A 56,872-nucleotide genomic window follows, 5' to 3' on the forward strand; every position below is an offset into this window, starting at 1 on the left:
AGTAGCTCCGCTACGAGGGCTTCCGCCCGGCACGCCGAGAGCACGCACCGAACGCCGCTCCTTCTCCCACGGAGATCCATCAGAAGAGCCCTAGAGGTTGTGGACGTCCCAGTTCGCCAGGACCGTACTGGCGATCTTCCTGCCCTCCGCGGTGAAGTAGCTGCCCTTGCCCGGGTAGTCGATCCACAGCCGGTACATGTCGCCGTTGCTCGCGCGGTAGTAGAGAACCTGCGCCTCACGCAGCTGCGGGGTGTCCTCGGACGTGTAGACGATGGTGTTCGCGGCGGCCTTGTGGTCCTTGTACGTGGTCTCCTTCGGCTCGCCCTTGGGGGCGGGGTCGTCGGCGAGACCCCAGGAGTACTCCCCGTCCTTGAGCGTCGCCCACTCCGCAAAAGCCCTGGCCGGCGCCGATTCGGGGATCTCGTTGTTCTTGTCGTCGGCCTTGATGTCGCGGTCCACGGTCACCCAGACCGTTCCGCTCGGGTCCGCGTACCTCACGATGGTGCCGTCCGAGTCGCTGTCCGGCTTCGCCTCCACGAAGGTGGTGGGCAGTCCGACACTTGAGCCGATCTTCGTGCCGAGGTCGTACGTCTTCCAGCCGTCCGGCAGCGGTCCCGCGAACGGATCCGCGATCACCAGGAACGCCGCCAACGCCGCCGCGACCACTCCCGCACCGATCCCGAGCCACGCCTTGCGGCCGAGGCGGACACCACGGCCCGCGACGATCTGCACGGCCTGCGTGGGCGCCGGAGCCGACGGGTTCGCGGTCTCCTCGAGCAGCGCACGGACCTGGGCGGCGGTGGGGCGTCCGGCCGGATCCTTCTGCAGCAGGCCCGTGATCACCTGGGCCAGCGGGCCGGACGCCGAAGCGGGCGGCGCCGGCGTGGCGTTGAGCACCGACTGCAGCGTGGCCGGCGTGTTGCTGCGACGGAACGGCGAGACGCCCTCCGTGGCCGCGTACAGCACCACACCCAGGGACCACAGGTCGGACGCCGGGCCCGGGCGCTGGCCCAACACCCTTTCCGGGGCGATGTATTCGGGCGAGCCGACGAAGCCGCCGGTGTCCGTCAGGTTCGTCTCGCCCTCGATCTGCGCGATACCGAAGTCGGTGAGGACGACGCGGTCGTGCCGGCCGAGCAGCACGTTGTCGGGCTTGACGTCGCGGTGCAGGATGCCCGCCGCGTGCGCGGCCTCCAGGGCGCCGAGCACCTCCAGGCCGACCCGCGCCGCCTCGCGCGCGCCCAGCGTGCCCTCCTGCAGGGCGCTGCCCAGCGAACGGCCCTGCACCAACTCCATGACGATCCACGGCTGGCCGTCGACCACGGCCACGTCGTGCACGTTGACCACCGCCGGGTGGTCCAGACGGGCCGCTGCGCGTGCCTCGCGGCGCATCCGCTCGAAGGCGTTGGCACGTTCACGTTCGGGAAGATGCTCCGGGACGCGGGGCTCCTTGACGGCGACCTCACGGTCCACCGTCTCGTCCTTGGCGCGCCACACCGTGCCCATACCGCCGTGCCCGAGCTTGGCGAGCAACCGGTAACGACCCGAGATGAGACGCCCCGCACCAGGGTCCTGCGGCATCTGCGCGGGTTGGGACTGCGGCGGGACTACCTGGGTGGGCGCGGCGTACGGGTTCGACTGATTCGGCGGTTGCAGAACAAAACTCGTCGTCTCGTCGGACTCGTGGCCGGTGCCCCCGTTGTTGCTCATGCGTCCATCCATATCGCGCCACGCGTCTCGGCATCCACACGGAACGCACACCGGTCACAGACCCGTGACCCAGCCTGCCGCTTATTTCCGCTTTATGTACGTGCGAACGTGTCGACCGCCACGTCGAAGTACTCCTTCGCCTCCCGCACCTTCCCGACCGGCGCCGACACCCACACGTCGTACATCTGCCCGCCCTCCTCCCAGCAGAGGTCGTACGTGTGCCGGGGTCCCTCCGCGGTGCTGAATCCGTTCCAGGTGAACTCCCAGAGGGCTGCGTCATGTCCGTGCCGGGTGGTCGCGGTGACCTTGCCGTCGTGGTAACCGGGGTTGCTGTCGGGCCCCTTGGCGGCCGCGCGCCGCATCACCGCGAGCGGGCCGCCCTCTTCGGGCTCGGTGACCTTGATGCCGAGGCGGAACGTCTCTCCCGAGGACATGTAGAAGACGCGCTCCCCCTGCGGTTTGCGGGTGAAGTCCTCCGGTACGGCGAGGGAGAAGCCGGCCGGGTCGTCGGCGACGCGGTAGCCGGAGGGCGCGGACGGGCGGGTCGCCGTGGCGGAGGAGGCCGTGTCCGACGCGCTCGGCGTGCTCGACGCACTTGGCGTGCGGGACGACGCCGAGGCGCTCACCGAGGTCTCCGGTGCCGAACTCGTGGGCGTACGGCCCCCGTCCGCGCCGTCCCGGTTCATGAGCAGGGCCGCCGCCGACACGCCCGCCCCGGCCATCGCGGCGACGAGCAGCGCCGCCACCAGCACGCCCCGGGTGGAGCGCCGGGTCTCGACGGTGGGCGACGGCGGTGTGGGCGCGGGCGGCCTGGGCACGTCCTGCTGCGTGGGCGTGTATCCGGGCGGCAGCTGCGGGGAGCGGCCGGTGTCGCGGAAGGCACGCAGCATCCGCTCGGCCTCGGCCGCGTCCAGCCGCCGGTCCGGATCCCGCTCCAACAGCCCTCGTACGACGGGAAGGATCGGCCCGGCCTGCACCGGCGGGCGGATCTCGTCGAACACCACGGCGTGCAGGATGCCGCCCAACGAGTCGCGCCGGAACGGCGATTCACCGCTCAGGACGGTGCACAGCAGCGCGCCCAGCGACCACAGATCGGACTCGGGCCCGGTCCTCGCCCCCGACATCCGCTCCGGCGCGGTGTACTCGGGCGAGCCGACGAAGGAGCCGGTCTCGGTGAGCGTCGTGGCACCCGCGACCTGGGCGATGCCGAAGTCGGTCAGGACGACCCGGTCCGAGCCGGACTCCAGCAGGACGTTGGCGGGCTTGATGTCGCGGTGCAGGACCCCGGCCTCGTGCGCCGTGCGCAGCGCGCTGAGCAGGGCGATGCCGATCCGGGCGGCCTCGGCGGCGTCGACCGGGCCGCGCGCGGAGATTCGGTCGGCGAGGGAGCCGCCGTCGATCAACTCCATGACGATGTACGGGCGTTCGTCGTGCTCGACGACGTCATGGACGACGATGATGTGCGGGTGGCGCAGTTGGGCCACCGCCCGCGCCTCGCGCAGGGTGCGGTCGCGCTGGCGCCGGGCCTCGTCCGCGGAGAGCGCGTCGTCGAGGTCGAGGGGGATCTCCTTGACCGCCACCTGCCGGCCGAGCAGTTCGTCGGTCGCCCGCCACACCACGCCCATGCCACCGCGCCCGAGTCTCGCCTCGAGCCGGTACCGGCCCGCGATGACGCGGACGTTCTCCCCCTCGGTCCCCATGCGCCCCATCATGCCGCACCGGACGGACCGGCTCCGGGGCGGCGACCGGCCAACCCCGTCGGGCCGTCACTGGGAGGTCTTCTCCTGCCAGCCCTGCAGCACCGACTTGAACTGCCTGCTCGTCTTCGCCCAGTCCGCCGCCGGCGAGGACATGTAGATGGCGTACTCGGACCCGTCGCGGGCCATGTACGTCTCCTCGATGGCGCGGCGCGGCCCGGGGAAGGGCGTGTCCTTCGCCTGCGCGGTCCAGGTGTACTCCCACAGGGAGCCGTCCCGGTCGCGGTAGTTGTTCTGCTCCATGCGTACGCGCTTGTAGTCGACCAGCCGTTGGAGCTGCTGCTCCAGGTCCAGCTGGTGCGAGTAGGCGTCCTTGAAGTCCGGCGAGGTGTCGATGGCGATTCGGACGAAGTGCCGGCCGCCGTCGGGCGTGTAGTCGACCTGTCTGAGGTCGCCGTTGACGCCGACCTCCTTGCGCTGCCAGCCCTTGGGCAGGTAGACGGTGAAGCCCCACTGGTCGTCGTACCGCTTCCAGTTGGCGGGAACGTTTCCGTCGGCGCTCTGGGTGGGCGAGCTCGTCGGCGACGGGCTCTGCGAGGCGGAGGGACCTACCGAGCCACTCGGCCGGCCCTCGTTCTGCAGCAGCACGGCCGTGCCGCCGGCGACGATCGCGGCGAGGGCGACCGTGAGGACGAAGGCGCGCAGTCGGCGGCGCTTCGGCGCGGGTGCGGGAGCGGCGCCGATGGTGGTCGGCTGTCCCGGGCCCAGCCCGTTCGGGCCGAACGCGGTCGGTCCGGTCACCGGCGGGTACGGCGTGGCGGAGCCGGTCTGCGGGCCCGTCTGGGGGCCGGTGTGCGGGCCCGTGCCGGTCGTCGTCTCGTAGCGGGACCCGGTGTGCTGCGTCGGGACGTAGACCTGCGCCCCGTGCGGCCGCCGTCCCTCCGCCGCCTCGGCGAGCAGCTGCTCGGCCTCGGCCGCGCCCGGACGTGCGGCGGGGTCCTTGTGCAGCAGGGCGGTCAGGACCGGGCCGAGCGGGCCCGCGTACTGCGGACCCGCGGCCTCCTCCTCGACGACCGCCTGCATGGTGGACAGCGGCGAGGTGCGCCGGAACGGCGAGCGGCCCTCCACCGCCGTGTACAGCGTGGCGCCGAGCGCCCACAGGTCGGAGGCGGGGCCCGGGTCGTGGCCGCGGACGCGCTCGGGGGCCAGGTAGTCGACCGAGCCGACGACCTCGCCGGTGCGGGTGATGGTCGTGTCGCCCTCGATCTGGGCGATGCCGAAGTCGGTGAGCAGGACACGTCCGTCGTGCCCGATGAGCACGTTTCCGGGCTTCACATCGCGGTGCAGCACACCGGCGGAGTGCGCGGCGCGCAGCGCCCGCAGCACCCACAGGCCGATCCGGGCAGCCTCGGCGGGCTCGACCCGCCCGCGCTCCTTGACCGCGTCCGCCAGCGAGTAGCCCTCGACCAGCTCCATCACGATCCACGGCCGGCCGTCGTGCTCGAGCACGTCGTGCACGGTGACGACCGCGGAGTGGTTGATGCGCGCTGCGGCCCGCGCCTCGGCGCGTGTGCGCGCGAGCAGCCGCTCCTGGTCGCTCTCGGAGACGTAGAGCGCGGCGGTCAACTCCTTGATCGCGACGGCACGGTGCAGCACCTCGTCGTGCGCACGCCACACGCGGCCCATGCCCCCGCTGCCGATCGAGTCGGCGAGCCGGTAGCGGCCCGCGACAAGCTGGCCCTGCATCTGATTCACGTTGCCCCGCAATGCTCTTGACAGGGTCAGACTAAGGACTGGACCACGGCCAGGGAACCACGGGGGTCCCAAGGAAACCGCACTGTGACGGTTGTCGCTTCCCTGTGACGCCAGTCAACCCTGAGCCCGTCACGGGCTGTTCACGGGCCGGATCGGTCGGTCACTTCGTCCATCAGTCGGTCACTCCGAGTCCATCAGCCGGTCACTTGATACGTGTCCGAAGCCTGCTCGTACAGCTTCGTCACCTCGTCCCGCTGCGACTCCGGCCCGCGCACCTGCACCACGTGGTAGCGCCCGTTGATGACTATCGCGAGGTTGCGCACGTAGAGGTCCTGCCCGTCGTCGTCGGTCCAGGTGAACTGCCCCTCGGCCATGGTCCGTGTCCCCACCGTGACGGTGCGCAGCCCGGTCGCGGTGGCCCAGCTGGAGCTGCGGTACGGCTGCAACTCGTGCTCCTTGTCCCGCTGGTACGCCATCGGGTCGCTGCCGTAGGTGACCGCGCCGTCCCGTCCGGGGACGACGATGAGCTCGAAGTCGCCGTGCGAGTACACGATCTGGTTCCAGGTGTTCTTGTCCGCGCGGGACCAGCCCTTGGCCACGGCGACCTGGAAGCCCTCGGGGTCCTTGCGCAGTGTGAAGCCCTTGGCGACCTCGGGCCCCGTGGTCTGCGTCTCGGTCGCCCCGGCCGACTTCGACGGAGTGCTCTCGGACTTGGGCGAGGTCTGGTCGGGCCGCGGCTCGCTGCTCGCCTCCTTGTCCGACTGCTCGGGGGCGGGACCGACCTCCCCGGCGGTGCCGGTACGGTCACTGCCCGCCGCGCCGTCCTCGCCGGCCTTCGGCATGAACATCACGGCGTACGCGACCGCGGCGGCCAGCAGGAGCAGTATCAGCAGAAGCAGGGTCCGGCCGAGTCTGCGCGGTGAGTGGGTCTGCTCCTTGGCCCGCTTGTGCCGCCCGTGCGCAGTGGTCGCGGGCAGCCCCGCGCGCCGCCTGCGCACCAGCTCGCCCCGCCGCCGTACGACCGGCAGCCGGCTGGAGTCGGCGGGCGGCGCGGCGACGACATGCGCACCCGCGTCGGGCTCGGGCGCGGAGCGCACCAACGAGCGCAGCCAGCCGCGCACTTCCTCGAAGTCCAGCCGCTCGGTGGGGTCCTGACGCAGCAGCGACTCGACCACCGGCCTGAGCGGACCGCACTCCTCGGCGAAGGCCGGCGGCTCGGCGCACACCATCTGCACCAGCTCGGCCGTCGACTCCTCCGGATACGGGGCATGCCCCTGCACGGCCCTGAAGAGCAGCGCCCCGAGCGCCCACAGGTCGGTGGCGGGCCCGATCGGCGGCGCCAACTGCCAGTTCTCGTGCACGGGTCCGGCCTGCTCCGGCGCCCAACGCTCCGTCACCGGTCCTACGACAGCCATCCGCGCCTGCCGCGCCCGCTCGGCGGCGAGCGCGGTGGCGGGGCCGCGCGGGACGGGGGTGCCGGCCGCCAGGTCGTCCCAGCGGCTGGGCGGAGTTGCGGCGGACGCGGGACCGGGCAGGGCAGGCGCGTGGGAGGCCTGCGTCGGAACCCCCGCGGGAGGCGCCGTGTCGAGGCCGGGTGCCGACATGCCGGACGCGAAGGAGGCACCGTCGCCCTCGCCGCCCCCGGGCGGCAGCGCCGAACGCCCGCTCTGGCCCGGGAGTTGAGCCCCCCCGTTGCCCCCGGCCACCGGTGTGCCGCCGGTCGAGGTGCGGGGCGCGGCACCGTGCCAGGGGGTGGCGCTCACGCCGTAGGGGTCGGCTATCCGGCCCGGGGGCGCAGTGCCGCCGGGCGCGCTCTCCACCACGTCGCCGGTTGCGTACGGCTGTGCCGGGCCGCCGGGTCCCGCCGCGGGGCCGCCCTCGGGCGCGGGGCGGGCACCGGGCAGTGCCGCACGACCGTTCTGCGCCTCCTGAACCCTGGCCGCGGCCCGCGCTCCCGCCCGGTACGCGGCGATCGCCCCGGCCCGCGCGGCGCGAATGTCCCCACCGCTCTCGAGGGCCTTGGGCGCGAAGCCCCCGGTCGCCCCCGCTCCGTTCGCCGTCTCGGTCCCGGCGCTCGGCAGCCCGCCGGCCGCCCGAGCCTTGATGGCAGCACGCCGCGCAGCCTCGGGATCGGCGTCCCCCGGCCCGCCCTGGGCCCCGAAACCGCCCTGCGCACCCGGGCCGCCGAAGCCACCCGCACCACCGGGACCGCCGAAGCCGCCCGAACTGCCCGGACCGCCCGAGCCGTTGCCCCCACCGGGCCCACCGGCGCCCCCGTCGCCGAAGTCTCCGGCCCCGGCCGCTCCGGCACTTCCCTCATCGTCCGGCGCAGGCACCGGGTCGTAACCGCACAGCGCCTCCTCCGCCGCCCCGACGGCGAGCCCGGTCAGCATCACCCGGCCGTCGTCGCAGACGAGCACCGTACGGGCCGTGATGTTCCGGTGCACCCAGCCGTGCGCGTGCAGCACACGCAGCGCCATGAGGACGTCGGAGGCGACCTCGGCCGCCCGGTACGGCGTCAGCGGCTTCTCGGCGAGCAGGGCGGCCAGCGGCCGGGCCGCCACCAACTCGCTCACGATCCACAGCGAACCGCCCTCGGCGAACACGTCGAAGACCTGGTCCAGCCGCGGATGGTCGGGGATCCGCGCCGCGGCCTGCGCGGCCTCGACCGCACGCCGTACGGCCGGATCGGTGGGCCGCCGGGGACCACCGCGCCCGGAGGGCCGCCGTGCCCCGCGGTCCCGCGGATCACGCGCCGTGAACCCGTCGGGCAGCCCCTCCGCGTCGAGCACCTCGGCCTCGACGACCTCCGGCAACGGCACCTGCCTGACGAGGACTTCCTGCCCGCTGTAGGTGTCGAAGGCCCGGCTCTCGGTGAGTTCGTACTCGTCGGACGGCGGCAACGGCAGGCGGTAGCGGTCGGCGAGTACCCGTCCCGCATAGTCGTCCACGTTGCCTCCCCCAGCCGCCCGGTTGGTCAATTCCGTTCACCTTGCGCCCCGTTCCGAACGCATACCCGGATGCGTACGGTCCGCAAGCCTTCACGATACGTGCCGGAGGCAACCCGCAAAGAGGGATCCCAGATCTCACGCCTCAAACACGGGACCGGTCACTTTACGACTTCGGTTCGAACGTCTTCGCGAGCGTCTTCCAGGTGTTCTCACGGAGGGCGGTGTCCCAATTGGCGGCTTTGGCCGTGTACATCAGCGCATATCCGAGATGGTCGTTGACAACGAACCCCCGGTCGATGGTCCGGTACGTGGTCCCGCTCTCGACATAGGTGAACTCCCAGTCCGCGGTGTTCCAACCGCGGTAGTCCACCTGCTCTATCCGGATCTTCTTGTACTGCGAGCGCGTCATGTAGCGCTCCTGGTTCTCCCAGTCGGTCACCGCGTTGCCCTTGGGCGTGGACGTCCAGGCGACGAGCAGCTTCTGCCCGTCGGGCCCCGTGAACCGGTCCCCCGCCGCACCCGTGGACTGGTAGCTCCACCCCTTGGGCAGCCCGATCGAGTACCCCTGGCTCCCGTGGTACGTCGACTTGACCGCGCTGCCGCCCCCGGACGAGCCGTCCGCCGCCGCACCGCTGCCACCGGACGCGCTCGGACTGTTGCTGGGTGTGCCCCCGGCCGTCGAGTCCGCGTCGGACCGGCTCGAACCGTCCGTACCGCTCCCGCCGCTCTTGTCCTCCTTGGTGTCGGCACTGGCCGACGCGCTCGCGGAGACCTTGGCGTCACTGCCCTTGGCACCGTTGGTGTTCTTGTCGTCGTCCCCGCCGAGCGTGAGCGCCAGCACGGTCCCGAGCACGGCGAGCACCACGACCACCGCGATGATCACCAGCGTCCGCTTCGGCACCACGTCCGTGAGCGGAGCCCTGGGCACGGGCCGCGGCGGCAGATCCGGCGGCGTCATCACGGGCCACCCCGAACTCCGCCCCCCGGCCTGCTGGTTCGCCCCCAGCGCCGCAGGCTCCCGGCTCCCGCCGGCCGCTCCACTCGAGGACGCCGAAGAGGCCGAGGAAGGCGCGGTTCCCGAGGGAGCCGCGGGCGTCCCCGAGGACTGCGAGGGAATCGTCGGCGCCGAGGACGGCGTCGAAGTCGGTGCCGCGGGCGCCGGAGGCACGGGAGGCATCGGCTTCGTGGGCGGACTGGCAGCGGGCGGTGCGGTCGGAGCGGCCGGAGCCGAAGAACCGGCCGCAGGGGCAGTCCCCGGAGCACCACCTTCGGCAGCCGCCCCGGTGGACGCCGTGCCACCGGCCCCGGCACCGCCGGACCCCGAACCCGCCGTACCACTCCCCGACTTGCTCCGAGCCGCAGCCGCCGAACCGGCCGCCGCACCCGCAGCCACGGCGGCCTTCCGCACGGAACGCAGCGCCCCGCGCAGCTTCTCCGCCGCCTCCTCGCCCCGCTTGCTGCCGGAGCCCCCCGAACTCCCCTTGCCCGCGGGCGCGTCGGGCTGCACCGGAATCGGCACGACCCTGGTCGCGTCCGCCGGCGGCTCCGGCTCGGCCTCCTTCGGCTCGGGCGCGTGGATCACACGGTTGAGCATCGCCCGCGCGCCCGCGTCGTCGAGCCGCTTGGCGGGATCCTTGGTCAGCAGCCCGTAGATGACGTCCTTCAGCGGCCCCGCGTTCTTCGGCTCCTCCATCGGCTCGGTCATCACGGCGGTCAGCGTCGCGATCGCGGAGCCCTTGTCGTACGGCGGCACGCCCTCGACCGCCGCGTACAGCAGTCCGCCGAGCGACCACAGGTCCGCCGCGGGCCCGGGCTTGTGCCCGCGGGCCCGCTCCGGGGAGATGTAGGAGGGCGCGCCGACGAGCATGCCGGTCGAGGTGATGGACGGGTCGCCCTCGACCTGGGCGATGCCGAAGTCGGTGAGCACGACCCGGTCGGTCTCGCCCTCCAGCAGCACGTTCGACGGCTTCACGTCACGGTGCAGGATGCCCTCGCGGTGCGCCGACCGCAGCACGTCGAGGATCGCGAGCCCGACCTCGGCCGCGCGCTTCGGCTCCAGCAGGCCGTCCTCCCGGATGACCTCGGCGAGCGACTTGCCCTCGACGAGCTCCATCACGATCCACGGCCGGTCGTCCTCTTCGACCACGTCGAAGACCGTCACCGCACTGTTGTTGCGGATCCGCGCGATCGCCTTGGCCTCGCGCAGCGTCCGCGTGATCAGCCGGCGCTTCTCGTCCTCGTCGATGTTCGACGGGAACCGAAGCTCCTTGACGGCGACCGTCCGGCCCAGCGTCTCGTCCTCGGCCCGCCACACCGTGCCCATGCCGCCGCGGCCGAGCACTCCTCCCAGCCGGTACCGCCCGGCGAGAAGACGCTCGCTCTTGTCCTGACGAGTGTCCTGACGAGATGTCCCCGCCCGCTCCGCCTCCGACATGCGTCCCCTCATGCAACCCGCCCTGACAGAGCCTCCATTGTCCCTCACCCGACAAGTGCCCAACGCCCAGGGTGCCCGTGAGGCCCCACCGGGGCCCTGTGCACCCGGGGGCCCGCTGAAGCGCACGTTCCGCCGCCCTGCATGATGGGCCCCGACAAGGGAGGCCCCCCGCGATGACGCCGCTTCGGACGCTACTTGCCGTACCTGTGTCCCTGGCCCTCCTCGGTCTCGCCCCGACTGCCTCCTCTGCGCCGGCCGCACCGGCCACGGACACAGTCCTCCCGCTGCTGGTCACCACGGGCGACGCCCCCGCCGCGGCCCTCCTGGCCCGCGAGGAGTCCGGCACCCGCTACGCCCGGGCCGGCCGGGGAATCGCCCGCGACGACCACTTCCGCGCCGGCAGCATCACGAAGACCTTCATCGCGACGGTCGTCCTGCAACTCGCGGCGGAACACCGGCTTTCCCTGTCCGACTCGGTGGAGCAGCACCTGCCGGGCCTGGTGCACGGAGCGGGCAACGACGGCCGCGCGCTGACCCTGCGTTCCCTGCTCACCCACACCAGCGGTCTGTACGACTTCACCCGGGACACCGGGGGCATCGTCCCCCTGACCCCCGATGAGGCCGTGCGCATCGCACTCACCCACCCCCCGGCCGACCGCGGCCGCTTCCGCTACTCGAACACCAACTACGTCCTGCTCGGCATGGTCGTCCGGCAGGTGACCGGCCACTCGTACGCCTCCGAGGCCGAGCGCCGCATCATCGCTCCGCTGGGTCTGACGGGCACCTCCTTCCCCGGTTCCCGCACCTCGCTGCCCTCTCCGCACGGCCGCGCCTACACCGCCGCCGGGAACGACGTCACCGAACTCGACCCGCGGGTGGCCGGAGCCGCGGGCGAGCTGGTGACCACGCTCGCCGACCTGGACCGCTTCTACGCGGCCCTGCTCGGCGGCGAACTGCTGCCCCCGCGCTGGCTGCGCGAGATGCGCGACACCCGCACCGCACACGGCTCGTACGGCATGGGCCTGTTTCCCGTGAAGCTGCCGTGCGGCGTCACGGTGTGGGGGCACAACGGGCGCATCACCGGCAGCTACGTGCGCACCGCAGCCACCGTCGACGGCCGGCGTGTCCTCACCTTCCGCGTGAACACGGACGCGATCGCAGACCCCGGCCTCGAACCACGGCTGCTCGCCGCCGAGTTCTGCGCTCGCACCCCGTAGAACGACCCGGTTCCGAACGAAGATCCCGGTTCACGACACCCGTTCGGGTGATCTGCGCTCCAGGCTTCTGAAACGACACGATCACAACGGCACGATCACAACGGCACGATGTCGGGCGCTCCCAACCGCGCCGCGTCCGCCGTCAGGTCGTCCGGCTGCCGCTGCGACTCCCGCTCGGCCTCCACCCGCTTCTCGTAGTGCTCGACCTCGCGCTCGATCTGGTCCTTGTCCCAGCCGAGCACCGGCGCCATCAGCTCGGCGGCCTCCCGGGCGCTCCGCGTCCCCCGGTCGAAGGTCTCGATGGAGATGCGGGTGCGCCGGGTCAGCACGTCGTCCAGGTGGCGGGCGCCCTCGTGCGAGGCGGCGTAGACGATCTCGGCGCGCAGATAGTCGTCGGCGGCCTGCAGGGGTTCACCGAGCGACGGATCGGCGGCGACGAGTTCGAGGAGCTCCTCCGCCATCGCCCCGTACCGGTTCAACAGGTGCTCCACGCGCACCACATGGAGGCCGGTGCGCGCGGCGGTGCGCGCCCGCGCGTTCCACAGCGCGCGATAGCCCTCGGCCCCCAGCAGCGGCACGTCCTCCGTCACGCACTCGGCGACCCGCATGTCGAGTCCGTGCACCGCCTCGTCGACCGCGTCCTTGGCCATCACCCGGTACGTCGTGTACTTGCCGCCCGCCACCACGACCAGCCCGGGCGCGGGATGCGCCACGGTGTGCTCGCGCGACAGCTTGCTGGTGGCGTCCGACTCGCCGGCCAGCAGCGGGCGCAGACCCGCGTACACGCCCTGCACGTCGTCCCGTGTCAGCGGCACCGCGAGCACCGAGTTCACATGCTCCAGCAGGTAGTCGATGTCCGCGCTGGAGGCCGCCGGGTGCGCCTTGTCGAGGTCCCAGTCGGTGTCCGTCGTGCCGATGATCCAGTGCCGCCCCCACGGGATGACGAACAGCACGGACTTCTCGGTGCGCAGGATCAGCCCGGACGAGGAGTTGATGCGGTCCTTCGGTACGACCAGGTGGATGCCCTTGGACGCCCGGACGTGGAACTGCCCGCGCTCTCCGACCATGGCCTGGGTGTCGTCGGTCCACACGCCCGTCGCGTTCACGATCTGCTTGGCGCGGATCTCGTACTCGCCGCCCGCCTCGACGTCCTGCACGCGCGCGCCGACGACCCGTTCGCCCTCCCGCAGAAAGCCCGTCACACGCGCGCGGTTGGCGACCTTGGCGCCGTAGGACGACGCCGTGCGCACCAGGGTGGCCACATAGCGGGCGTCGTCCATCTGGGCGTCGTAGTACTGCAGGGCTCCGACCAGCGCGTCCTTCTTCAGGGCGGGTGCCACGCGCAGGGCGTGACGGCGGGTCAGGTGCCGGTGCATCGGCAGCCCCCGGCCGTGTCCGCGGGCCATCGACATGGCGTCGTAGAGCGCGACGCCCGAACCGGCGTACAGGCGCTCCCAGCCCTGGTGCTGCAGCGGATACAGGAACGGCACCGGCTTCACCAGGTGCGGGGCGAGCCGCTCCAGCAGCAGGCCACGCTCCTTGAGTGCCTCTCGTACGAGCGCGAAGTCGAGCATCTCCAGATAGCGCAGTCCGCCGTGGATCAGCTTGCTGGACCTGCTGGAGGTGCCCGACGCCCAGTCACGCGCCTCGACCAGTCCCGTGGACAGACCGCGCGTCACGGCGTCCAGGGCGGTTCCGGCACCGACCACACCGCCGCCCACGACCAGCACGTCCAGCTCTCGCTCGGCCATTCCCGCCAGTGACTCGGCTCGCTGCGCCGGCCCCAGTGTCGCTGTCCTCACCGCTGCCTCCTGCTGTCGGTAGCGCCGGCCGCACCCGTAGGGCGAAGCCCGGTTCCTCTCCCTCCCCTGCCCAAATTCTGACCGGCTTGCCCGACTTCAGCCACCACTCACCCCCAGCCTGTGGACAACATTCCCGTGACCTCCGGAAAACACGTACGAGCAATCCCGCAAATCGGCATATTTACTCCTAGTCTGACATAGCGCCTCGCCCGTCCTGTCCACAGGGCTTGCGCATGTGTCCCGCTTCGGTTACTGAGAAGGACGGCCCACGCCATGCCCGCAGATCTCGCCGTCATCGGACTCGGCCCGTTCGGCCTGCCCCTGGCGCAGGCAGCCGTCGCCGCCGGCATTCCCACGCTCGGCTACCGGACCGGGCCCGAGACGGGCTCCCTCAGCCCCGCCGAACTGCGCCGGATGCTCTCGGGGGGCTTCCGGCACGCCACCAGCCCGGGCGAGCTCGGCCGCGTGCGCACCGCGGTCGTCTGCGCACCGACCCCACGTGACGCGGACGGCGCGCTCGACCTCGGCCAGGTGGAGGCGGCCGCGCGCGCCCTGGCCGTGCACATGCGCCCGCACACCACGATCATCCTGGAGTCGCCCGTACCCCCGGGCACGACGGAGGAGTTCCTCCGTCCCCTCCTCGAAAAGGGCTCCGGGCTGCGCGCGGGCCGCGACTTCCACCTCGCCTACTCCCCCAGCCGGGTGGACCCCGGAAACCGCGACTTCACCCCGGCCAACACCCCGAGGGTGATCGGCGGTCTCACCCCCGCCTGCACCGAGTCCGCCGCCGCGTTCTACGGCCGCCTCACGGACAAGGTGGTACGCGCGCGTGGCCCGCGCGAGGCGGAGACCGTGGAGCTCCTGGAGACCAATTTCCGGCACGTCAACATCGCGCTCGTCAATGAGATGGCCGTCCTCTGCCACGACCTGGGCGTCGATCTCTGGGACGTCATCCGCTGCGCGGAGACCAAGCCGTTCGGCTTCCAGGCCTTCCGCCCGGGCCCCGGGGTCGGCGGCCACACCGTCCCCCAGGACCTGACCCACACCGCCGGCCGCACCCTGCGGATGGTCGAACTGGCGCAGCAGGTCAACAGCCAGATGCCCCGTTACGTCGTCCAGCGCGCCGCGGCGCTCCTCAACGAGCACGGCAAGTCGGCGCGCGGGGCGCGCGTACTGCTCCTCGGCGTCACCTACAAGCCCGACCTCGCCGACCAACACGGCACCCCCGCCCGGGAGATCGCCGTCCGCCTGATGGAACTCGGCGCCTCCGTCAGCTACCACGACCCGCACGTCCCGTCCTGGAACGTCCTGGACCGCCCGGTCCCGCGCGCGGACTCCCTCTACGAGGCCACGGCCGACGCCGACCTGACGATCCTGCTCCAGCACCACCGCACGTACGACCTCCAGGGCCTGTCGGTGAAGGCACAGCTGCTGCTGGACACGAGGGGGGCGGCGCCTACGGGGGCGGCGCATCGGTTGTGAAGGGGGGCGCGCGGGTGGACGGGCTCCGGGGGCTGGTGGCAGGCGGGGCGCGGCGCGGGTACCTTACGGAGACAGGTGGAGCCCACCGCTGAGGTCGTTGCGGCAGGCTCGTGGATGGATCACGGAGTGTCCGCCCCCAGCTCTTATGGGGACGGCCACTCACCATCCCGCCAAAAGAGTGGAGCCCACCGCAGCGGGAACTGCGGCAGGCTCCTGACCGGTTTACGGGTGTCCGCCCCTACTCCCTATGGGGGCGGCCGCTCACCAGCCAAAAATCCGCAATACCCACCTCCTCCGGCATTGCACCGTCCGAAGACGGATCCGGTCCCAGCGAGTGGGCTTGCGGTGACGGCCCATGGGCACGCCCCCACCAGCCCACTTGGGCATGCAAAAGGCCGGTCACCCACCCGGGATGACCGGCCCTTCGACCGCCGTAAGCCCTACCGCTTGTGCTGCGAGTCCGCCACCGTCACCTCGACCCGCTGGAACTCCTTCAGCTCGCTGTACCCGGTCGTGGCCATCGCCCGCCGCAGTGCGCCGAAGAAGTTCATGGAGCCGTCGGGGGTGTGCGACGGGCCCGTCAGGACCTCCTCGATCGTGCCGACCGTGCCGAGGTCGACCTTCTTGCCGCGCGGCAGCTCCTCGTTGACGGCCTCCATGCCCCAGTGGTGGCCCTTGCCCGGCGCGTCTGTCGCGCGGGCGAGCGGGGAGCCCATCATCACCGAGTCGGCGCCGCAGGCGATCGCCTTCGGGAGGTCGCCGGACCAGCCCACGCCACCGTCCGCGATCACGTGCACGTACCGGCCGCCGGACTCGTCCATGTAGTCACGGCGGGCGGCCGCCACGTCCGCGACCGCGGTGGCCATCGGCACCTGGATGCCCAGCACGTTGCGCGTGGTGTGCGCCGCGCCGCCGCCGAAGCCGACGAGGACGCCCGCCGCGCCGGTGCGCATCAGGTGCAGGGCCGCGGTGTACGTGGCGCAGCCGCCGACGATCACCGGGACGTCGAGCTCGTAGATGAACTGCTTCAGGTTCAGCGGCTCGTGCGAGCCGGAGACGTGCTCCGCGGAGACCGTCGTACCGCGGATGACGAAGATGTCCACGCCCGCGTCGACGACCGCCTTGGAGAACTGCGCCGTGCGCTGCGGGGAGAGCGCGGCCGCCGTGACCACGCCGGAGTCGCGCACCTCCTTCAGGCGGGCGCCGATCAGCTCCTCCTTGATGGGGGCGGCGTAGATCTCCTGCAGCCGTCGGGTCGCGGTCTCCGCGTCGAGGTCGACGATCTCGTCGAGCAGCGGCTGCGGGTCCTCGTACCGCGTCCACAGGCCCTCGAGGTTCAGTACGCCGAGGCCGCCGAGCTCGCCGATGCGGATCGCGGTGGCCGGGGAGACGACCGAGTCCATGGGGGCGGCCAGGAATGGCAGCTCGAAGCGGTAGGCGTCGATCTGCCAGGCGATCGAGACCTCCTTCGGGTCCCGCGTACGGCGGCTGGGGACGACGGCGATGTCGTCGAAGGCGTACGCCCGGCGGCCGCGCTTGCCGCGCCCGATCTCGATCTCAGTCACGTCTGTGGCCTTTCCCTCTGCGTTTCAGCGCCTCCAGTATCGCCGACGGGTACGACAAGGGCGGCCCCGGATGCTCCGGGACCGCCCTCGGGAAGCGTGAGAACTACTTGCTGCTGTAGTTCGGCGCCTCGACCGTCATCTGGATGTCGTGCGGGTGGCTCTCCTTGAGACCCGCCGACGTGATCCGTACGAAGCGGCCCTTGGTCTCCATCTCCTCGATCCTGGCCGCGCCCACGTAGCCCATGGTCTGGCGCAGACCGCCGACGAGCTGGTGCAGGACGTTGGCCAGCGGACCGCGGTAGGGCACCTGACCCTCGATGCCCTCGGGCACGAGCTTGTCGTCGGCCGCGACCTCCGCCTGGAAGTAGCGGTCCTTCGAGTACGACTTGGCCTGGCCACGGGACTGCATGGCGCCGAGCGAGCCCATGCCGCGGTACGACTTGAACTGCTTGCCGTTGATGAACTGCAGCTCGCCGGGCGACTCCTCGCAGCCCGCGAGCAGGCTGCCGAGCATCACCGTGTCGGCACCGGCCGCGAGCGCCTTGCCGATGTCGCCGGAGTACTGCAGGCCGCCGTCGCCGATCAGCGGGATGCCTGCCGGACGGGCCGCGAGGGAGGCCTCGTAGATGGCGGTGACCTGCGGGACGCCGATGCCGGCGACGACGCGGGTGGTACAGATCGAACCCGGGCCCACACCGACCTTGATGCCGTCGACGCCGGCGTCGATCAGCGCCTGGGCGCCGTCGCGGGTGGCGACGTTGCCGCCGATCACGTCGACGCGCACGCTCGACTTGATCTTCGACATCCAGCTCAGGGCGTTGCTGTTGTGGCCGTGCGAGGTGTCGACGACCAGGAAGTCCACACCGGCCTCTGCGAGCGCCTGGGCGCGCTCCAGCGCCTCGGGGCTGGCGCCGACGGCGGCACCGACCAGCAGCCGGCCCTCGGAGTCCTTGGCGGCCTTGGGGTACTGCTCCGCCTTCACGAAGTCCTTGACCGTGATCAGGCCCTTGAGGACACCCGCGTCGTCGACCAGCGGAAGCTTCTCGATCTTGTGCCTGCGCAGCAGCTCCATGGCCTCGACGCCGGAGATGCCCACCGTGCCGGTGACCAGCGGCATCGGGGTCATGACCTCGCGCACCTGACGGGAGCGGTCGCTCTCGAAGGCCATGTCGCGGTTGGTGACGATGCCGAGCAGCTTGCCGCCGCCGTCGGTGACCGGCACACCGCTGATGCGGAACTTGGCGCACAGCGCGTCGGCATCGGCCAGCGTCGCGTCCGGGTTCACCGTGATCGGGTCGGTGACCATGCCGGACTCGGAGCGCTTCACGAGGTCGACCTGGTTGACCTGGTCCTCGATGGAGAGGTTGCGGTGCAGCACACCGACGCCGCCCTGACGGGCCATCGCGATCGCCATGCGGGACTCGGTCACCTTGTCCATCGCCGCCGAGAGCAACGGGATGTTCACCCGGACGTTGCGGGAGATGCGGGACGAGGTGTCGACCGCGTTGGGGAGCACTTCCGATGCACCCGGCAGCAGCAGCACGTCGTCGTAGGTCAGCCCGAGTGTCGCGAATTTACCGGGCACTCCGTCGACGTTTGCAGTCATGACACCTTCCCCAAATGGCCTTGATCGGTGCGGATGTCCATGCTAACGGGAAGCACGGCTCTCGAATTCCACGGTTCCGGGTGACCATGGGCTTCGTATGTTCGTACGGAATTGTTGAGCGGCCTGCTCAAGGAAGGCGCCTACGGCGCAGGTGTCACTGTTCTGCGAGTGCCCTGAGGCGGCTCAGCGCCCGGTGCTGGGCCACCCGGACCGCTCCGGGTGACATTCCCAACATCTGGCCCGTCTCCTCGGCCGTGAGGCCCACCGCGATGCGCAGCAGGAGCAGTTCGCGCTGGTTCTCGGGGAGGTTGGCCAGCAGTTTCTTGGCCCATTCTGCGTCGCTGCTGAGCAGGGCGCGCTCCTCCGGGCCGAGCGAGTCGTCCGGCCGCTCCGGCATCTCGTCGGAGGGAACCGCCGTCGAGCCCGGATGCCGCATCGCCGCCCGCTGCAGGTCCGCGACCTTGTGCGCGGCGATGGCGAACACGAACGCCTCGAAGGGCCGGCCGGTGTCCCGGTAGCGCGGCAGCGCGAGGAGGACGGCGACGCAGACCTCCTGCGCGAGGTCCTCCACGAAGTGCCGAGCGTCGCCCGGCAGCCGGGACAGACGGGTGCGGCAGTAGCGCAGCGCCAGGGGGTGGACATGGGCGAGCAGGTCATGCGTGGCCTGCTCGTCTCCGTCGACGGCGCGATGGACGAGTGCACCGATCGCCCCTGCGGCACTCGCCGCCTCGTCGTCGCGCATCGGTCCATGGTGCCTTGCGGCCGCGCGGCCCGTGGCACCGTGTCCGATGTTGTGCACCGAAGCGTTATGAGCAGGTGCGCCGGAACTCATCCCTTGCGCCCTCCCCTTCCGCTCGACCGACTCGTCCCCGAGAGACTCCACATCTCAAGGATGCGGCATCCGCGCCGAAACGAGCAGCGGGCACCGTCAGCGCCACTTGACCGGGGTACGCATCCGCGCCCCTGAAGGGGCGCGGGACAGCATCGACATGCGACTCCGCCACGGGGCGCGACCAGCCACAAACGGCCCGCACCAAGGCGACGGCCCTGCACGGCCGAGCTCTTAGCGAACCAGACCCCAGCGGAACCCGAGCGCGACCGCGTGCGCCCGGTCGGACGCGCCCAGCTTCTTGAACAACCGCCGAGCATGCGTCTTGACCGTGTCCTCGGACAGGAACAGTTCACGCCCGATCTCCGCGTTGGACCGTCCGTGGCTCATCCCTTCGAGCACCTGGATCTCACGCGCCGTGAGCGTCGGCGCCGCACCCATCTCGGCGGACCGCAGCCGCCGCGGGGCCAGCCGCCAGGTCGGGTCGGCAAGCGCCTGCGTGACGGTCGCGCGCAACTCCGCGCGCGAGGCGTCCTTGTGCAGATAGCCGCGCGCACCGGCGGCGACCGCGAGGGCCACGCCGTCCAGGTCCTCGGCGACGGTGAGCATGATGATGCGCGCGCCCGGGTCGGCGGAGAGCAGCCGGCGCACGGTCTCGACGCCGCCCAGTCCGGGCATGCGCACGTCCATCAGGATCAGGTCCGAGCGATCGGCGCCCCAGCGGCGGAGGACTTCCTCGCCGTTGGCCGCGGTCGTCACGCGCTCGACGCCGGGCACGGTCGCGACCGCGCGGCGGAGCGCCTCTCGGGCAAGCGGGGAGTCGTCGCAGACGAGGACGGATGTCATGGCCGCCCTCCGCAGCTGATGCACGTCACCTTGAGCCTCCAGGCTGGTACGAAATCGTCACCTGTGCGGTCGACCGTCTCGGACGCCTGCCCGAGCACTTGTTGCTTCAACCGCCTCCGCACTCTCAACGACGGTCACTCGAAAGAGTTACGGGGCTGTGTGCCATCTTCGGCACTCTACGTGAGGGGGCGGACACGATGCAGAGATGCAAGGCGGACCCTCAACGTTTCATCACAACCCATGCCCCATTTAGACCCCTTTTCTTCCCATCTACTGGTGTCTGAGGCTAGATTCGCAATGAGTCATATTTTCATCTCCTTAGATCGTAGATGTACGGTCGTGAGCACCGTATCCGCTCAGAACGGCTACAAGGGGTCACGCAATGGCAGATTTCTCCCGCCTTCCCGGACCGAACGCGGACCTGTGGGACTGGCAGCTGCTGGCTGCCTGCCGCGGGGTGGACAGCTCGCTCTTCTTTCATCCGGAGGGTGAGCGCGGTGCGGCCCGGAGCGCTCGCGAGAACTCGGCCAAGGAGGTCTGCATGAGGTGCCCGGTACGCGCGCAGTGCGCGGCGCACGCATTGGCGGTGCGCGAGCCGTACGGCGTGTGGGGCGGCCTGACCGAGGACGAGCGCGAAGAGCTCATGGGGCGGGCGCGGAACCGGCTGGTGTCGGCGGGGGCGACCGGCGGGGTGAGCGCCTCGAACAATTGAAGGAACGTTTCTTCGTTCCGGATTAAGAGCTCCCGGACCCCGAGCTCCCGTCGAGAAGGGCACGCACGCGTGCCCTTCGTTTTTGCCGACAGGAATTCGCTAGGGGGTTGCCGCGCGCCCGAGTTGCTCCAGCGTCGCCGCGACCGCCGGCACCTGCGCCAGATCGGGCAGGGTGATCGCCACGATTTCCCGGCGCACCGCCGGTTCCAGCGTCAGCACGCGCGCGTGGCGCGGCCGTACGGACTCGATGGCGAGTTGGGGCAGTACGGCGACGCCCAGGCCGGCGCCGACCAGGCCGACGACCGCCGGGTAGTCGTCGGTGGCGAAGTCGATGCGCGGGGTGAAGCCGGCCGTCTCGCACACCTCCGCCAACTGCCCGCGGCAGCGCGGGCATCCGGCGATCCACGGCTCGTGCGCGAGGTCGCCGATGGCCACGGTCCCGGCCTGTGCCAGGCGGTGCCGCTCCGGTACGAGACCGACGAGGCGGTCGGTCAGCAGCGGTCGTACGACGAGGTCGTCCCACTCCTCGGCGCCGGCCGCGCCCTCGTACCGGAAGGCGAGTGCCACGTCGCAGTCGCCCTCGCGCAACATCTCGACGGAGGCGGGCGGTTCGGCCTCCTCGAGGGAGACGCGGGTGCCGGGGTGGGCGGCGCGCAGGGCGGCGAGGGCGGTGGGGACGAGGGTGCTGCTGCCGCTCGGGAAGGAGACGAGCCGGACCCGGCCCGCGCGCAGGCCGGCGATCGCGGCGACCTCCTCCTCGGCGGCGGTGAGCCCGGCGAGGATGCCGTTCGCGTGCCGGACGAGCGCCTCGCCGGCCTGCGTCAGTCGCATCGCGCGGCCGCTGCGGATGAGCAGCGGGGTGCCGACCGAGGTCTCCAGGGCCTTCATCTGCTGGCTCACGGCGGGCTGGGTGCAGCCCAGTTCGCGGCCCGCGGCCGAGAAGGAGCCGGTGGAGGCGACGGCGCGCAGTACGCGGAGATGACGGGCTTCGATCACGGTTCGAGGATAAGTGATCCTTTGGCAGGGAGACCGATAATGCGTCGACACTTTGAGCTGGGGTCGCTTACCGTGCGGGCATGAAGCTTCTGTCTGTGAACCTCGGCCGCCCGAAGCCCGTGCCGTACACGGACCAGCCCCAGGGTGTGACCGGCATCGACAAGCAGCCGGTGGACGGGCCCGTGCGGGTCGCGGCGCCCGGGCCCAAGGGGATCGGGGCGAGCGGGCTGGCCGGGGACGCGGTGTGCGAGATGCGCCATCACGGCGGGGACGACCAGGCCGTGTACGCCGTCGCGCGTGAGGATCTCGACGGCTGGGAGCGGGAGTTGGGGCGGGCGCTGCGCAACGGCTCGTTCGGCGAGAACCTCACCACCGAGGGCCTCGACGTCTCGGGCGCGCTGATCGGCGAGCGCTGGCGGATCGGGCCCCAGGTCGTGCTGGAGGTCACCTGCGGTCGGATTCCCTGTCTCACCTTCCAGGGCCATCTGGGTGAGAAGGGCTGGGTGAAGCGGTTCACGCAGAAGGGTGCGCCGGGTGCGTATCTGCGGGTGATCGAGCCCGGCGAGATCCGCTCCGGCGACCCGGTCGAGATCGTGCACCGGCCGGGCCACGACGTGACGGTGGCACTGCAGTTCCGGGCAGTCACGACCGAACGGGCGCTGCTGCCAAGGCTGTTGGCGGCCGGGGACGCGCTGCATCCGGACGGGCGGGAGGCGGCGCGCAGGTACCTGGAGAAGTACGGCTCCTGACCGGGGTTCAGGGGCGTCTCCTCCTCGGATGCTTCACCACCGTCGGGCCGTGTGCAGAGATCGGATCCGCACAGTCCGGGTAACTACGCTTGGCCCATGACAACGGCTCTGATTACGGGATCGACCGCGGGCATCGGTGCCGCCTTCGCGCGGCGGCTGGCGGGCGACGGGCACAACCTGGTGCTCGTCGCCCGCGACACCAAGCGGTTGCAGGAACAGGCGACCGAACTGCACGACCGGCACGGCATCGAGGCGGAGGTCCTCACCGCCGATCTCGCGACGGACGACGGCATCGAGACGGTGGCCGGCCGTCTCGCCGACCGCAGGAACCCCGTCGACCTGCTGATCAACAACGCCGGCTTCGGCAACAAGGGCCGCTTTCTCGACGTACCGATCGCCGACGAGCTGCAGATGCTCAAGGTGCACTGCGAGGCGGTGCTGCGGCTGACGGTGGCGGCGACCGAGGCGATGCGGGAGCGGGGGCGCGGCGGGGTCGTCAACGTCGCGTCGGTGGCTGCGTTCGTGCCGCGCGGGACGTACGGCGCCTCCAAGGCGTGGGTCGTGCAGTTCACGCAGGGCGCGGCGAAGGACCTGGCGGGCAGCGGGGTGCGGCTGATGGCGCTGTGCCCGGGGTTCGTGCGCACCGAGTTCCACGAGCGGGCCGGGATGGGGACGGACAACATCCCCGGCTGGATGTGGCTGGATGCGGACAAGCTGGTGGCGGCGGCGCTGGGGGATCTGGCGCGGGGGAAGTCGTTGTCCATCCCCGACCCGCGCTACAAGGTGCTGATGGGACTCGTGAAGGTGACGCCCCGGGGGCTGCTGGGCGGGATCAGCTCGCGTACGGGGCGGAAGTACGGGCCTCAGTAGGCCGCATGGCGCCGCGGGGCCGGAGGAGGACAATGGTGGCGTACGACCGGACCAGGCGGACCGGAGGCACCACCATGACGTTCGTACAGCTCATCGACTGCAGGACGAGCCGGTTCGATGACATCAACCGGCTGATGGACGCGTGGGTCGAACAGACCAGGGGAAAGCGGACGGCGACGCACGCGATGGTCGGCAAGGACCACTCCGACGCGTCGCACTTCATCGAGATCGTGGAGTTTCCGTCGTACGAGGAGGCGATGCGGAACTCCAACCTGCCCGAGACGGACAAGATCTTCCGGGAGATGGTGGCTCTCTGTGACGAGATGCCGACCTTCACGGATCTGGACGTCGTACGGGACGAGCAGTTGTACGCGGCCACCGCCCGGCGGTTCTTCGAACTGCTGGCCGCCAAGGGGGAGCTGCCGCCGCTCGACGACGTGATCGCGGAGAACTACCACGACCACGATCCCGCCAACGAGCAGGACACCATCGGCATGGACGCGATGCGGCGCGAGGTCGGGATGTGGCGCAGCGGCTTCGACTTCACCTTCGAGATCGGGGACCAGCTCGCCGAGGGGGACCGCGTGTGCACGCGGTGGACCTGGAAGGGGACCCAGAAGGGCGAGTTCATGGGGATTCCCGCCAGTGGGAAGGCGGTCTCCATGACGGGTTGCACCATTCAGCGGTTCGGCGAGCACGGGAAGATCGTCGAGGGCTGGTGGCAGTACGACCGGCTGGGGCTGATGGCGCAACTGGGTGTGCTCGAAGGGCTGGAGCAGTAGGGGAAAACGCGAGGGCCCGGCACCCCCAGGGTGCCGGGCCCTACTGCTGACATGCGTCAGTGGGCGTGGCCGTGACCGTGGCCCGCGGCCGCCGGCTCCTCCTCTTCCTTCTTCTCGACGACCAGGGTCTCGGTCGTCAGAAGCAGGGAGGCGATGGAGGCGGCGTTCTCCAGGGCGGAGCGGGTGACCTTGACCGGGTCGATGACGCCGGCCTTGACCAGGTCGCCGTACTCGCCGGTGGCGGCGTTGAAGCCCTGGCCCTTCTCGAGCTCGGCGACCTTGGAGGTGATGACGTAGCCCTCCAGGCCGGCGTTCTCGGCGATCCAGCGCAGCGGCTCGACGACCGCGCGGCGGACGACGGCGACACCGGTGGCCTCGTCGCCGGACTTGCCGAGGCCGCCCTCGAGCACCTTGGCGGCGTGGACCAGCGCGGAGCCACCACCGGAGACGATGCCCTCCTCGACCGCGGCGCGGGTCGCGGAGATGGCGTCCTCCAGACGGTGCTTCTTCTCCTTCAGCTCCACCTCGGTGGCGGCGCCGACCTTGATCACGCACACGCCGCCGGCCAGCTTCGCGAGGCGCTCCTGGAGCTTCTCGCGGTCCCAGTCGGAGTCGGTGTTCTCGATCTCGGCCTTGATCTGGGCGACGCGGCCCACGACGTCCTCGGAGTTGCCGGCGCCGTCGACGATGGTGGTGTCGTCCTTGGTGATCGTCACGCGGCGGGCGGAGCCCAGCACGTCCAGGCCGACCTGGTCGAGCTTGAGGCCGACCTCCTCGGAGATGACCGTGGCGCCGGTGAGGACCGCCATGTCCTGCAGCATCGCCTTGCGGCGGTCGCCGAAGCCGGGGGCCTTGACCGCGACCGCGTTGAAGGTGCCGCGGATCTTGTTCACGACCAGGGTGGAGAGGGCCTCGCCCTCGACGTCCTCGGCGATGATCAGCAGCGGCTTGGAGGCACCCGCCTGGATGACCTTCTCGAGCAGCGGCAGCAGATCGGCGATCGAGGCGATCTTGCCCTGGTTGATCAGGATGTACGGGTCGTCGAGGACGGCCTCCATACGCTCCTGGTCGGTGACGAAGTACGGGGACAGGTAGCCCTTGTCGAAGGCCATGCCCTCGGTGAAGTCCAGCTCCAGACCGAAGGTGTTGGACTCCTCGACGGTGATGACACCGTCCTTGCCGACCTTGTCCATCGCCTCGGCGATGAGCTCGCCGACCTGGCTGTCCTGGGCGGACAGACCGGCCACGGCGGCGATGTCGGACTTCTCGTCGATCGGGCGGGCGGTCGCGAGGAGCTCCTCGGAGACCGCGGCCACGGCCGCGTCGATGCCCTTCTTCAGCAGCGCCGGGGAGGCACCCGCGGCGACGTTCTTCAGGCCCTCGCGCACCAGCGCCTGGGCGAGCACGGTGGCGGTGGTGGTGCCGTCACCAGCGATGTCGTTGGTCTTGGTCGCCACCTCCTTCACCAGCTGCGCGCCGAGGTTCTCGTACGGGTCCTCGACCTCGACCTCACGGGCGATGGTGACGCCGTCGTTGGTGATGGTGGGGGCGCCGAACTTCTTGTCGATGACGACGTTGCGGCCCTTGGGGCCGATCGTCACCTTGACCGTGTCGGCCAGCTTGTTGACGCCGCGCTCGAGGGCGCGACGGGCGTCCTCGTCGAACTTCAGGATCTTCGCCATGGGAGCGGTTCAGCCCTCTCGGAAAACGTGGGTGAAACGAACTGCGCCCCTGACGCCCGGCTTCATAAGGTCGCGGGGGCCCGGGGCGCAGCTCAAAAGCAATGTGCTTCGAAGTGAATTACTTCTCGATGATCGCGAGCACGTCGCGAGCCGAGAGGACGAGGTACTCCTCGCCGTTGTACTTCACCTCGGTGCCGCCGTACTTGCTGTACAGCACGATGTCGCCGGTCTTGACGTCGAGCGGCAGGCGCTCGCCGTTCTCGAAGCGGCCCGGGCCCACGGCCAGGACGACGCCCTCCTGGGGCTTCTCCTTGGCGGTGTCCGGAATGACCAGGCCAGAGGCCGTGGTCTGCTCGGCGTCCAGCGGCTGGACCACGATGCGGTCCTCGAGCGGCTTGATGGCAACCTTGGAGCTGGCGGTCGTCACGATCCGACCTCCCCCTTCGGAGATCTCACGGGGTTAACTGTCTGAGGTGGCGACCAGGTGGATCCGTCGTCGCGGGTGCCGGACCTGCCCGTCGCGTAGTTGGCACTCTCCAGTGGGGAGTGCCAGACCCGAGACTATGACCGCGATTAGCACTCGGTCAAGCGGAGTGCCAATCGCGTCCCCGGAGGGTGTCAGACGTAGTCCTCCAGGCGGCCCACTGTCAGGCCCGCCCGCTGCACTCTCCGCAGCAACCGCAGCGTCCGGTCCCGGAGGGTCAGGCCCGTGTCCTCGTCCGGGTCGACCGCCACGATGTCGCCGGGGCGCAGACGGTGGCCGCCGTGCCGGTAGGTCAGCTCGCCGGTTCCCGTCATCGACACGCGCCACAGGACGATCGCCGAGAGCCCGCAGTCGGCGGCCGCCCTGAGGGTGGTGGTGTCGTACGTGCCGTAGGGCGGGCGGAAGAGGCGGGGGCGGCGGCCGAAGCGGGAGCGGAGTTTGTCCTGCTGGCCGCAGATCTCGGCGCGCTGGCCGGCGTAGGGCAGGCCGCGCAGGGCCGGGTGGTCGAGGGTGTGGTTCTGGATGGTCGCGCCGACCGTCTGCAGGCGCGCGAAGTGGCCGTAGCCCGGGCCGACGACGCTGTCCGTGAGGAACATGCTGACCGGCAGGCGCAGTTCGCGGATCATGTCGACGAACCGCGGATCCTTCTCGGCGCCGTCGTCGTAGGTCAGGAAGACGACCTTGTCGCGGGTCGGGACGCGGGACAGGACAGGCAGGAGGCCCGGGCCCGCCGTGCGGACCGGCGTGGACAGGCCGGAGGGCCGGTTCGGGGCGTGCGGCAGCGGGGCTCTGAGGCCCCAGGCGCGGTACGGGAGTTCGGCCGGGCCGTGCGGCCGTACGCGCTGGGCCGCCTTCTTGCCCAGCCGTTCGATGGGGTCGACGGACTGGGCGCAGCCTGTGAGCAGCGCGAGTGCCAGGACGCCGGCGGACAGGGACCGGAGCCTCACAGGTAGTCCTCCAGGCGAGCCACGGCGTAGCCCTCGGCGGTGACCTTGTCCAGGAAGCGGCGCATGTCGTCGACCATCGTGCCCTTCCACTCGGAACGGCCGCGGAAGTGGGTGAGGACGATGTCGCCGGGGTGCAGGTCACGGTCGTCCTCGCGGTACTCCCAGTGGTCGACGAAGACTTCCTCGTCCCAGATGGGCGCGTACTTGATGCCGCAGGACTTGGCGGCGCGCAGGGTGTTCTGGTTGTAGTTGCCGAACGGCGGGCGGAAGAGCCTGGGGCGTTTGCCGAAGTGCTTCTCCATGACGTCCTGCATGCCGCAGATCTCCCGCTTCTGCCGTCGGTACGACAGCGCCGGCAGGTACGGGTGGGTGAGCGTGTGGTTGTTCAGCGTGACGCCCGCGGCCTGCATCTTCTTGAAGTAGCCGTAGTTGTCCTTGATCAGGAAGTTGCTGAGGAAGGCGGTGTAGGGGATCTTCAGGTCGCTCATCATGCGCAGGAACGCCGGGTCCTTCTCGGCGCCGTCGTCGATGGTGAGGAAGACGACCTTCCGTTTGGTGGGGATCGTGGTGAAGACCGGCGGGAGGTGCAGCTCCACCTGGTCGTCCACCTCGAAGCCCTTGCGAGCCTTGATCTTCGGCTTTCCGGCGGGGGGCGGCGGGGCCGGCAGCGGAACGTCCGCCAGGCGCCAGCGTTTCGCCGCGGCGACCCGGGCCGCGTGCACCGCGCGCAGCTTCGTGGCGTACGAGTCGAGGGCGCGGGCCGGGGGTGCCTTCAGGGCCTGCTGACCGGGGGCCGGCTGCGCCTCGCCGCCGCCGGGTCGGGCACAGGCCGAGGCGATGGCGGCGGCCGCGAGAACGGCGATTCCGACGCGGAGCCGGGCCCCGTACGACGTCCCGTTTTTGTCATTTTGTACGACTACTCGCATGGTGCCGGATCTTCGCAGGACCCCGCGCGGATGCCGGCCCGACACCGCGGCCGGAGGCGCACCGTCCACCGACTGGCCCACAATGAGCCGGTGAACGACCTCGCTGACCTCCTCACCCCCGAAGGCCGCGCCCTCCTCGACGAGGTGCGCGGCACGGCCCCGGCCGACGAGCTCGCCGTCGCCACCCGGCTGCGCCGCGAGCACCCCGCCGAGCTGGTGTCGGCGGCGCTCGGGCAGGCGCGGCTGCGGCAGCGGGCGGCGGCGAAGTTCGGGGCCGGGGACGCGGAGCGGATGTTCTTCACGCCGAACGGGGTGGAGCAGTCGACGCGCTCGAGTGTCGCCGCGTATCGGGCGGAGCGGCTGAAGGCGCTCGGGGCGACCTCCCTGGCCGACCTGTGCTGCGGGATCGGCGGGGACGCGATCGCGCTGGCGCGGGCCGGGATCCGGGTCCTCGCCGTCGACCGGGATCCGGTGACGGCGGCCGTGGCGCGCGCGAACGCCGAGGCGCTCGGGCTGGGCGAGCTGATCGAGGTGCGCGAGGCGGACGTCATGGAGGTGAGTACGGACGGGTACGACGCCGTGTTCGTCGACCCCGCCCGGCGCGGTGGGCGCGGGCGCATCTTCGATCCGGAGGCCTACTCGCCGCCCTTGTCGTGGGCGGTCGAAGCCGCTCGCAAGGCCCCTCATGCCGCGCTCAAGGTCGCGCCCGGCATTCCGCACGAGGCCGTGCCCGGCGACGCCGAGGCCGAGTGGATCTCGGACGGCGGGGATGTGAAGGAGGCGGTGCTGTGGTTCGGGGTGGAGCCGGGGGCGGTGCGGGCGACGCTGCTGCCGGGGCCACGGACCCTGCTCGGAAAGGGACTCCCCGATCCTCAAGTCCGGCCCGTCGGACGGTACTTGTACGAGCCCGACGGCGCGGCCATCCGGGCCCATCTGGTCGCCGAGGTCGCCGAGGAGCTCGACGGCGGGCTGATCGACCCCACCATCGCGTACGTCACCGCGGACGAGCTGCGGCCGACGCCGTATGCGTCCTCGTACGAGATCACCGACCAACTCCCCTTCAACGTCAAGAAGTTGAAGGCGCTGCTGCGGGAGCGGGAGGTCGGGATCCTGACCGTGAAGAAGCGGGGGTCGGCGGTGGAGCCGGAGGAGTTGCGCAAGAAGGTCAAGCCGCAGGGACCGGGCTCCGCGACGGTGTTTCTGACCCGGGTGGCGGGGGCGCCGACCATGCTCGTCGGCGCCCCCGCCCGGCCGGCTAGCGGGTGACCGTCGTGCGCAGCGAACCGAGGTCCGGGCGGACTCCGGTCCCCTGGGACGATGCCGTGGAGAACGACGAAGTCGCCGTCGGCTCAAGGCCGTTGTAGTACGGCCTGTAGTCCCACTGGCCGCTGTTCGCGCTGATCGCCGTGCCCGCGGAGTTCAGCGCCGTGGCCGACACCGAGCCGGTGCCGCCGAAGACCGCCACGGAGTTGAGGCTCGCGGCCCCCCTGACCAGGTACGTCCTGGTGTCGGCGGAGAGGGCGTCGATGTTCGTCCACAGCAGCGGGCCGAAGACGTTCATCGCGGCGGCGGCCGAGGTGCCGCCGCGCCAGCTGTCGACGTAGGCGAGCGCGGCGTTGTGCGGACCGCCCCACCAGAAGCGGGCGAGCGCGGCGGCGGTGCCCTCGTGGGTGCTCGCGGTGACCGGGTAATAGGTGTACGTCGACGGCCAGTTGGAGAACGACGTGTGCGTCAGGGCGTACTTCGCCGAGCCGCCGACCGGGATCATGTAGGTGTCGCGCGGGTCCAGGCTGTTGAGGTACGACTTCACGGACGAGGTCAGCGAGTTGCCGTCGTTGAGCACGACGACCGCCTTGCTGCCGGTGCCGTCCGCGCCGGCGGCCGACGCGGCGGCGAGCGCCGAGTGGTAGTCGGTGCCGGTGGCGATGAAGACGTAGTCCGGCGCGCCGGTGATGGACTTGGCGACGGCGACCGAGGTCGAGTAGCGGGACGTGCCGGCCAGCCGCTTCGGGGTGAGGCCGAGCGAGGAGACCTTCGAGGCGACGCTGCTGCTCAGGATCGACGTGCCGCCGACGAGGTAGACGCTCGCGCCGGGCTTGAGGATGCGCTTGAGCTCGGTCTGCACGGACGAGGACAGCGAGCTGCCCGAGGTCAGCAGGACCGGACCGTGCTTCTTTCCCGCGAGGGCGGGGGCCGTCAGCGCGTACGCCGAGCTGTCCTTGGAGACCAGCACGGCGGACGAGGCGTTCATCAGGCCCGCCTCGCTCTGGCCGGTGGTGTTCCAGGTCCAGCGGGACGCGGCGATGTTGCTGCCGTAGACGTCGGCTCCCCAGACCCGGCCGACGACGTTCTTGCGCAGCGGCTGCCAGGCGGGCGAGCGCTGGAGGCCTCCGTACGGGAAGGGGGTGCCCTCGGTCACCGAGTCGGCGGTGACCGTCAGGACCTCCATGCCCACCGAGCAGCAGTTGCCCGTACTGTCCGTCTTGTGGTCGTAGGAGACGACCAGCCGGTCGCTCGCGGGCGCCCAGGACGGATTGTCGTAGTCGGCGGTGTCGGTGAGCAGGCGGCGCTCTCCCGTGCCGTCGGTGTTGACGGTGAACAGCTGGCGGTGGCCGTCGACCGTGCGGATGAACGCGACCTTGGTGCCGTCGGGCGACAGGGCTGGCGAAGCACCGTTGGTGACCAGCGTGGTCTGGGTGCCGGCGTCGGCGTCGTAGAGCACGATCGAGGGCGTCGTGGTGCTGCAGCCCGTACCGCCCCGCTGGAAGGCGACGACTGGGTCCACCGCGGCGGCGCTCGGGTAGGTGTCGCAGCCGCCGCTGGAGAGGAGGGCGGTGGCGGTGCCGCCGCCGGACGGGATCCTGTAGAGCTTCTTGGTGGCGGAGAAGACGATTCCGCTGCCGGAGGCCCAGTACGTCGGGCGCGAGGGCGAGCGACCGTTGTCCACGCCGTTGTAGACCGTGGTCGCGGAACCGCCCGCGACGCTCACGGTGCGCAGGTAGCCGGCGTCCTCGAAGACCACGCGGCTGCCGTCGGGCGCCCAGGCGGGCGTCTCGGCGTCCCCGTCGTAGATCCTCTTTTCGCCGGCGCCCGAGTCGTCGACCAGGGACATGCCGTCGCCGATCACGGCGATGGAGCCGTCGGCGGCCGGCCATCCGGCGACATCGGCCGACGCGCCCGGTGCGAGCAGGGCGACGGTGCCGGCGGCGAGCGCGGTGGCGGCGGTGAGCGCGACCAGTTTCCGGCGGGCGGAAGACCGGGCCGAGCGGGCCGGTCGCACAGATCTGGAAGATCGCAAGGAGGTACCCCCCACAGGTATCGGAGCGCTGCCCCCACCGCGGAAGGTGTCACGCCGGTTGCCGGGCAGCCGCGCAACTGTAAACCCTCAGTGACCAGGAAGGGAATGGAGTCTCGCCAGCAACAGCTGCCGCTCCCGTTCGTTGCGGGCGAGACCGGCGGCCCGTACGAACTCCTCGCGGGCCTCGGCCGTCCGCCCGAGCCGCTCCAGCAGGTCCCCGCGGACGCTGGGCAGCAGGTGGTAGTCGCGCAGTGCGGGCTCGGCGGCGAGGCCGTCGACGATCGCGAGCGCCTCCGCCGGGCCCTGCGCCATGGACACGGCGACCGCGCGGTTGAGCTCGACGACCGGGGACGGGGCGCGGGCGGCGAGCAGGCCGTACAGGGTGGCGATGCTCCGCCAGTCGGTCTCCTCGTAGGTGTACGCGTGCGCGTGGCAGGCGGCGATGGCGGCCTGGAGGGCGTACGGGCCCGGGGCGCCGGTGGCCGTGGCGTCGGCGCGGTGCAGGGCCGTGATGCCGCGGGCGATGAGCATGCGGTTCCAGCGGCGGCGGCTCTGGTCCTTGAGGAGGACGGGCTCGCCGTTCGGTCCGGTGCGGGCGGCGGTGCGGGAGGCCTGGAACTCGAGGAGGGAGGTCAGGGCGTGGACCTCCGGCTCCTTCGGCATCAGTGACGACAGGACGCGGGCCAGGCGGAGGGCGTCCTCGCACAGTGCCGGGCGCAGCCAGTCGTCGCCCGCGGTGGCGGCGTAACCCTCGTTGAAGATCAGGTAGATGACGTCGAGCACCGACCCCAGCCGGGCCTCGCGCTCGGGGCCGTAAGGGACCTCGAAGGCGATGTTCTTGGTGGCGAGGGTGCGCTTGGCGCGGACGATGCGCTGGGCGACGGTGGCCTCGGGGACCAGGAACGCGCGGGCGATCTCGGGCGTGGTCAGACCGCCGAGCAGGCGCAGGGTGAGTGCGATGCGGGCCTCGGCGGACAGGACGGGGTGGCAGGCGGTGAAGACCAGGCGGAGTAGGTCGTCGTCGATGTCGTCGGCGTCGGCGGGCTCCTCGGGCGGGGCCGCGGTCTCGACGGTGCGGCCGATCTCCTGCAGCTTGCGGGCGTAGTTCTCCCGGCGGCGGATCAGGTCGACGGCGCGGTTCCGGGCGGTGGCCATGAGCCAGGCGCCCGGGTTGTCGGGGACGCCGTCCCGCGGCCACTGCTCGAGCGCGGCGACCAGCGCGTCCTGCGCGAGCTCCTCGGCGATGCCGACGTCGCGGACGATGCGGGTGACGCCGGCGATGATGCGGGGGGACTCGATGCGGAAGACGGTCTCGATGGTGTGGCGGGGGTCGCCGGAGGCGTCGGCGGAGGGCTGTGAGCTCACAGCCCTCCATGCAACACCCGTACCGGCGTACGGCCAAGGAAGCGGGTGGCTCAGCCCTCCGCGATCTCCCGCACCTCGCACGTCACGGTCCAGTACTCCTCGTGCACCTTGAGGAACTTCTTGGTCCACTCGATCGCCTCGGCCAGGTCCTTGCACTGCATGATCGCGTAGCCGCCGACGACCTCCTTGGACTCGGTGAAGGGCCCGTCGGTGACGGAGATCTGACCGCCCTGCCAGTGCACACGGGTGCCCTGCGCGGACGGGGTGAGCCCGGCGGTGTCGAGCATGACACCGGCCTTGGTGACCTCCTCGATCAGCTCACCCATGCGCTGCATCAGCTCGGGGCTGGGGCCTTCGGTGGGCATGGTGGCCTCGTCGATCTGAACGAGGGAGAGGTAGCGGGGCATGGTGACTCCTCGGTGGTGGGCGCCGGGTCCTTCCCGGGCTTTCACCTGTGCGTCGAACAAGACCCAGCCGGATCGACAAGCTCATCGGATTTCTTCGAAGATTTTTTCCGTACGTACGTTTCCGCAGGTGAGCTACCCGATCTCGGTCCCGAATGCCGCCTTCGCATACGGCGCCCCGATCGCCTTCGGCCCGAACAGCAGCGCCGCGTCCGTCACGATCCCCGTGGGCCGCCCCCGCAGCTCCCAGACCGCCCCGTTCCCGCCGTCCTCCCCCACGGCTGCCGCCGCCAGGTCCGCGTAGCCGTTGCCGTTGATGTCGAGGAGTTCGACCGCCGAGCCGAAGGAGTCGGACAGTTCGGCCGTGCCCGGGATCCCGGAGGTGTTCTGGGTGAAGGACTGGGCGCCCTTGCCCGTGAGGCCGGACCTGCTGCCGCGCAGGATGTCGACGGCGCCCGCGTTGTCGTCGTAGCCCAGCTCCTTGCCTGGGACGCCGACGGCGAGGTCGTCGATGCCGTCGCCGGTGATGTCGGCGGCCGACAGGGACTCGCCGAAGCGGAAGACGGGGTCGTTCGTCCCGGGCACGCCCGGGGTGTCCTCGGTGTACGTCTTCCAGGTGCCGCGGGGACCGACACCGGAGGCCGAGCCGTAGGCCACCGTGACCGCCGAGTCGTAGACCGCGCCGACCGCGATGTCGTCGTAGCCGTCGCCGTTGAGGTCGCCGAAGGCGATGCCGCCGTCGGTGTTGGGGATGGTGTCGGGTGCTGTCCCGGGCGTCGGGCCGGATGCCGAGCCCGCGTAGTACCGGGTGCCGTACACGCCGTCGCCCTCGTAGATGCTGAGCGCCAGATCGTCGCGGCCGTCCCCGTTCACGTCACCCGTGGCGCCGTCCCGGACGTCGTAGTACTTGAGGTGGTCGGCGTCGAGGGAGGCCTCGGTGCCATGGCCGCCGGCGCGGGTGAAGGGGCCGTTCCGGACGCTCGCCGTGCTGCCGTTCGGGTCGTCGCCGACGGCGGGGCGGGTGCGGAACAGCGCCAGGTCCAGCTTGCCGTCGCCGTTGAAGTCGCCGGTCTGGGTGTTGGTGGCCGGGACCGACTTCGCGCCGGCGCCGGTCAGGCCGTGCGGGCCGCCCCAGAGGATCACCGCGTCGGTCGTCCCGGACTTGTTCCCGATGACCAGGTCGGCGTACCCGTCGCCGTCGAGGTCACCCCTGGAGAGCTGCGTCCCGAAGCCCTCGCCGGTCGTCGCACTGCCCGGAATCCCGCTCGTGGAACGGGACATGACGGCCCGTCGAGTCACGGACAGCCCATGCGGGCCGCCGTACATCACGGTCACGTACCCCGCCCTGGCCGCCCCGCCGACCGTGGCCCCCGGCGCACCGACCGCGAGGTCCCCGTAACCGTCACCGTTGAAGTCGAAGCGGACGGGGGCACGCGCGGCGGCCTCCGCCCGGCTCAGCTCCTGCGGCGGGGCAACTCCCAGCGCAACCACACCCGCCACGACCGGGACCGCCAGGCGACCCGACAAAGAAAGGGAAAACACCGGGAGACCCCCTAGTTACGGTGACACCACTGAAGACTCGTCACCCGGTACAGGGGTTGTAACGGGCGCACGCCACCGCGCCCGCCGCGCTCAGCGCAGCGACTCCCACAGCTTGGTCGCCGCCGGTTCCTTCGCCACCACCCGGTTGGGGTTCGACGGTGCGGTCACCACCGGCATCATCACCGTCTTCACGTCGGCTGCCGACAGGCCCTTCAGGCTCCGGCCGAGTTCCACGAGTTCGCTCAGCGAGTCCAGGCCGGTGTCCGTGGTCAGGCTGCTGGTGACCGCCTCGGCCACCGTGTACAGCTTGGCCGGGTCGGTGAACAGGCTTGTCGAGGCGATCCGTTCCAGCAGGGCCTTCACCAGCTTCTGCTGCAGGCCTATGCGGCCGAGGTCGCTGCCGTCGCCTATGCCGTGCCGGGTGCGGGCCAGGGCGAGGGCCTGCTTGCCGTTCAGTTCGTGGGTGCCGGCCTTCAGGTGCAGATGGCTGTCGTCGTCGTCGATGTCCTCGTCCGTGGTGACCGTGACGCCGCCCAGCGCGTTCACCAGCTTCGCGAAGCCCGAGAAGTCGATCTCGAGATAGTGGTCCATACGGATGTCCGTGATCGACTCGACGGTTTTCACGGCGCAGACCGCGCCGCCCACCGAATACGCGCTGTTGAACATCGCGCTGTACGCCACCGCCGTCGAACCGCCCGACTTCAACGGACAGGACGGACGCGTGACCAGCGTGTCGCGCGGGATGCTGACGACCGTGGCCTTCTTACGGCCCGCGTCGATGTGGACCACCATCGCCGTGTCGGAACGGGCCCCGGAGCTGTCGCCCCCGCCGAGTGCCTTGTTCTCCTTGCCGCTGCGCGAGTCCGAGCCCAGGACCAGGATGTTCAGCGAACCGGTGGGGAGCGGTGCGGCGGAGGCCGACGCCGACGGTGTCGCCACCGCCTTCGCCGGTCGGTCGTCGCCGAGCGCCTGGTTGATGTCGACGCTCTTGATGTTGTTGTCGAGGTGCCAGTACGCCCAGCCCGCAGCGCCCGCACCCAGCACCAGCAGGCCCGCCATGGTGAGGCCGGCGATCTTCAGTACGGTCGATCGCCGGCCCCTCGGTCTGCCCGCGCCGCCGTTCTCGTCGTGTCCCGTCACGGGCAGGAACGTAAGTCCGAATTATTAGGGGATTGTTAGTGGCGACGGTGTGAAGCGGTTTTCTTCGGAAATTCTCAGGTTCAGCCCAGCGTGACGGCCGGTACGGGGTTGCTCCCGCTCCACGTCCCGTTGAACCCGAACGTCACCGAACCGCCGTCCGGCACCGAGCCGTTGTAGGAGGCGTTCGCGCACGTCACCGCCGAACCGCTCTGCGTGCACGTCGCGTTCCACGCCTGCGTGGTCTGCTGGCCCGCACCGAACGTCCAACTCGCCTTCCAGGACGAGAGCGAGGCGCCCGAGCAGGCGATCTTCACCTGCCCCGTGAACCCGGTGTTCCACTGACTCGTCACGCTGTACGCCGCCGAGCAGGCACCGGTGGGCGGCGTGGTCGTCGTGCCGCCGAGCGCCTCCGCGATCGCGTGGTACGCCGGTTTCGGCGCGTAGTTCTCGTCGTACGGCGTCGCAGCCCCGTATCCCGGGAAGGTGCCCGGAACCCAGGAGTCGGAGTCGGTGAAGCCCCACACGGTGACGCCCGCGCAGCGGGTCACGGCCACACAGGCGGCCACGACCGACTTGTAGTCGGCGGCCTGCTGGGCGAGCTTCGTGCTGTCGGACGGCAGCGCCATCCGTACGTCCAGCTCGGTGATCGCCACGTCGACGCCGAGGTCGGCGAAGCGCTGGATGTTCTGCTGGAGGGTGGCGGGGACCTGGCCGAGGATCAGATGGGCCTGGAGGCCCACGCCGTCGATCGGGACGCCGCGGCTCTTGAGGTCCTTGACCAGGTTGTACAGGGCCGTGGACTTCGCGTTGACGCCCTCCACGTTGTAGTCGTTGATGTAGAGCTTGGCGTCCGGGTCGGCTGCCCTTGCCCAGGTCAGGGCGCTCGCGATGTAGTCGGCGCCGAGGCCGTTGTACCAGAGGGTCGAGCGGTAGGTGCCGTCCTCGTTGAAGGGCTCGTTGACCACGTCCCAGGCGGCGATCCTGCCCTTGTAGCGGCCGACTTCGGTGCCGATGTGGTTCTGGAGCAGGCTGCTGAGCTGGGCGGAGGTCCAGCTGCCGTTGGTCAGCCAGCTCGGGTTCTGGCTGTGCCAGACCAGGGTGTGGCCGCGCACCTGCTGGTTGTGGGCCTGCGCGAAGGCGACGATCTGGTCGGCCTCGGTCCAGTTGAAGCTGCCCTGGGTCGGCTCGACCGAGCCCCACTTCATGGCATTGCCGGGGGTGAGCGAGTTGAACTGCGCCCCCGCGATGTCGCCGTACGTCCCCGTGAGCTTGGAGCCGGTGACCGCCGTCCCGATGACCTTGCCCTTGGCGGCGGCGAGGTCCCGGAGGGGGGAGTCGGCGGCCTGGGCCGCGGGCGCCGTGAACAGCAGCGCAGCACCGACGACAAGTGCCGAAAGGGATAAGCCTGTTCTCAGAGATCTCATTGCGGGTGCCTCCGAAAGTTTCGGTCGTGCAACCGATTGGCTTCGGAGCAGTGTGGGGCGCCACGAAACACCCGTCAATACAGCAACAGGCCTCCCTACTGAACCGCGGGAGGCGCCGCCGTGCTGCTGCGCACCACCAGACTCGTCGCCAGCTCCACCCGCGTGGCCACCGGCGACTGGTCCTCCCGCCCCAGGTCGAGCACCAGCTTGGCCGCCGCCTCGGCCATCTCCGTCAGCGGCTGCCGTACGGTCGTCAGCGGCGGCCCCACCCAGCGCGCCACCGGCAGATCGTCGAACCCGACCACGCTCAGGTCCTCGGGGATGCGCAGCCCGAGTTCGCGCGCGGCCTCGTACAGGCCGAGCGCCTGGAGGTCGTTGAGGGCGAAGACGGCGGTGGGCCGGTCCGGGCGGCGCAGCAGCTCCAGGCCCTGCCGGTAGCCGGTCTCGTGGTGGAAGTCGCCGCTCGCGATCAGCGACGGGTCCACCGGCAGCCCGGCGGTCTCCAGGGCGGCCCGGTAGCCGTCGACGCGGGCGCGGCTGCACATCATGCGGGACGGGCCGGTGATGGCGCCGATGCGGGTGTGGCCGAGGTCGATCAGGTGCCGGGTGGCGGCCAGCCCGCCCTGCCAGTTGGTCGCGCCGATGGACGGTACGTCGACGCCGGGGTCGCCGGCCGGGTCCATCACCACGAACGGGATGGAGCGGCTGGTCAGCAGCGCCCGCTGGGACTCGTCGAGCCCGGACAGGACGAGGATCACGCCGTGCGGGCGGCGGGCGGCGACCTGGTCCGCCCAGGTCCGCCCCGGCGTCAGCCGCCCGGCGCTCTCGCTGAGCACCACGCTCAGGCCGGCGTCCCGGGCCACGTTCTCCACGCCCCGGATGACCTCCATCGCCCAGGCGCTCTCCAGCTCGTGGAAGACGAGGTCGATGAGGGGCGACCGGCTGGCCTCCGCACGCCGGCGGCGATAACCGTGCGCACGCAGCAGCTCCTCGACCCGGCTGCGGGTGGCCGGGGCCACGTCTGCGCGGCCGTTGAGGACCTTCGAAACAGTCGGCGCGGACACGCCGGCCTCACGGGCGATCTCGGCGAGCGTCGCGGTCTGCGCCGACCGGCCTGCCGTCGGGGTTGTCGTCCGCGTTTCAACGGGCTCCGGGGGTGTCATGGCGGCGATCGTATCCCTGCACGACCTCTTGACGAACCCTCCTGACCGCCCTAGGTTCCCGGAACATTCGATGTACACAGCGAAACATTCGCGAGCGGGCCACCGCCGACTCGCCCTGAAGGCCATCCGACCAGAGCAGGAGTTTCATGACCACCGCTCCCTGGCGTGACCCCGACCTGCCCGCCGCCGCCCGTGTCGAGGACCTGCTCTCCCGGATGACCCTGGAGGAGAAGACCGCCCAGCTCTACGGCGTGTGGGTGGGCGCCGACACCGACGGGGACGGAGTCGCCCCGCTGCAGCGCGAGATGAGCTCCGACTACGACTGGGACGAGCTGATCACCCAGGGCCTCGGCCAGCTCACCCGCCCCTTCGGCACCGCCCCCGTGGACCCGGCGCTGGGCGCGCAGGCACTGGCCCGCGCCCAGCGCCGTATCGCCGCGGCGGGCCGTTTCGGCATCCCGGCCCTCGCCCACGAGGAGTGCCTGGCCGGCTTCACCACCTGGCAGGCCACCGCCTACCCGGTGCCGCTCGCCTGGGGCGCGAGCTTCGACCCGGGGCTGGTGGCGGAGATGGCGGCCGCCATCGGCCGCGACCTGCGCTCGGTCGGCGTCCACCAGGGTCTCGCCCCGGTCCTGGACGTCGTACGGGATCCGCGCTGGGGCCGGGTGGAGGAGACGGTCGGCGAGGACCCGTACCTGGTCGGCACGATCGGCAGCGCGTACGTACGGGGCCTGGAGTCGGCCGGGATCGTCTCCACGCTCAAGCACTTCGCCGGGTACGCCTCCTCGGCGGGCGCCCGGAACCTCGCACCCGTGCGGGCGGGCGTGCGGGAGTTCGCGGACATCACCCTGCCGCCCTTCGAGATGGCGCTGCGGGAGGCGGGGGCCCGCTCGGTGATGGCGGCGTACACGGACACGGACGGCGTTCCGGCCTCGGCGGACCCGGGCCTGCTGACCGACCTCCTGCGCGAGGAGTGGGGCTTCACCGGCACGGTGGTCGCCGACTACTTCGGGGTCGGCTTCCTGCAGACCCAGCACCGGGTCGCCGGCACCGAGGCCCAGGCGGCCCACGCGGCGCTCGCGGCCGGCCTCGACGTCGAACTCCCCACCCTGAAGTGCTACGGCAGACCGCTGATCGAGGCGGTACGGGCGGGCGAGGTCCCCGAGTCGCTGATCGACCGCGCGGCCCGCCGGGTCCTGCTGCAGAAGTGCGAGCTGGGCCTCCTGGACGAGGACTGGGACCCCGAGCCGCACGCCGCCATCAACCTCGACTCGGCCGCGAACCGGGCCCTGGCCCGCCGCCTGGCCGAGGAGTCGGTGGTCCTGCTGGACAACCCCGACGGGATCCTGCCGCTGTCCCCCGACACCCGCATCGCGGTGGTCGGACCGCGGGCGGCCGACGCCCTCGCCATGCTCGGCTGCTACTCCTTCCCCTCGCACGTCCTCACGCACCACCCCGAGGTGCCGATGGGCGTGGAGATCCCGACCGTGCTGCAGGCGCTGCGGGCCGAACTCCCGGACGCGAAGGTGACGTTCGCGGAGGGCTGCGACACCTCGGACCCGGACCCGTCGGGCTTCGAGGAGGCGGTGGCGCGGACCGCCGAGGCGGATGTGTGCGTGGCGGTCCTCGGCGACCGGGCGGGCCTGTTCGGCCGGGGCACCTCGGGCGAGGGCTGCGATGTGACGGACCTCCAACTGCCGGGTGTACAGGGCGACCTGCTGGACGCGCTGGTGGCGACGGGGGTCCCCGTCGTCCTGGTGCTGCTGACCGGCCGCCCGTACGCCCTGGGCCGCTGGCACGGCCGGCTGGCCGCCGTGGTCCAGGCGTTCTTCCCGGGAGAGGAGGGCGGCCCGGCGGTGGCGGGCGTGCTGTCGGGCCGCGTCAACCCCTCGGGCCGCCTCCCGGTCAGCGTTCCGCGGGTCCCGGGAGGCCAGCCCTGGACCTACCTCCAGCCCCCGCTGGGCCTCGCGGGCGAGGTCAGCAACCTCGATCCGACGCCGCTGTACGCCTTCGGACACGGGCGGTCGTACACGACGTTCGCCTGGGAATCCGATTCCGCCGGGGCGGAGATCGGCACGGACGGCTCGTACGAGGTGTCGGTCACGGTCCGCAACACGGGCGAGCGCGCGGGCGCCGAGGTCGTGCAGCTGTACCTGCACGACCCGGTGGCCTCGGTGACCCGCCCGGACGTCCGTCTGATCGGCTACCGACGGCTGGAGCTGGAGCCGGGCGAGGCGTACCGCGTCACCTTCGGGTTCCACGCGGACCTGTCGGCCTTCACCGACCGCTCCGGTGCAAGGGTGGTCGAACCGGGCGCGCTGGAACTACGGTTGGCGGCATCGAGCGCAGACGTACGGCACACGGCGCGACTGCATCTCACTGGACCGGTGAGGGTGCTCGGCGTCGACCGCCGGCTGCGGTGCGAGACGGAGGTGACGGGGGTCGGGTGACCCCTGCGCCGGAGCAACGGGGGTTGCGGATGGTCAGGTACGTACACCATGAGCTGATGGCCGCGGTGGCGCTGGTGATCGCCACCGCGGTCGGTGTGGCGGTGGCGTTCGCCGTGGACGACAGCGCATCGCTCGTGGCCGGCGGGGCGGCCTGGCTGGCCGGCTCCGGACTCGTCTTCGTCGTCCTGTCGGCGGCCCTGCGGTCCTCCCGGCTCAAGTGGGTCGGCTCGGTGAGGGAGTTCGAGGCCGCGGTACCGGCGACGGACGGCGATCCGGCCCTGCGCAGCCGCACGCTTGGCATGGCGCTGCGGTTCTCGCTGTTCCTGGTGCCGGGCGTGGCCCTGGGCCTGCTGGGGTTCTCGACGGCGCTCATGATCGCCCTGGCGATGGCGGTGGACTGGTCGGTCAAGGCCGCGGTGGGCGCCCGCTGGGAGCGCCGCAACGGCCGCCGGCTGTGGCTGGGCCACAACGACGACGAGCCGGGGAGGCTCTTCTACTTCCCCGTCACTCCACCGCCGTCGACTCGAACCGCCACCGATGCACCGCCCGCATGACCAACTCGCCATCCGGCTCGGGCAGTTCGGGCAGTTCGGCGTCGTAGTCCGCGTCCCACCAGGTGATGACGAGGACGCGGTCCTGCGGGGCCCGGAAGGTCTCCCGGCGCCGGGGCCGTGCGGGCAGCTCCTGCACCCGTGCCCAGGCGAGCAGTTCGGCCCCCCGCCCCTCGGCGGCCCGCGCCTCCCACATCAACGCGACCGTCACGAGTAGAGGTTCTCCTTGCTGACCTCGTGAACGTGATCGTGGCCGGGCACATGCGTCTCCGTCACCGGCAGCGACGAGTCCGCCGACAGGTCCCAGCTGGAGGCGGCCCGGTTGCGGGCGACCATCTCCGCACCGAGCGCCGCCACCATCGCGCCGTTGTCGGTGCACAACTTCGGCCGCGGCACCCGCAGTTGGATCCCGGCCGCCTCGCACCGCTCCTGCGCCAGCGCACGCAGCCGGGAGTTGGCGGCCACACCGCCGCCGATCATCAGGTGCTCCACGCCCTCGTCCTTGCAGGCCCGTACGGCCTTCCGGGTCAGCACGTCCACGACCGCCTCCTGGAAGGACGCGGCCACGTCACGCACCGGCACCTCCTCCCCCGCCGCCCGCTTGGCCTCGATCCAGCGGGCCACGGCCGTCTTCAGACCGGAGAAGGAGAAGTCGTACGCCGGATCGCGCGGGCCGGTCAGGCCGCGCGGGAAGGCGATCGCCTCCGGGTCGCCCTCGCGCGCGTACCGGTCGATGACCGGGCCGCCGGGGAAGCCGAGGTTCAGCACCCGGGCGATCTTGTCGAAGGCCTCGCCGGCCGCGTCGTCGATGGTCGCGCCCAGCGGCCGTACGTCCGAAGTGATGTCCGTCGACATCAGCAGGGACGAGTGCCCGCCGGAGACCAGCAGCGCCATCGTCGGCTCGGGCAGTGCGCCGTGCTCCAGCTGGTCCACGCAGATGTGGGAGGCGAGGTGGTTGACGCCGTAGAGGGGCTTGCCGAGCGCGTAGGCGTACGCCTTCGCGGCCGATACGCCGACCAGGAGCGCGCCGGCCAGACCGGGGCCGGCGGTGACCGCGATGCCGTCCAGGTCGCGGGCGCTGACGCCCGCCTCCTTCAGCGCGCGGTCGATCGTCGGGACCATCGCCTCGAGATGCGCGCGGCTCGCGACCTCCGGCACCACACCGCCGAAGCGGGCGTGCTCGTCGACGCTGGAGGCGACGGCGTCGGCCAGCAGGGTGGTGCCGCGGACGATGCCGACGCCGGTCTCGTCGCAGGAGGTCTCAATCCCCAGTACGAGAGGCTCGTCGCGTGAGTCAGCCATGGATCTCGGTTCCTTGTTCGGAGGTGGAATCCGCGGCGGGGCCGCTGCCGGATTCCGTGGTCAGTCGCATCACCAGGGCGTCCACGTTGCCCGGCTGGTAGTAGCCGCGTCGGAAACCGATGGCCTCGAAGCCGAAGCGCTCGTACAGCTTCTGGGCGCGGACGTTGTCGATCCGGCACTCCAGCATCACCTCGGCGCACTCGAACGCCGAGGCGGCCCGCAGCAGTTCGGTCAGCAGCCGGCCACCGAGGCCCGTGCCCCAGTGGTCGCGGCAGACGGCGATGGTCTGGATGTCGGCCAGGTCCCCGGAGGCGGCGAGACCCGCGTATCCCACGATCCGCTCCCCCTCCTCCGCGACCACGTATCGGCGCGTCGCCTCGGAGCCGCGCGCATGCGCCAGCTCGGACCAGAACATGCCCCGGGACCAGGCGTCCTCGGGGAAGAGGTCCTTCTCCAGCTCCAGTACGGGATCGATGTCCCACCAGCGCATCTCGCGCAGTCCAGGCGTCACGGGTTCACTCACGGTCACTTGGGGGTGACCACCTTGTAGTTCTTGGGGACCTGCGCGTCGGGGCGGCGCAGGTACAGCGGCCGGGGTGCGGGGAGTTCCTCGCCCTTGCCCAGTCTCTCGGCGGCCAGCGCGGCGAGCGCGGCGGCCGACACGTGCTCCGGCTCGTGCACGTTCGGGAAGGTGTCCGGGTACAGCAGCGCGCCCGCGCCGACGGCCGGCAGTCCGGCCACCCGGTCGGCGATGTCGCCGGGCCGGTCGACGGCGGGGTCGGTGAGCCGGGTCCGGGAGTCGGCGTAGCGCGCCCAGTAGACCTCCTTGCGCCGGGCGTCCGTCGCCACGACGAAGGGGCCCTTGTCGATGTCGGAGGCGTAGGCGAGACCGTCGAGCGTGCACACGCCGTGCACGGGGACGCCGAGCGCGAGCCCGAAGGTGTCCGCGGTCATCAGGCCGACGCGCAGCCCCGTGTAGGGGCCGGGTCCGATGCCCACGACGATGCCGGTGACGGCGTCGAGCCTGAGCCCGGCCTCGGCGAGCACACGGTCGACGGCCGGCAGCAGCAGCTCACCGTGCCGGCGCGCGTCCACCTGACTCGAGGAGGCGATGACGTCCGTGCCGTCGTGCAGCGCGACGGTGACGGCGGGAGTGGCGGTATCCAGAGCGAGCAAGAGCACGCAAACAGCCTACGGCTCCTGCGTCGCAGGCATGGCCGCCCCGGTGGGGCGCGTGGTGGCTGCTACGGTCGCCGCAAAGCAGGACGTACGACGCGATGGGTCAGGTGGACGAGGGTGGCAAGCAGAAGCTCCGGATTCGTGTTCGGGCTCACCGCGGCGGCCCTGGCGACCGTCGGCTTCCTCGGCTACCAGGCTCACACGACCGTCCCGGCGGCTCTGGCCGAGCCGGCCGCGAGCGCCTCCCCCGAGGTGGTCGCCTCCAAGGCGCCCCGCGACCAGCAGGACCCCACCGCCCTGCCCGTCGGGTCCGGCACGGGTGAGCGGGTCGTGTACTCGGTGGACGACGACCGGGTGTGGCTGGTCGCCGCGAGCAACAAGGTCACCCGCACGTTCACGGTCACGCCGGGCTCCGTCGACCCGGCCCCGGGCTTCTATCCCGTCACGTCGCGGTCGAACTCCGTCACCGGCACCGACGGCACCCCCGTCGAGCACGTCGTCCGCTTCGCCGCCGTGGACGGCGTGGCCATCGGCTTCAGCGCGGCCGTCGACGACAAGGCGCGCACGCCCGACCCGGGTGTGCGTACGGGCGGCATCCGCGAGTCCCGCAAGGACGGCGACGCGCTGTGGGAGTTCGCGACGATCGGCGCACAGGTCGTCGTGATCCGCTGAGGCCGCCGCCGATACGGCTACGCGGCTTGCCGACGGCTGTGCTCGGCCGGCGGCCGGGACACCTCGGGGTCCGGCAGACGCGGCGGTGTGGAGATCACGTTCGCGGCGGCGCACGACGCCAGCAGATCGCGCATCGACACCGCGGACACCACACGCGGCAGCGTCTCGTCTCGTTCCGTGGCCGACATGAGCGCCTCCTGAAGAGCGGGGGCGGGCATAGTTAGGTAGACCTAACTACGGACTGGGTACCATGTGACCACGCACAAGACGCCGAATGCAATATCTTGCCGACGTCTTGTCGGAACGTTCACCGAAAACGATCGCCGTCAGGCCGACAGGACGCTCAGGTCCACCGTCGCCCAGCGCCCGCCGAGCCCGGTCACCGTCACGTGTCGCACCTCGTCGGTGGTGTCTCCGACGGCCCGGTGGATGACGACGTGCAGCCGGTCGTCGGTCAGCTCCTCGACCTTGCCCTCGCCCCACTCCACGACGATCACCGAGTCGGGCAGCGAGACGTCGAGGTCGAGGTCCTCCATCTCGTCGAGCCCGCCGCCCAGCCGGTACGCGTCGACGTGGACCAGCGGCGGTCCGTCGCCCAGCGACGGGTGCACCCGGGCGATCACGAAGGTCGGGGACGTGACCGCGCCCCGGACACCGAGCCCCTCGCCGAGTCCGCGCGTCAGCGTCGTCTTGCCCGCGCCGAGCTCCCCGTTGAGCATCACGAGGTCACCGGCGCGCAGCAGCTTGGCCAGGCGGCGGCCCAGGTCCCGCATCTGCTCGGGGGAGGTGACGGTGATCTCCGCAGAAGACACGGAGGACTCGGTGGCCTCGGACTCAGCCGGGTTGTGCGGTGCTGCTGGTGCTTCCATAGCCACCCACGGTAGCCCCTGCCGGCACGGCACCCGCACGGGTGAGAAGGTCCGCCAGCCGGTCGGTGACCACTTCCGGGTGTTCCAGCATGACCAGGTGCCCGGCGTCCGGGACCAGCACCAGCTCGGCGTCCGGCAGCAGGTCGGCGATGGCCTCGCTGTGCTCGCTGGGCGTGACGAGGTCGCCGATCCCGGCCAGGACGAGCACCGGCATGTCCGTGAAGGACTCGAGCGCCTCGGTCTTGTCGTGGTCGGTGAACGCCGGGTAGAACTCGGCGACCACGTCGATCGGCGTGCCCTCGATCATCCGCTCGGCGAACCGCGCGACCGCCGGGTCGACGTCCCGTGACGCGAACGAGTACCGCTTGATGATCCCGGCGAACAGGTCGGCGGTCGCCCGCCGCCCCTTCTCCACCAGCGCGGCCTGCTGCCCGAGCGCCTTCAGCACCCCGGGCAGCACCCGCCGTACGGCATTGACGCCCGCGACGGGCAGCCCGAAGTTGACCTCGCCGAGCCGCCCGGACGACGTACCGACGAAAGCGGTGGCGACGACCCGGTCCCGGATCAGCTCGGGGTACTGGTCGGCGAGCGCCATCATGGTCATCCCGCCCATGGAGTGTCCGACGAGCACGATCGGCCCCTGCGGCACCGCCGCGTCGATGACGGCCTTCAGGTCCCGCCCGAGCTGGTCGATGCTGACCGGCACGCCGTCCTGGACCTGCTGCACACCCCGCCCGGACCGCCCGTGGCTGCGCTGGTCCCAGTGCACGGTCCGTACGACGCCCCGCAGGGCAGCCCGCTGGAAGTGCCAGGAGTCCTGGCTGAGGCAGTAGCCGTGGCTGAAGACGACGGTGACGGGTGCGGGCGCCTTCCGCCCGAACAGCCGCCGCCGGCGCGGGCTGAGCGCGGGCACGGCCTCGGGGTCGACGTCGTCGACCTCGTAGTACAGCTCGGTGCCGTCGTCGGCGTACGCCCTGCCGGGTGTGCCGCGCAGCGAGCCGTACGGGCCCGTCGAATCGAGGGCCAGCCGTGCCTTCTTGCGCATGCCGCGGCCGACGGTGAGCCGCTCGATGGCGACGCCGGCCGCCGCGCCCGCGGCGACCACGCCTATCGCGGCGCCCGCGATGCCGGTCGCACGGCGCCAGTTTCCGGCCGCCCCCGTGGCGGAGGCGACGGCTGCGACGGCCTCCGCACTGCTCTCGCTCACGTACCGCTCCTCTTCGCCGGATTGCTGATGTTCGCCGGTTCGGGTGAAACAGGTGTTGCCGTGTTGATACCGCTGTTGACCGACTGCCCGATGTTGCCCGAATTACAGATGCGGCACTTCTGTCGGACGGTCGCGCCTCAGTGCGGTTACCCGCTTTGTTCTTCATTCACGTAGACGCGGGGAACGCGGGTTCCGATCCGTGTGACGATTTCGTAGGCGATGGTGCCTGCGGCCTGCGCCCAGTCCTCGGCGGTGGGCTCGCCCCGGTCGCCGGGCCCGAAGAGCACCGCTTCGGTGCCGACCGCGGGCTCGTCGCCCCCGAGGTCGACGACGAACTGGTCCATCGCGACGCGCCCCGCCACGGTCCGCCACTTGCCGTCGACCAGGACGGGGCCGGTGCCGGAGGCATGCCGCGGGATGCCGTCGGCGTATCCGACGGGGACGAGTCCGAGGGTCGTCGCACCGGGGGTGATGTAGTGATGCCCGTAACTGACGCCGTGACCCCCGGGGACGTGCTTCACCAGGGCGATGGACGCCGCGAGCGTCATCACCGGGCGTAGTCCGAAGTCGGCCGGGGTGCCGACCTCGGGGCTCGGTGAGATGCCGTACAGGGCGATCCCGGTCCGTACGAGGTCGAAGTGGGCCTCGGGAAGGGTGAGCGTGGCCGGGGAGTTGGCGATGTGGCGCACTTCCGGGCGGACGCCCTGCTGCTCGGCGTGGGCGAGCATCTCCCGGAAGCGGGTGAGCTGATGGGCGATCGAGGGGTGCCCCGGTTCGTCGGCGCAGGCGAAGTGCGACCAGAGGCCCGTGATGCGGACGATCCCCTCGGCCTCGGCCCGCAGGGCGGCCCCGACCAGCTCGGCCCAGTCCTCCCCGGGCTGGCACCCGTTGCGCCCGAGCCCGGTGTCGGCCTTGAGCTGCACGCGCGCGGGGACTCCCGCCGCCCGGGCCGCCGCCGTGACCTCCTCGAGGGCCCACATGCCGCTCACGGCCACGTCGATGTCGGCCTCGATCGCCTCCCGCCAGGGCCCGCCCGGCGTCCACAGCCAGCACATGATGCGCCCGGGCAGTCCGGCGGCACGCAGCGCGAGCGCCTCCTCCGGCGTGGCCGTACCCAGCCAGCTCGCGCCCGCCTCGACGGCCGCCCGGGCACACGGCACGGCCCCGTGGCCGTACGCCTCGGACTTGACGACGGCCATGAGAGCCGCACCCGGCGCGAGGGCGCGCAGGGTCCGCACATTGGCCCGCAGGGCGTCCAGATCGATCTCGGCGCGGGCACGCAGGGGCGCGGTCGGGGCAGTCGCTGTCTCAGTCATGGCGCCCCCAGTGTCTCAGAGGGGTCCGACAGACCCCTCGGACGCCCGGGCGATGTCCTACGCCCCGGGCCTGCTCCCCCACACGTAGACCTGGTCGCCCTTCTTCAGGACACCCCACAGCTTCCGCGCGTCGCCGAGGCGCAGATTGACGCAGCCCCATGAGCCGACGGTGGTGTAGATGCTGCCGTAGACGGCGTGGAAGGCCTGGCCGCCGTCGAAGAACTGGGCATAGGGCATGGGCGAGTTGTAGAGCGTCGACCAGTGGTTCTTGTGCTTCCAGTAGATCTTGTGCCACCCGGTCCGGGTCCGGTGGCCGGCCCGTCCGCTGCGCATGGGGACGGGCCCGTAGAGCACCTTTTTCCCCTTCTGCACCCAGGTCAGCTGCCGGCTGAGATCGACACAGGCGACGCGGTACTTCCGTACCGGGCACTTCTTGGCCGCGTTCGGGTTCTTCTTCGCGGAGATGAGCTGCATGGTGGCCCAGGTGACGGGTCCGGCGAACCCGGTCGCGGCCTTGATCCGGTGCTTCACCTGGAAGTTGCGGATGGCCCGGCAGTCGGCCGCCGACTGCTTCCCGTCCGCCTTCAGCTTCAGCCACCGCTCGACCGCCTTCTGATAAGGCCCGGTCCGCTTGCTGCACGCCACCTTGTCGACGGCGTCTCCGAGCGGCACGTACTCGACGAGGTCGTACGTCCCCTCCGCCGCGTCCCGGGGCTCGACGGCGTCCTCGTCGGCGGTGGGCGTGTACACCTTCGGCGGCAGCATCTGGTCGGGCGTGTCGATCTGCCAGGGCTGGTACGGCCCCGGAGCGACACCGGGCACGAGCTGCTCGACCTCGGGTCCGGGGGCGAGGGGCGCGGGGTCGGCCGCGGCGGTTCCGACGGGCAGGGCGGTGGCCGCGGCGAGCAGCACGGCGACACCCCCGCACGCAATACGTCTATTAATCATGCAATCAGAGAAACGTGTGGGGATGGTGGGCCGAGTGTGCCGCGCGGCGGGGTCACCCTTATTGGGGAGCGACCGCCGTGGAGGAGCAGTCATCCGGATTGCCCGTTTCGATCCCCGACCTAGGCTGGTGACAGGAGGTGGAGGACATGTTGGCTGACGCACCGCTGACCGCCGTCATCCCGGCCAGTGACATCGAAAGGGCCAAGCACTTCTACGGAGACACACTCGGCCTCAAGCTGATCGACGACCGGAAGGAAGTCGTCCTCTTCGAGTCCGGCGGCACCCGGTTCCACGTCTACCGGACACCGAGCGGCGGCCAGGCGGCCCACACGCTGGCGGGCTGGACGGTCGAGGACCTCGACGCGGAGATGACGGAGCTGCGCGGTCGCGGCGTCACCTTCGAGAAGTACGACCTGCCCGGCCTGAAGACGGTGAACGGCGTGGTGGAGGACGCGGGCATGCGCGGCGCCTGGTTCAAGGACAGCGAGGGGAACATCCTCAGCGTGGTGCAGGACCTGCGCTAGGGCCTGCCTTTCGGCAACGGTCAGTCCCGGACGTCCCGCCAGGCCGCCGGGACCGCCTCGGCCACGTCGTGCGCCCCGGCCGGTGCCCCGTCGGCCGCGAACCGTCCGGCCAGCCCGTGGAGATACGCCGCTGCGCTCCCCGCGTCCGGCGCGGAGAGCCCGGAGGCGAGCAGCGACCCCGCGAGCCCCGACAGCACGTCGCCGCTCCCGGCCGTGGCCAGCCAGGGCGTCCCCGTGGCGTTGACCCGGACGGCACCGCCCCGTGCGTCCGCGACCAGCGTGGTCGAGCCCTTGAGCAGTACGGTCGCGTCGTAGCGGGCGGCGAGTTCGCGGGCCGAGACCAGCCGTGCCCCCTCGACCTCCTCCCGCGCCACCCCGAGCAGCGCGGCGGCCTCACCTGCGTGCGGGGTCATGAGCGTCGGCGCCGCACGGCCTCGTACGGCATCCCGGTCGGCCAGCCGCAGCCCGTCCGCGTCGATCAGCACGGGTACGTCCGCCGCCAGCACTTCGGCCACGGTCGCCGCGTCGTCCCCGGCGCCCGGCCCGACCACCCAGGCCTGCACCCGCCCGGCCTGCTTCGGTCCCTTGTCCGACACCAGCGTCTCGGGGAAGCGGGAGATCACGGCGTCCCCGGCGGGCCCGACGTAGCGCACGGCCCCCGCCCCGCCGCGCAGCGCCCCGGACACGGCCAGCACGGCCGCCCCGGGGTACCGGGCCGACCCGGCGGCGATCCCGACGACGCCGCGCCGGTACTTGTCGCTCTCGGCGCCCGGCACCGGCAGCAGCCGGGCCACGTCGGCGTGCTGCAGGGCCTCCAGCTCGGGCTCGGCGGGCAGTTCGGCCCCGAGCCCGATGTCGACGAGCCGCACGGAACCGGCGTACTCGCGCGCGGGGTCGATCAGCAGCCCCGGCTTGTGCGTCCCGAAGGTCACGGTCAGATCGGCCCGTACGGCATCCCCGCGCACCTCCCCCGTGTCGGCGTCCACCCCGCTCGGCAGGTCGACGGCGACGACGGCGGCACGGGACTCGGCGACGGACGCCACCAACTGCGCGGCCGCGGGCCTGAGTCCGCCCTTGCCGCCGATCCCCACGATGCCGTCGACGACGAGATCGGCCCGCAGGATCGCCTCCTCGACGACACCGACACCGGCCGCGGCGGCGGCACCACCGGCCGGCCCCGCGTCCGCACCAGAGGCAACGGCCCGCCCTCCCGCCCGCAGCAGCGCCGCGAGCCCCCCGGCATGCGCCCGCTCGGGTGCGAGCAGCACGGCGGTGACCCCGGCCCCGCGCCGGGCGAGGCGGGCGCCGGCGTACAGGGCGTCACCCCCGTTGTCCCCGCTGCCGACGAGCAGTACGACGCGGCTGCCGTACACCCGCCCGAGCAACTCGGCGCACGCGGCGGCGAGTCCGGCGGCGGCGCGCTGCATCAGCGCCCCCTCCGGAAGCCGTGCCATCAGCGCCCGTTCGGCCGCCCTTACCGTCTCCACGCTGTACGCAGTACGCATGGGGCCGAGTCTCTCCCGACCGGCCCCGGGGCCGCACCCCCGACGCGTCGCCGGGCGGACCGACTGTCAGTGGCGGCTGCCATGATCGGCCGGATGGGAGTCATCTACGGCTACTACGCCGCTGCCGACGACGAGGACGCCGCCCGGGCGGTCGTGCGCCAGGACGATCAGCCCACCGGGACGGGATACGACGAGGTAGCGGTCAAGGGCATCGATCCGGTGGCCGTGCTGCTGCACGCCGAAGTGCTCATGACCGGCCGGTCCGCGGAGGCCGTCAAGGCCGACCCCCGTCACGGGGACCTGGTGGCCATGGTGGGGGACGGCGAAGTCGTCGGGGTGACGCTGACCGACACCTTCCGTGACGCACTCGCGGGCTTCGACCGGGGGTTGCTGGACGCCGTGGCCCAAGGGTGGGCCACCTCCGGCGACTTCTACCGGACCCCCGAGCCGGACGACCTCACCGACTTCCTCCGCGACCTCTCCGGCCTGGCGGAGCGGGCGGTGGCCCGGGGGCAGCGCCTGTACTGCTGGATCAGCATGTAGAGCGCGTACCCGGCGCCGCTCTGCCGGGGGTTCACCCCTCCGCGACCACCACGGCCGAGGCCACGCCGGCGTCATGACTGAGCGACAGATGCCATGCCCGCACCCCCAGCTCCGCGGCCCGCGCCGCCACGGTCCCCTTCACCCGCAGCCTCGGTTGCCCACTGTCCTCGACATAGACCTCGGCGTCGGTCCACAACAGCCCGGCCGGCGCGCCTAGCGCCTTGGCCAGCGCCTCCTTGGCAGCAAACCGCGCGGCGAGCGAGGCAACGCCCCGCCGCTCCCCGCTGGGCAGCAGCAACTCGCTCTCCACGAACAGCCGTTCAGCCATCCCAGGCGTCCGCTTCAGCGATGCCTCGAACCGCTCGATCTCGGCCACGTCGATACCGACCCCGATGATGCTCATCCGCGCACTCTACGATCCGGCCGCCGCCGACAGGCTCCGCTCCGACGCCCTCGAGCACCCCCATAACCGAGTCCCCTCCGGCCCCACCCCCCTGCTAACCTGCCGAGACTCGCGCGCCTGGGGGGCCAGAAGCGCGCCGTACGAGAGACGCCAGGGGGACGTCCGTATGAGCGCCACCAGCGGTAGACGCACCGCGAAAAAGGACGGCGGCAGACCCGTCGAGTCGTCGGCACCGACAACCGACCCCTTCGACGCCCTGCCCGAGCTCACCCCGCTGCGCACCGCCGGGCAGAACGGCGACTGGGCGGCCACGCAGGCCTTCTTCGCGGGGCTCGACTCCGTCGACAAGGTCTCCTTCGCCTCCGGCGCTCTCGCCGACATCTGGGGGACGGAGAAGTACCTGAAGCAGGCTGCCGAGGAACGCCCCGCCGATCCGCTCCCCCGCACCCTCCTCGCCGAGCGGTACATCCGCCTCGGCTGGAAGGCCCGCAGCGCCGCCCGTGCCCAGGACGTCACGCGCGAGCAGTTCAAGGAGTTCCACGCCTGGCTGCGCAAGGCCGAAGGACTGCTGATCGAGGTGTGCGCGGAGCAGCCGGGGTACGCCCCCGCCTGGACCGCCCGGCTGCTGACCGCCCGCGGCCTGGAGCTCGGGCAGTCCGAGGCCCGGCGCCGCTACGACCGGCTGTCGGAGCACCACCCGCACCACTTCCGCGCCCAGTCGCAGTTGCTGCAGCAGCTGTGCCCCAAGTGGGGCGGTTCCTGGGAGGCCGCGCACGGCTTCGCCCGGGAGGCCGCGAGCGCCGCGCCGGACGGCTCGCAGGCCGGAGCCCTGGTCGCCGAGGCGCACATCGAGCACTGGCTGGACCTGCCGGGCGACGAGGACATCGCGTACCTGCGAGGTGTCCCGGTCCGCGACGACCTGCGCCACGCCGCCCAGGTGTCGGTCCTGCACCCCGACCACCGCCCCGGCTGGCACTGGATCGACGGCCACAGCACCTTCGCCCTGGCCTTCTCGCTCGGCGGCCATCTCGAGGACGCCGCCCGGCACTTCGCCGCCCTGGGCAACACGGCCTCGGAGTCCTGCTGGCAGTACCTGCCGGACTGGAAGAACCAGTTCACCAAGTACCGCGCGGCCGCGCTGGCAACGCTCTGAGGGGGGACGGAGACCAATGACCACGAGCGACACGACGGCCACGGAACAGCCGGCTGCCGACACCACCGACGCCGCCCTGACCGCCCTCGACGGCCTGATCGACCACGCCACCGTCCAGGGCATCCCCACCCTCTACGCCCCACGCCCCGGCGAGATCACGGCCGGACTCTTCTTCCGCGTGGGCCGCGCCGACGAGACCCTCGCCACCGCCGGCCTCACCCACCTCGTCGAGCACCTCGCCCTGCACCGCCTGGGCCTGTCCGACCTCCACTACAACGGCGCGACGGCGAACGCGTACACCCTCTTCCACGTCACCGGCAGCGAGGACGAGGTCGTCACGTACCTCAACAGCGTGTGCGCCGCCCTGCGCGACCTGCCGCTTGCCCGGCTGGAGACGGAGAAGGAGATCCTCCGCACCGAGGCCGCGGGCCGCGCGAACGGCCCCAACTCCCGGATGCCACTGTGGCGTTACGGCGCCCAGGGCTACGGCCTGTCCAGCTACGACGAACTCGGCACCCACAGCCTGACCGCCGACCAGGTACGGCACTGGGCCGAGACCCGCTTCACCCGGGACAACGCGGTGCTGTGGCTCACCAGCGACCGCGTGCCGGAGGGCCTCGACCTCACCCTGCCCGCCGGCCACCGCTTCCCCGCACCGGCCCCGACCAGTGCACTGCCCGTCACGCCCGCCTACATCCTGGGCGACGACGGCCACCTGGTCTTCACCTCCGTCCTGCGCCGCTCCACCGCGGCCGCCGTCTTCGCCGAGGTGCTGGGCCGCGCACTCTTCAAGGACCTGCGCCAGCAGGGCGGTTACTCGTACTCGGCGGAGGCCGACTACACCCCGCGTGACGCCGACTTCGCCACCCTGACCGCGTACGCCGACGCCCTGCCGCAGAAGCAGGACGCGGTGGTCGGCGGCTTCGTCGACGCGTTCGCCCGGCTGCGTGCGGGCCGTGTCGAGCAGGCCGAACTGGACTCCGCACGCGGCAAGTTGCTCAAGCCGTACGACACCCCCGACCTCGGCGCCGCCATGCTGCCGTCGTACGCGCTCAGCCTGCTGCTCGGCCACCGGCTGCAGACACCCGAGCAGCACAGGGCCGAACTGCAGGCGGTCACCGTCGCGGACCTGCGCGAGGTCGCCCGCGAGGCGTGGGACGGCGGGCTGCTCCAGGTGCCGACCCGGGGAGCCGACTGGGCGGGCCTGGCCCCCGCCCCGCAGTACTCGGCCACCGGGGTCTCCGGCACCCTGCACCCCTCGCTGGAGGACGAGGACGTCACGCTGGTCATCGCCGACACGGGCGTGACCCTGTCGCTGCCGGGCGGCCTGGTCACCGTGCGGTACGACGCCTGCGCGGCGATGACCACCCGCCCGGACGGGGCCCGGCAGCTGACCGGCCTCGACGGCTTCCGCGTGACGATCGAGCCGACCCTGTACGGGAACGTCACGCCCGAGCGGATCGCGGTGCTGGACGCGGCCGTACCCGCCGCCGCGGTGGTCCCGCTGCCGGCCCGTACGGAGGAGCAGATCCCGCAACCGCGCGAGCGGAAGGCGTCCGAGGCGCAGCGCCCGGGCAGCGGGCGGAAGAAGACCGACGCCGGGCGGAAGGCGGCCGGGAGCCGGCAGAAGCCCGCCAGGAACGAGACGGTGCTTTTCGTGGTCGCCACCGTGCTGGCCGCGGTCTGGCCCGTGCTCTGCGTGGTCCTCCTCGTCGAGGCGGCACGTGGGGCGCACTCGGCCGGGTTCCCCGGGTTCGGCGCGTTCCTCCTGGAGTACTGGCTCATCCGCACCGCTCGCCGCCTGTACCGGGTCCGGCAGCGGGAACACGGCTGACCCCGGTGGCCGCGTCCTACTCCACCGTCACCGACTTCGCCAGGTTCCGCGGCTGGTCCACCTCGTTGCCGCGAGCCGTCGCCAGCTCGCAGGCGAACACCTGCAACGGCACGGTGGCCACGAGCGGTTGCAGCAAGGTCGGCGTGGCCGGGATCCGGATCAGGTGGTCGGCGTACGGCACGACCGCCTCGTCCCCCTCCTCCGCGATCACGATCGTCCGCGCACCCCGGGCCCGGATCTCCTGGATGTTGGACACGATCTTGTCGTGCAGCACGGACCGGCCCCGGGGCGACGGCACGACCACCACCACGGGCATGTCGTCCTCGATCAGCGCGATGGGACCGTGCTTCAACTCCCCCGCCGCAAACCCCTCGGCGTGCATGTAGGCGAGCTCCTTCAGCTTGAGCGCGCCCTCCAGTGCCACCGGATAGCCCACGTGCCGTCCCAGGAACAGCACCGTGTTCTTGTCGGCGAGCGACCGCGCCAGCGCCCGTACCGGCTCCATGGTCTCCAGCACCCGATCGACCTCACCGGAGATCTGCGACAGGTCCCGGATCACCGCACCGATCTCGTCACCCCACTTGGTGCCCCGCACCTGCCCGAGATACAGCGCGACCAGATAGCAGGCGACGAGCTGTGTCAGAAACGCCTTCGTCGACGCGACCGCCACCTCCGGCCCGGCGTGCGTGTACAGCACAGCGTCCGACTCGCGCGGGATCGTCGAGCCGTTGGTGTTGCAGATCGCCAGCACCTTGGAGCCCTGCTCGCGCGCATGCCGCAGCGCCATCAGGGTGTCCATCGTCTCGCCGGACTGCGAAATGGCGATCACCAGGGAGCGCGCGCCCAGAATCGGATCCCGGTACCGGAACTCGCTCGCGAGCTCCACCTCGCACGGAATCCGCGTCCAGTGCTCGATGGCGTACTTGGCGATCAACCCGGCATGGAACGCCGTACCGCAGGCCACGATGACGACCTTGTCGACCTCCCGCAGCTCCGAGGCGCCGATCCGGACCTCGTCCAGCGTCAGCGAACCGCCGGCGTCGATGCGCCCCAGCAACGTATCGGCGACCGCCTTGGGCTGCTCGGCGATCTCCTTGAGCATGAAGTAGTCATAACCGCCCTTTTCCGCGGCCGACGCGTCCCAGTCGACGTGGTACGAGCGCACGTCGGCGGGGCGGCCGTCGAAGCCCGTCACCGTCACCCCGTCGCGGCGCAGCTCCACCACCTGGTCCTGGCCCAGCTCGATCGCCGACCGCGTGTGGGCGATGAACGCGGCGACGTCCGAGGCGAGAAAGGACTCACCCTCCCCGACGCCCACCACCAGCGGAGAGTTCCGCCGCGCCCCCACCACCACGTCCGGATCGTCGGCATGCACGGCGACCAGCGTGAACGCCCCCTCCAGCCGCCGGCACACCAGCCGCATCGCCTCGGCGAGATCGGCGCACGAGGAGAACTCCTCGGCGAGCAGATGCGCGACGACCTCGGTGTCGGTCTCGGAGGCCAGATCGTGCCCCCGCTCCGCCAACTCGGCCCGCAGCACGGCGAAGTTCTCGATGATCCCGTTGTGCACGACCGCGACCCGCCCCGCGTTGTCCAGGTGCGGATGCGCGTTCGCGTCCGTCGGCCCCCCGTGCGTGGCCCACCGCGTGTGCCCGATGCCCGTCATGCCCGTCGGCAGCGGCCGGTCCACCAGTTCCTTCTCCAGGTTCACCAGCTTCCCGGCCTTCTTCGCACCGGCCAGCCCGCCGTCCGCGAGCACCGCGACGCCCGCCGAGTCGTACCCCCGGTACTCCAGCCGCTTCAGTCCGGCCATCACGACATCAAGCGCCGACTGCGACCCCACGTATCCCACGATTCCGCACATGCGCGGCAGCCTACGGGCCGACGCCCGCCGAAAAGAGGCTCCGTGTGCCCGATTTCGGAAATTCCCACGGCCGTACGGCACCCCGCATCGAACGTGACACACCCCACCCGCCGTCCCGTTCAAACTCCGTTAACAATGGACTGTGATCTCTCCGGTCTCCTCGATGCCCCGGAG

Annotated in this window: 49 protein-coding genes (1 of these 49 cut by a window edge); 15 read left to right on the forward strand and 34 right to left on the reverse strand. The window is 71.4% G+C overall.

Annotated features, from left to right (window positions below; genetic code table 11):
• Positions 1-90: 90 nt before the first annotated feature.
• The 5 genes from ABZ880_RS50235 to ABZ880_RS50255 form a co-directional block, all read right to left on the reverse strand.
• On the reverse strand, positions 91-1,710 hold the full coding sequence (locus tag ABZ880_RS50235; protein ID WP_361277801.1) for a serine/threonine-protein kinase: 1,620 nt from the start codon (positions 1,708-1,710) through the stop codon (positions 91-93).
• A gap of 92 nt (positions 1,711-1,802) precedes the next feature.
• A complete protein-coding gene (locus tag ABZ880_RS50240) occupies positions 1,803-3,410 on the reverse strand; it encodes a serine/threonine-protein kinase (protein ID WP_361277802.1) in 1,608 nt (535 codons plus the stop codon).
• A gap of 66 nt (positions 3,411-3,476) precedes the next feature.
• Positions 3,477-5,153, reverse strand: a complete 1,677-nt coding sequence (locus tag ABZ880_RS50245) for a serine/threonine-protein kinase (RefSeq protein ID WP_361277803.1) — start codon at positions 5,151-5,153, stop codon at positions 3,477-3,479.
• A gap of 203 nt (positions 5,154-5,356) precedes the next feature.
• Positions 5,357-8,113 (reverse strand): protein kinase, encoded by a 2,757-nt coding sequence (locus tag ABZ880_RS50250; protein ID WP_361277804.1) that lies wholly within the window; start codon positions 8,111-8,113, stop codon positions 5,357-5,359.
• Between the two features lie 163 nt (positions 8,114-8,276).
• A complete protein-coding gene (locus ABZ880_RS50255) occupies positions 8,277-10,547 on the reverse strand; it encodes a serine/threonine-protein kinase (RefSeq protein ID WP_361277873.1) in 2,271 nt (756 codons plus the stop codon).
• Positions 10,548-10,720: 173 nt separating this feature from the next.
• Between ABZ880_RS50255 and ABZ880_RS50260 the strand changes: the two genes are divergently transcribed.
• Positions 10,721-11,764, forward strand: a complete 1,044-nt coding sequence (locus ABZ880_RS50260) for a serine hydrolase domain-containing protein (protein WP_361277805.1) — start codon at positions 10,721-10,723, stop codon at positions 11,762-11,764.
• Between the two features lie 95 nt (positions 11,765-11,859).
• On the opposite strand, the gene ABZ880_RS50265 is transcribed toward ABZ880_RS50260, so the two are convergent.
• The gene (locus ABZ880_RS50265) at positions 11,860-13,566 is read right to left on the reverse strand and encodes a glycerol-3-phosphate dehydrogenase/oxidase (RefSeq protein WP_361277806.1); all 1,707 of its coding nucleotides are present in this window, start codon (positions 13,564-13,566) and stop codon (positions 11,860-11,862) included.
• 273 nt (positions 13,567-13,839) lie between these two features.
• Here ABZ880_RS50265 and ABZ880_RS50270 point away from each other — a divergent pair, with 273 nt between their 5' ends.
• Positions 13,840-15,048, forward strand: a complete 1,209-nt coding sequence (locus tag ABZ880_RS50270) for a nucleotide sugar dehydrogenase (protein WP_361277807.1) — start codon at positions 13,840-13,842, stop codon at positions 15,046-15,048.
• A 440-nt stretch (positions 15,049-15,488) separates the two neighbouring features.
• On the opposite strand, the gene ABZ880_RS50275 is transcribed toward ABZ880_RS50270, so the two are convergent.
• The 4 genes from ABZ880_RS50275 to ABZ880_RS50290 all read right to left on the reverse strand — a co-directional run bounded on the left by ABZ880_RS50275 (position 15,489) and on the right by ABZ880_RS50290 (position 19,894).
• Positions 15,489-16,613, reverse strand: a complete 1,125-nt coding sequence (locus tag ABZ880_RS50275) for a GuaB3 family IMP dehydrogenase-related protein (RefSeq protein WP_361277808.1) — start codon at positions 16,611-16,613, stop codon at positions 15,489-15,491.
• Positions 16,614-16,716: 103 nt separating this feature from the next.
• Complete coding sequence (guaB, locus tag ABZ880_RS50280) at positions 16,717-18,219, reverse strand: IMP dehydrogenase (protein ID WP_361277809.1); 1,503 nt, start codon at positions 18,217-18,219, stop codon at positions 16,717-16,719.
• A gap of 154 nt (positions 18,220-18,373) precedes the next feature.
• Entirely contained in the window at positions 18,374-18,961 is a 588-nt protein-coding gene (locus ABZ880_RS50285; RefSeq protein ID WP_093905211.1) for a sigma-70 family RNA polymerase sigma factor, read from the reverse strand.
• Positions 18,962-19,282: 321 nt separating this feature from the next.
• Positions 19,283-19,894 (reverse strand): response regulator transcription factor, encoded by a 612-nt coding sequence (locus ABZ880_RS50290; RefSeq protein ID WP_003948568.1) that lies wholly within the window; start codon positions 19,892-19,894, stop codon positions 19,283-19,285.
• 382 nt (positions 19,895-20,276) lie between these two features.
• Here ABZ880_RS50290 and ABZ880_RS50295 point away from each other — a divergent pair, with 382 nt between their 5' ends.
• Positions 20,277-20,606, forward strand: coding sequence for a WhiB family transcriptional regulator (locus ABZ880_RS50295; RefSeq protein ID WP_361277810.1), 330 nt, complete (start codon positions 20,277-20,279; stop codon positions 20,604-20,606).
• 99 nt (positions 20,607-20,705) lie between these two features.
• Here the strand turns inward: ABZ880_RS50295 and ABZ880_RS50300 are convergent, their stop codons facing one another.
• On the reverse strand, positions 20,706-21,602 hold the full coding sequence (locus tag ABZ880_RS50300) for a LysR family transcriptional regulator (RefSeq protein WP_361277811.1): 897 nt from the start codon (positions 21,600-21,602) through the stop codon (positions 20,706-20,708).
• Between the two features lie 80 nt (positions 21,603-21,682).
• On the opposite strand from ABZ880_RS50300, the gene ABZ880_RS50305 reads away from it, so the two are divergent.
• The 3 genes from ABZ880_RS50305 to ABZ880_RS50315 all read left to right on the forward strand — a co-directional run bounded on the left by ABZ880_RS50305 (position 21,683) and on the right by ABZ880_RS50315 (position 24,003).
• Positions 21,683-22,351: an MOSC domain-containing protein gene (locus tag ABZ880_RS50305; RefSeq protein ID WP_361277812.1), complete on the forward strand. Its 669-nt coding sequence runs from the start codon at positions 21,683-21,685 to the stop codon at positions 22,349-22,351.
• Positions 22,352-22,447: 96 nt separating this feature from the next.
• A complete protein-coding gene (locus ABZ880_RS50310) occupies positions 22,448-23,221 on the forward strand; it encodes an SDR family oxidoreductase (RefSeq protein WP_361277813.1) in 774 nt (257 codons plus the stop codon).
• 74 nt (positions 23,222-23,295) lie between these two features.
• Positions 23,296-24,003: an ester cyclase gene (locus ABZ880_RS50315; RefSeq protein ID WP_361277814.1), complete on the forward strand. Its 708-nt coding sequence runs from the start codon at positions 23,296-23,298 to the stop codon at positions 24,001-24,003.
• 56 nt (positions 24,004-24,059) lie between these two features.
• Here ABZ880_RS50315 and groL read toward each other — a convergent pair whose 3' ends face one another.
• The 4 genes from groL to ABZ880_RS50335 form a co-directional block, all read right to left on the reverse strand.
• Positions 24,060-25,685 carry a chaperonin GroEL gene (groL, locus tag ABZ880_RS50320; protein ID WP_361277815.1) on the reverse strand — a complete coding sequence of 542 codons (1,626 nt, stop codon included), beginning with the start codon at positions 25,683-25,685 and terminating at the stop codon, positions 24,060-24,062.
• Between the two features lie 118 nt (positions 25,686-25,803).
• Positions 25,804-26,112, reverse strand: coding sequence for a co-chaperone GroES (gene groES / locus ABZ880_RS50325; RefSeq protein WP_055493212.1), 309 nt, complete (start codon positions 26,110-26,112; stop codon positions 25,804-25,806).
• A 191-nt stretch (positions 26,113-26,303) separates the two neighbouring features.
• Positions 26,304-27,116, reverse strand: coding sequence for a polysaccharide deacetylase family protein (locus ABZ880_RS50330; protein WP_361277816.1), 813 nt, complete (start codon positions 27,114-27,116; stop codon positions 26,304-26,306).
• Positions 27,113-28,042 carry a polysaccharide deacetylase family protein gene (locus ABZ880_RS50335; protein WP_361277817.1) on the reverse strand — a complete coding sequence of 310 codons (930 nt, stop codon included), beginning with the start codon at positions 28,040-28,042 and terminating at the stop codon, positions 27,113-27,115. The genes ABZ880_RS50330 and ABZ880_RS50335 overlap by 4 nt, the downstream gene beginning before the upstream one ends.
• A 30-nt stretch (positions 28,043-28,072) precedes the next feature.
• Between ABZ880_RS50335 and ABZ880_RS50340 the strand changes: the two genes are divergently transcribed.
• Positions 28,073-29,308, forward strand: coding sequence for a class I SAM-dependent methyltransferase (locus ABZ880_RS50340; protein ID WP_361277818.1), 1,236 nt, complete (start codon positions 28,073-28,075; stop codon positions 29,306-29,308).
• Here the strand turns inward: ABZ880_RS50340 and ABZ880_RS50345 are convergent.
• From ABZ880_RS50345 to ABZ880_RS50375, 7 genes are all read right to left on the reverse strand, one after another.
• Positions 29,298-31,322 carry a cell wall-binding repeat-containing protein gene (locus tag ABZ880_RS50345; protein ID WP_361277819.1) on the reverse strand — a complete coding sequence of 675 codons (2,025 nt, stop codon included), beginning with the start codon at positions 31,320-31,322 and terminating at the stop codon, positions 29,298-29,300. The genes ABZ880_RS50340 and ABZ880_RS50345 overlap by 11 nt on opposite strands.
• A 105-nt stretch (positions 31,323-31,427) precedes the next feature.
• Positions 31,428-32,705 carry an RNA polymerase sigma factor gene (locus tag ABZ880_RS50350; RefSeq protein ID WP_361277820.1) on the reverse strand — a complete coding sequence of 426 codons (1,278 nt, stop codon included), beginning with the start codon at positions 32,703-32,705 and terminating at the stop codon, positions 31,428-31,430.
• Between the two features lie 50 nt (positions 32,706-32,755).
• A complete protein-coding gene (locus ABZ880_RS50355; protein ID WP_361277821.1) occupies positions 32,756-33,112 on the reverse strand; it encodes a YciI family protein in 357 nt (118 codons plus the stop codon).
• A 132-nt stretch (positions 33,113-33,244) separates the two neighbouring features.
• Entirely contained in the window at positions 33,245-34,609 is a 1,365-nt protein-coding gene (locus ABZ880_RS50360; RefSeq protein ID WP_361277822.1) for an FG-GAP-like repeat-containing protein, read from the reverse strand.
• 132 nt (positions 34,610-34,741) lie between these two features.
• Positions 34,742-35,791: an LCP family protein gene (locus ABZ880_RS50365; RefSeq protein ID WP_361277823.1), complete on the reverse strand. Its 1,050-nt coding sequence runs from the start codon at positions 35,789-35,791 to the stop codon at positions 34,742-34,744.
• Between the two features lie 80 nt (positions 35,792-35,871).
• Complete coding sequence (locus tag ABZ880_RS50370) at positions 35,872-37,215, reverse strand: endo-1,4-beta-xylanase (protein ID WP_361277824.1); 1,344 nt, start codon at positions 37,213-37,215, stop codon at positions 35,872-35,874.
• Positions 37,216-37,310: 95 nt separating this feature from the next.
• Positions 37,311-38,378, reverse strand: a complete 1,068-nt coding sequence (locus ABZ880_RS50375) for a LacI family DNA-binding transcriptional regulator (protein WP_361277825.1) — start codon at positions 38,376-38,378, stop codon at positions 37,311-37,313.
• Between the two features lie 146 nt (positions 38,379-38,524).
• Between ABZ880_RS50375 and ABZ880_RS50380 the strand changes: the two genes are divergently transcribed.
• Positions 38,525-40,828: a glycoside hydrolase family 3 N-terminal domain-containing protein gene (locus ABZ880_RS50380; protein ID WP_361277826.1), complete on the forward strand. Its 2,304-nt coding sequence runs from the start codon at positions 38,525-38,527 to the stop codon at positions 40,826-40,828.
• 29 nt (positions 40,829-40,857) lie between these two features.
• On the forward strand, positions 40,858-41,382 hold the full coding sequence (locus ABZ880_RS50385; RefSeq protein ID WP_361277827.1) for a hypothetical protein: 525 nt from the start codon (positions 40,858-40,860) through the stop codon (positions 41,380-41,382).
• On the opposite strand, the gene ABZ880_RS50390 is transcribed toward ABZ880_RS50385, so the two are convergent.
• The 4 genes from ABZ880_RS50390 to tsaB are packed head-to-tail and all read right to left on the reverse strand — an operon-like array spanning position 41,333 to position 43,863.
• Positions 41,333-41,590, reverse strand: a complete 258-nt coding sequence (locus tag ABZ880_RS50390) for a hypothetical protein (RefSeq protein ID WP_361277828.1) — start codon at positions 41,588-41,590, stop codon at positions 41,333-41,335. The two genes, ABZ880_RS50385 and ABZ880_RS50390, sit on opposite strands and share 50 nt — an antisense overlap.
• Positions 41,587-42,681 carry a tRNA (adenosine(37)-N6)-threonylcarbamoyltransferase complex transferase subunit TsaD gene (gene tsaD, locus ABZ880_RS50395; RefSeq protein ID WP_361277829.1) on the reverse strand — a complete coding sequence of 365 codons (1,095 nt, stop codon included), beginning with the start codon at positions 42,679-42,681 and terminating at the stop codon, positions 41,587-41,589. Before tsaD ends, ABZ880_RS50390 begins: the two co-directional genes overlap by 4 nt.
• A complete protein-coding gene (rimI, locus tag ABZ880_RS50400) occupies positions 42,674-43,204 on the reverse strand; it encodes a ribosomal protein S18-alanine N-acetyltransferase (protein ID WP_361277875.1) in 531 nt (176 codons plus the stop codon). The genes tsaD and rimI overlap by 8 nt, the downstream gene beginning before the upstream one ends.
• A 2-nt stretch (positions 43,205-43,206) precedes the next feature.
• Positions 43,207-43,863 (reverse strand): tRNA (adenosine(37)-N6)-threonylcarbamoyltransferase complex dimerization subunit type 1 TsaB, encoded by a 657-nt coding sequence (tsaB, locus tag ABZ880_RS50405; RefSeq protein ID WP_361277830.1) that lies wholly within the window; start codon positions 43,861-43,863, stop codon positions 43,207-43,209.
• Between the two features lie 114 nt (positions 43,864-43,977).
• Here tsaB and ABZ880_RS50410 point away from each other — a divergent pair, with 114 nt between their 5' ends.
• Entirely contained in the window at positions 43,978-44,532 is a 555-nt protein-coding gene (locus ABZ880_RS50410) for a hypothetical protein (RefSeq protein WP_361277832.1), read from the forward strand.
• A gap of 17 nt (positions 44,533-44,549) precedes the next feature.
• Here ABZ880_RS50410 and ABZ880_RS50415 read toward each other — a convergent pair whose 3' ends face one another.
• The 5 genes from ABZ880_RS50415 to ABZ880_RS50435 all read right to left on the reverse strand — a co-directional run bounded on the left by ABZ880_RS50415 (position 44,550) and on the right by ABZ880_RS50435 (position 48,872).
• Entirely contained in the window at positions 44,550-44,720 is a 171-nt protein-coding gene (locus tag ABZ880_RS50415) for a hypothetical protein (protein ID WP_361277834.1), read from the reverse strand.
• A gap of 138 nt (positions 44,721-44,858) precedes the next feature.
• Complete coding sequence (gene tsaE, locus ABZ880_RS50420; RefSeq protein WP_361277836.1) at positions 44,859-45,401, reverse strand: tRNA (adenosine(37)-N6)-threonylcarbamoyltransferase complex ATPase subunit type 1 TsaE; 543 nt, start codon at positions 45,399-45,401, stop codon at positions 44,859-44,861.
• On the reverse strand, positions 45,367-46,608 hold the full coding sequence (locus ABZ880_RS50425) for an alpha/beta hydrolase (protein ID WP_361277838.1): 1,242 nt from the start codon (positions 46,606-46,608) through the stop codon (positions 45,367-45,369). Before ABZ880_RS50425 ends, tsaE begins: the two co-directional genes overlap by 35 nt.
• Before the next feature lie 146 nt (positions 46,609-46,754).
• Positions 46,755-47,924 carry an alanine racemase gene (gene alr, locus ABZ880_RS50430; RefSeq protein WP_361277840.1) on the reverse strand — a complete coding sequence of 390 codons (1,170 nt, stop codon included), beginning with the start codon at positions 47,922-47,924 and terminating at the stop codon, positions 46,755-46,757.
• 57 nt (positions 47,925-47,981) lie between these two features.
• Positions 47,982-48,872: a L,D-transpeptidase family protein gene (locus ABZ880_RS50435; RefSeq protein WP_361277842.1), complete on the reverse strand. Its 891-nt coding sequence runs from the start codon at positions 48,870-48,872 to the stop codon at positions 47,982-47,984.
• Between the two features lie 146 nt (positions 48,873-49,018).
• On the opposite strand from ABZ880_RS50435, the gene ABZ880_RS50440 reads away from it, so the two are divergent.
• On the forward strand, positions 49,019-49,396 hold the full coding sequence (locus ABZ880_RS50440; protein WP_361277844.1) for a VOC family protein: 378 nt from the start codon (positions 49,019-49,021) through the stop codon (positions 49,394-49,396).
• Between the two features lie 20 nt (positions 49,397-49,416).
• Here the strand turns inward: ABZ880_RS50440 and ABZ880_RS50445 are convergent, their stop codons facing one another.
• A complete protein-coding gene (locus tag ABZ880_RS50445; RefSeq protein WP_361277846.1) occupies positions 49,417-50,901 on the reverse strand; it encodes an NAD(P)H-hydrate dehydratase in 1,485 nt (494 codons plus the stop codon).
• A 93-nt stretch (positions 50,902-50,994) separates the two neighbouring features.
• Between ABZ880_RS50445 and ABZ880_RS50450 the strand changes: the two genes are divergently transcribed.
• Positions 50,995-51,444, forward strand: a complete 450-nt coding sequence (locus ABZ880_RS50450; RefSeq protein ID WP_361277848.1) for a hypothetical protein — start codon at positions 50,995-50,997, stop codon at positions 51,442-51,444.
• A 31-nt stretch (positions 51,445-51,475) separates the two neighbouring features.
• Here the strand turns inward: ABZ880_RS50450 and ABZ880_RS50455 are convergent, their stop codons facing one another.
• Complete coding sequence (locus ABZ880_RS50455) at positions 51,476-51,847, reverse strand: holo-ACP synthase (protein WP_361277850.1); 372 nt, start codon at positions 51,845-51,847, stop codon at positions 51,476-51,478.
• A 166-nt stretch (positions 51,848-52,013) separates the two neighbouring features.
• Between ABZ880_RS50455 and ABZ880_RS50460 the strand changes: the two genes are divergently transcribed.
• Positions 52,014-53,000, forward strand: a complete 987-nt coding sequence (locus ABZ880_RS50460) for a hypothetical protein (protein WP_361277852.1) — start codon at positions 52,014-52,016, stop codon at positions 52,998-53,000.
• Positions 53,001-53,016: 16 nt separating this feature from the next.
• A complete protein-coding gene (locus ABZ880_RS50465; RefSeq protein WP_361277854.1) occupies positions 53,017-54,834 on the forward strand; it encodes an insulinase family protein in 1,818 nt (605 codons plus the stop codon).
• A gap of 16 nt (positions 54,835-54,850) precedes the next feature.
• On the opposite strand, the gene glmS is transcribed toward ABZ880_RS50465, so the two are convergent.
• Positions 54,851-56,698: a glutamine--fructose-6-phosphate transaminase (isomerizing) gene (gene glmS / locus ABZ880_RS50470; RefSeq protein WP_361277856.1), complete on the reverse strand. Its 1,848-nt coding sequence runs from the start codon at positions 56,696-56,698 to the stop codon at positions 54,851-54,853.
• A 163-nt stretch (positions 56,699-56,861) separates the two neighbouring features.
• Here glmS and coaA point away from each other — a divergent pair, with 163 nt between their 5' ends.
• A protein-coding gene (coaA, locus tag ABZ880_RS50475) for a type I pantothenate kinase (RefSeq protein WP_361277858.1) crosses the window boundary here: on the forward strand, positions 56,862-56,872 show its 5' end (the start). The gene runs 958 nt beyond the window's last position; only the first 11 of its 969 coding nucleotides appear in the window; the start codon lies at positions 56,862-56,864; the stop codon falls past the right edge of the window.

The organism is Streptomyces sp. NPDC047043, from assembly GCF_040644055.1.
GTDB lineage: Bacteria > Actinomycetota > Actinomycetes > Streptomycetales > Streptomycetaceae > Streptomyces.

Coding starts and splice junctions, on each gene's coding strand:
- ABZ880_RS50235 (WP_361277801.1), bottom strand. CDS start 1,710: ATGAGCAACAACGGGGGCACCGGCCACGAGTCCGACGAGACGACGAGT.
- ABZ880_RS50240 (WP_361277802.1), bottom strand. CDS start 3,410: ATGGGGACCGAGGGGGAGAACGTCCGCGTCATCGCGGGCCGGTACCGG.
- ABZ880_RS50245 (WP_361277803.1), bottom strand. CDS start 5,153: ATGCAGGGCCAGCTTGTCGCGGGCCGCTACCGGCTCGCCGACTCGATC.
- ABZ880_RS50255 (WP_361277873.1), bottom strand. CDS start 10,547: ATGTCGGAGGCGGAGCGGGCGGGGACATCTCGTCAGGACACTCGTCAG.
- ABZ880_RS50260 (WP_361277805.1), top strand. CDS start 10,721: ATGACGCCGCTTCGGACGCTACTTGCCGTACCTGTGTCCCTGGCCCTC.
- ABZ880_RS50270 (WP_361277807.1), top strand. CDS start 13,840: ATGCCCGCAGATCTCGCCGTCATCGGACTCGGCCCGTTCGGCCTGCCC.
- guaB (WP_361277809.1), bottom strand. CDS start 18,219: ATGACTGCAAACGTCGACGGAGTGCCCGGTAAATTCGCGACACTCGGG.
- ABZ880_RS50285 (WP_093905211.1), bottom strand. CDS start 18,961: ATGCGCGACGACGAGGCGGCGAGTGCCGCAGGGGCGATCGGTGCACTC.
- ABZ880_RS50290 (WP_003948568.1), bottom strand. CDS start 19,894: ATGACATCCGTCCTCGTCTGCGACGACTCCCCGCTTGCCCGAGAGGCG.
- ABZ880_RS50295 (WP_361277810.1), top strand. CDS start 20,277: ATGGCAGATTTCTCCCGCCTTCCCGGACCGAACGCGGACCTGTGGGAC.
- ABZ880_RS50305 (WP_361277812.1), top strand. CDS start 21,683: ATGAAGCTTCTGTCTGTGAACCTCGGCCGCCCGAAGCCCGTGCCGTAC.
- ABZ880_RS50310 (WP_361277813.1), top strand. CDS start 22,448: ATGACAACGGCTCTGATTACGGGATCGACCGCGGGCATCGGTGCCGCC.
- ABZ880_RS50315 (WP_361277814.1), top strand. CDS start 23,296: ATGACGTTCGTACAGCTCATCGACTGCAGGACGAGCCGGTTCGATGAC.
- groL (WP_361277815.1), bottom strand. CDS start 25,685: ATGGCGAAGATCCTGAAGTTCGACGAGGACGCCCGTCGCGCCCTCGAG.
- ABZ880_RS50335 (WP_361277817.1), bottom strand. CDS start 28,042: ATGCGAGTAGTCGTACAAAATGACAAAAACGGGACGTCGTACGGGGCC.
- ABZ880_RS50340 (WP_361277818.1), top strand. CDS start 28,073: ATGCCGGCCCGACACCGCGGCCGGAGGCGCACCGTCCACCGACTGGCC.
- ABZ880_RS50355 (WP_361277821.1), bottom strand. CDS start 33,112: ATGCCCCGCTACCTCTCCCTCGTTCAGATCGACGAGGCCACCATGCCC.
- ABZ880_RS50370 (WP_361277824.1), bottom strand. CDS start 37,215: ATGAGATCTCTGAGAACAGGCTTATCCCTTTCGGCACTTGTCGTCGGT.
- ABZ880_RS50375 (WP_361277825.1), bottom strand. CDS start 38,378: ATGACACCCCCGGAGCCCGTTGAAACGCGGACGACAACCCCGACGGCA.
- ABZ880_RS50380 (WP_361277826.1), top strand. CDS start 38,525: ATGACCACCGCTCCCTGGCGTGACCCCGACCTGCCCGCCGCCGCCCGT.
- ABZ880_RS50385 (WP_361277827.1), top strand. CDS start 40,858: ATGGTCAGGTACGTACACCATGAGCTGATGGCCGCGGTGGCGCTGGTG.
- tsaD (WP_361277829.1), bottom strand. CDS start 42,681: ATGGCTGACTCACGCGACGAGCCTCTCGTACTGGGGATTGAGACCTCC.
- ABZ880_RS50415 (WP_361277834.1), bottom strand. CDS start 44,720: ATGTCGGCCACGGAACGAGACGAGACGCTGCCGCGTGTGGTGTCCGCG.
- tsaE (WP_361277836.1), bottom strand. CDS start 45,401: ATGGAAGCACCAGCAGCACCGCACAACCCGGCTGAGTCCGAGGCCACC.
- alr (WP_361277840.1), bottom strand. CDS start 47,924: ATGACTGAGACAGCGACTGCCCCGACCGCGCCCCTGCGTGCCCGCGCC.
- ABZ880_RS50435 (WP_361277842.1), bottom strand. CDS start 48,872: ATGATTAATAGACGTATTGCGTGCGGGGGTGTCGCCGTGCTGCTCGCC.
- ABZ880_RS50440 (WP_361277844.1), top strand. CDS start 49,019: ATGTTGGCTGACGCACCGCTGACCGCCGTCATCCCGGCCAGTGACATC.
- ABZ880_RS50445 (WP_361277846.1), bottom strand. CDS start 50,901: ATGCGTACTGCGTACAGCGTGGAGACGGTAAGGGCGGCCGAACGGGCG.
- ABZ880_RS50450 (WP_361277848.1), top strand. CDS start 50,995: ATGGGAGTCATCTACGGCTACTACGCCGCTGCCGACGACGAGGACGCC.
- ABZ880_RS50455 (WP_361277850.1), bottom strand. CDS start 51,847: ATGAGCATCATCGGGGTCGGTATCGACGTGGCCGAGATCGAGCGGTTC.
- ABZ880_RS50460 (WP_361277852.1), top strand. CDS start 52,014: ATGAGCGCCACCAGCGGTAGACGCACCGCGAAAAAGGACGGCGGCAGA.
- ABZ880_RS50465 (WP_361277854.1), top strand. CDS start 53,017: ATGACCACGAGCGACACGACGGCCACGGAACAGCCGGCTGCCGACACC.
- glmS (WP_361277856.1), bottom strand. CDS start 56,698: ATGTGCGGAATCGTGGGATACGTGGGGTCGCAGTCGGCGCTTGATGTC.